At 72.0% G+C, this 55,828-nt stretch carries 54 protein-coding genes (2 of these 54 cut by a window edge); 35 read left to right on the forward strand and 19 right to left on the reverse strand.

Annotation, left to right across the window (positions count from 1 at the left end):
- The 3 genes from BMZ92_RS24285 to BMZ92_RS24295 all read right to left on the reverse strand — a co-directional run.
- On the reverse strand, window positions 1-596 hold the 5' portion of the coding sequence (locus BMZ92_RS24285; RefSeq protein WP_091511812.1) for a metallophosphoesterase family protein. 61 nt of this gene lie to the left of the window's left edge; 596 of the gene's 657 nt are visible here — the first part of the coding sequence; the start codon lies at window positions 594-596; its stop codon lies off the left edge, out of view.
- A 23-nt stretch (window positions 597-619) separates the two neighbouring features.
- Window positions 620-1,252 carry a hypothetical protein gene (locus tag BMZ92_RS37870; protein WP_218153544.1) on the reverse strand — a complete coding sequence of 211 codons (633 nt, stop codon included), beginning with the start codon at window positions 1,250-1,252 and terminating at the stop codon, window positions 620-622.
- Window positions 1,253-1,491: 239 nt separating this feature from the next.
- A complete protein-coding gene (locus tag BMZ92_RS24295; protein WP_091511815.1) occupies window positions 1,492-2,574 on the reverse strand; it encodes a magnesium and cobalt transport protein CorA in 1,083 nt (360 codons plus the stop codon).
- 372 nt (window positions 2,575-2,946) lie between these two features.
- Between BMZ92_RS24295 and BMZ92_RS24300 the strand changes: the two genes are divergently transcribed.
- The gene (locus BMZ92_RS24300; protein ID WP_091511816.1) at window positions 2,947-4,041 is read left to right on the forward strand and encodes a DUF2332 domain-containing protein; all 1,095 of its coding nucleotides are present in this window, start codon (window positions 2,947-2,949) and stop codon (window positions 4,039-4,041) included.
- Window positions 4,042-4,085: 44 nt separating this feature from the next.
- Here BMZ92_RS24300 and BMZ92_RS24305 read toward each other — a convergent pair whose 3' ends face one another.
- A complete protein-coding gene (locus BMZ92_RS24305) occupies window positions 4,086-4,379 on the reverse strand; it encodes a hypothetical protein (RefSeq protein ID WP_091511819.1) in 294 nt (97 codons plus the stop codon).
- A 137-nt stretch (window positions 4,380-4,516) separates the two neighbouring features.
- Window positions 4,517-4,903 (reverse strand): NUDIX hydrolase, encoded by a 387-nt coding sequence (locus tag BMZ92_RS24310; RefSeq protein WP_091511820.1) that lies wholly within the window; start codon window positions 4,901-4,903, stop codon window positions 4,517-4,519.
- Between the two features lie 188 nt (window positions 4,904-5,091).
- Between BMZ92_RS24310 and BMZ92_RS24315 the strand changes: the two genes are divergently transcribed.
- The 6 genes from BMZ92_RS24315 (at window position 5,092) to BMZ92_RS24340 (ending at window position 8,627) form a co-directional block, all read left to right on the forward strand.
- Complete coding sequence (locus BMZ92_RS24315) at window positions 5,092-5,250, forward strand: hypothetical protein (RefSeq protein ID WP_177228847.1); 159 nt, start codon at window positions 5,092-5,094, stop codon at window positions 5,248-5,250.
- A 2-nt stretch (window positions 5,251-5,252) separates the two neighbouring features.
- Window positions 5,253-5,813: a PH domain-containing protein gene (locus BMZ92_RS24320; protein WP_091511823.1), complete on the forward strand. Its 561-nt coding sequence runs from the start codon at window positions 5,253-5,255 to the stop codon at window positions 5,811-5,813.
- An 85-nt stretch (window positions 5,814-5,898) separates the two neighbouring features.
- Complete coding sequence (locus tag BMZ92_RS24325; RefSeq protein ID WP_091511825.1) at window positions 5,899-6,768, forward strand: PHP domain-containing protein; 870 nt, start codon at window positions 5,899-5,901, stop codon at window positions 6,766-6,768.
- On the forward strand, window positions 6,769-7,386 hold the full coding sequence (locus tag BMZ92_RS24330) for a MarC family protein (protein WP_091511827.1): 618 nt from the start codon (window positions 6,769-6,771) through the stop codon (window positions 7,384-7,386).
- A 13-nt stretch (window positions 7,387-7,399) separates the two neighbouring features.
- Complete coding sequence (locus BMZ92_RS24335; protein WP_177228851.1) at window positions 7,400-8,257, forward strand: RecB family exonuclease; 858 nt, start codon at window positions 7,400-7,402, stop codon at window positions 8,255-8,257.
- A gap of 49 nt (window positions 8,258-8,306) precedes the next feature.
- Window positions 8,307-8,627, forward strand: coding sequence for a hypothetical protein (locus BMZ92_RS24340; protein ID WP_091511829.1), 321 nt, complete (start codon window positions 8,307-8,309; stop codon window positions 8,625-8,627).
- Here the strand turns inward: BMZ92_RS24340 and BMZ92_RS24345 are convergent.
- The 3 genes from BMZ92_RS24345 to BMZ92_RS24355 all read right to left on the reverse strand — a co-directional run bounded on the left by BMZ92_RS24345 (window position 8,624) and on the right by BMZ92_RS24355 (window position 13,527).
- Window positions 8,624-9,463: an alpha/beta fold hydrolase gene (locus BMZ92_RS24345; RefSeq protein ID WP_091511832.1), complete on the reverse strand. Its 840-nt coding sequence runs from the start codon at window positions 9,461-9,463 to the stop codon at window positions 8,624-8,626. The two genes, BMZ92_RS24340 and BMZ92_RS24345, sit on opposite strands and share 4 nt — an antisense overlap.
- Window positions 9,460-11,181, reverse strand: a complete 1,722-nt coding sequence (locus BMZ92_RS24350; RefSeq protein ID WP_218153545.1) for an Rv3212 family protein — start codon at window positions 11,179-11,181, stop codon at window positions 9,460-9,462. Before BMZ92_RS24350 ends, BMZ92_RS24345 begins: the two co-directional genes overlap by 4 nt.
- Before the next feature lie 651 nt (window positions 11,182-11,832).
- Window positions 11,833-13,527 carry a DEAD/DEAH box helicase gene (locus BMZ92_RS24355; RefSeq protein ID WP_245783219.1) on the reverse strand — a complete coding sequence of 565 codons (1,695 nt, stop codon included), beginning with the start codon at window positions 13,525-13,527 and terminating at the stop codon, window positions 11,833-11,835.
- A gap of 398 nt (window positions 13,528-13,925) precedes the next feature.
- Here BMZ92_RS24355 and BMZ92_RS24360 point away from each other — a divergent pair, with 398 nt between their 5' ends.
- Window positions 13,926-14,573 (forward strand): ferritin-like fold-containing protein, encoded by a 648-nt coding sequence (locus tag BMZ92_RS24360; protein ID WP_091511833.1) that lies wholly within the window; start codon window positions 13,926-13,928, stop codon window positions 14,571-14,573.
- A 45-nt stretch (window positions 14,574-14,618) separates the two neighbouring features.
- Window positions 14,619-14,849, forward strand: coding sequence for a DUF3107 domain-containing protein (locus tag BMZ92_RS24365; protein WP_091511836.1), 231 nt, complete (start codon window positions 14,619-14,621; stop codon window positions 14,847-14,849).
- A gap of 8 nt (window positions 14,850-14,857) precedes the next feature.
- On the opposite strand, the gene BMZ92_RS24370 is transcribed toward BMZ92_RS24365, so the two are convergent.
- Genes BMZ92_RS24370 through BMZ92_RS24380 form a run of 3 tightly spaced genes read right to left on the reverse strand, consistent with a single transcriptional unit; the run spans window position 14,858 to window position 16,649 of the window.
- Window positions 14,858-15,553, reverse strand: coding sequence for a tyrosine-protein phosphatase (locus BMZ92_RS24370; RefSeq protein WP_091511839.1), 696 nt, complete (start codon window positions 15,551-15,553; stop codon window positions 14,858-14,860).
- A gap of 33 nt (window positions 15,554-15,586) precedes the next feature.
- The gene (locus BMZ92_RS24375) at window positions 15,587-15,895 is read right to left on the reverse strand and encodes a DUF4873 domain-containing protein (protein WP_091511841.1); all 309 of its coding nucleotides are present in this window, start codon (window positions 15,893-15,895) and stop codon (window positions 15,587-15,589) included.
- The gene (locus BMZ92_RS24380; protein WP_091511844.1) at window positions 15,885-16,649 is read right to left on the reverse strand and encodes a TetR/AcrR family transcriptional regulator; all 765 of its coding nucleotides are present in this window, start codon (window positions 16,647-16,649) and stop codon (window positions 15,885-15,887) included. Before BMZ92_RS24380 ends, BMZ92_RS24375 begins: the two co-directional genes overlap by 11 nt.
- 52 nt (window positions 16,650-16,701) lie before the next feature.
- Between BMZ92_RS24380 and BMZ92_RS24385 the strand changes: the two genes are divergently transcribed.
- A complete protein-coding gene (locus BMZ92_RS24385) occupies window positions 16,702-17,604 on the forward strand; it encodes an AurF N-oxygenase family protein (RefSeq protein WP_091511846.1) in 903 nt (300 codons plus the stop codon).
- Window positions 17,601-18,488 (forward strand): alpha/beta fold hydrolase, encoded by an 888-nt coding sequence (locus BMZ92_RS24390; protein WP_091511849.1) that lies wholly within the window; start codon window positions 17,601-17,603, stop codon window positions 18,486-18,488. The genes BMZ92_RS24385 and BMZ92_RS24390 overlap by 4 nt, the downstream gene beginning before the upstream one ends.
- 537 nt (window positions 18,489-19,025) lie before the next feature.
- Here BMZ92_RS24390 and BMZ92_RS24395 read toward each other — a convergent pair.
- The gene (locus BMZ92_RS24395; RefSeq protein ID WP_091511851.1) at window positions 19,026-19,652 is read right to left on the reverse strand and encodes a TetR/AcrR family transcriptional regulator; all 627 of its coding nucleotides are present in this window, start codon (window positions 19,650-19,652) and stop codon (window positions 19,026-19,028) included.
- Window positions 19,653-19,737: 85 nt separating this feature from the next.
- On the opposite strand from BMZ92_RS24395, the gene BMZ92_RS24400 reads away from it, so the two are divergent.
- The 12 genes from BMZ92_RS24400 to BMZ92_RS24460 all read left to right on the forward strand — a co-directional run bounded on the left by BMZ92_RS24400 (window position 19,738) and on the right by BMZ92_RS24460 (window position 34,704).
- Window positions 19,738-20,742, forward strand: a complete 1,005-nt coding sequence (locus BMZ92_RS24400) for an alpha/beta fold hydrolase (RefSeq protein WP_091512026.1) — start codon at window positions 19,738-19,740, stop codon at window positions 20,740-20,742.
- Window positions 20,743-20,822: 80 nt separating this feature from the next.
- On the forward strand, window positions 20,823-21,938 hold the full coding sequence (locus BMZ92_RS24405; protein WP_091511853.1) for a DUF3152 domain-containing protein: 1,116 nt from the start codon (window positions 20,823-20,825) through the stop codon (window positions 21,936-21,938).
- Between the two features lie 84 nt (window positions 21,939-22,022).
- Complete coding sequence (gene moeZ / locus BMZ92_RS24410) at window positions 22,023-23,201, forward strand: adenylyltransferase/sulfurtransferase MoeZ (RefSeq protein ID WP_091512028.1); 1,179 nt, start codon at window positions 22,023-22,025, stop codon at window positions 23,199-23,201.
- A gap of 394 nt (window positions 23,202-23,595) precedes the next feature.
- Window positions 23,596-24,387: a TIGR02569 family protein gene (locus BMZ92_RS24415; protein ID WP_091511854.1), complete on the forward strand. Its 792-nt coding sequence runs from the start codon at window positions 23,596-23,598 to the stop codon at window positions 24,385-24,387.
- 108 nt (window positions 24,388-24,495) lie between these two features.
- Window positions 24,496-26,580 carry a molybdopterin oxidoreductase family protein gene (locus tag BMZ92_RS24420; RefSeq protein ID WP_091511857.1) on the forward strand — a complete coding sequence of 695 codons (2,085 nt, stop codon included), beginning with the start codon at window positions 24,496-24,498 and terminating at the stop codon, window positions 26,578-26,580.
- A complete protein-coding gene (locus BMZ92_RS24425) occupies window positions 26,577-28,022 on the forward strand; it encodes an FAD-dependent oxidoreductase (protein ID WP_091511859.1) in 1,446 nt (481 codons plus the stop codon). Before BMZ92_RS24420 ends, BMZ92_RS24425 begins: the two co-directional genes overlap by 4 nt.
- Window positions 28,023-28,036: 14 nt before the next feature.
- Window positions 28,037-29,392, forward strand: a complete 1,356-nt coding sequence (locus BMZ92_RS24430) for a nitrate/nitrite transporter (protein ID WP_091511862.1) — start codon at window positions 28,037-28,039, stop codon at window positions 29,390-29,392.
- Window positions 29,393-29,412: 20 nt separating this feature from the next.
- A complete protein-coding gene (gene nirB / locus BMZ92_RS24435) occupies window positions 29,413-31,851 on the forward strand; it encodes a nitrite reductase large subunit NirB (RefSeq protein ID WP_091511864.1) in 2,439 nt (812 codons plus the stop codon).
- The gene (nirD, locus tag BMZ92_RS24440) at window positions 31,848-32,186 is read left to right on the forward strand and encodes a nitrite reductase small subunit NirD (protein WP_091511867.1); all 339 of its coding nucleotides are present in this window, start codon (window positions 31,848-31,850) and stop codon (window positions 32,184-32,186) included. Before nirB ends, nirD begins: the two co-directional genes overlap by 4 nt.
- Complete coding sequence (locus BMZ92_RS24445; protein WP_091511869.1) at window positions 32,183-33,286, forward strand: uroporphyrinogen-III synthase; 1,104 nt, start codon at window positions 32,183-32,185, stop codon at window positions 33,284-33,286. Before nirD ends, BMZ92_RS24445 begins: the two co-directional genes overlap by 4 nt.
- Window positions 33,283-33,951: a sirohydrochlorin chelatase gene (locus BMZ92_RS24450; RefSeq protein ID WP_091511872.1), complete on the forward strand. Its 669-nt coding sequence runs from the start codon at window positions 33,283-33,285 to the stop codon at window positions 33,949-33,951. Before BMZ92_RS24445 ends, BMZ92_RS24450 begins: the two co-directional genes overlap by 4 nt.
- Before the next feature lie 510 nt (window positions 33,952-34,461).
- Entirely contained in the window at window positions 34,462-34,704 is a 243-nt protein-coding gene (locus BMZ92_RS24460) for a hypothetical protein (RefSeq protein WP_091511875.1), read from the forward strand.
- A 102-nt stretch (window positions 34,705-34,806) separates the two neighbouring features.
- Here BMZ92_RS24460 and BMZ92_RS24465 read toward each other — a convergent pair whose 3' ends face one another.
- Both BMZ92_RS24465 and BMZ92_RS24470 read right to left on the reverse strand, forming a co-directional pair.
- Entirely contained in the window at window positions 34,807-35,514 is a 708-nt protein-coding gene (locus tag BMZ92_RS24465; RefSeq protein WP_281245205.1) for an aspartate/glutamate racemase family protein, read from the reverse strand.
- Complete coding sequence (locus tag BMZ92_RS24470) at window positions 35,511-36,926, reverse strand: NCS1 family nucleobase:cation symporter-1 (RefSeq protein WP_245783220.1); 1,416 nt, start codon at window positions 36,924-36,926, stop codon at window positions 35,511-35,513. The genes BMZ92_RS24465 and BMZ92_RS24470 overlap by 4 nt, the downstream gene beginning before the upstream one ends.
- Window positions 36,927-37,046: 120 nt before the next feature.
- On the opposite strand from BMZ92_RS24470, the gene BMZ92_RS24475 reads away from it, so the two are divergent.
- Together BMZ92_RS24475 and BMZ92_RS24480 are read left to right on the forward strand one after the other, a co-directional pair.
- Window positions 37,047-37,697 (forward strand): GntR family transcriptional regulator, encoded by a 651-nt coding sequence (locus BMZ92_RS24475; RefSeq protein WP_091511877.1) that lies wholly within the window; start codon window positions 37,047-37,049, stop codon window positions 37,695-37,697.
- 88 nt (window positions 37,698-37,785) lie between these two features.
- Window positions 37,786-39,063 (forward strand): DUF6923 family protein, encoded by a 1,278-nt coding sequence (locus BMZ92_RS24480; RefSeq protein WP_245783221.1) that lies wholly within the window; start codon window positions 37,786-37,788, stop codon window positions 39,061-39,063.
- On the opposite strand, the gene BMZ92_RS24485 is transcribed toward BMZ92_RS24480, so the two are convergent.
- Together BMZ92_RS24485 and BMZ92_RS24490 are read right to left on the reverse strand one after the other, a co-directional pair.
- Window positions 39,060-40,175: a winged helix DNA-binding domain-containing protein gene (locus tag BMZ92_RS24485; RefSeq protein ID WP_091511883.1), complete on the reverse strand. Its 1,116-nt coding sequence runs from the start codon at window positions 40,173-40,175 to the stop codon at window positions 39,060-39,062. The two genes, BMZ92_RS24480 and BMZ92_RS24485, sit on opposite strands and share 4 nt — an antisense overlap.
- Window positions 40,172-40,546: a DUF3224 domain-containing protein gene (locus BMZ92_RS24490; protein WP_091511885.1), complete on the reverse strand. Its 375-nt coding sequence runs from the start codon at window positions 40,544-40,546 to the stop codon at window positions 40,172-40,174. Before BMZ92_RS24490 ends, BMZ92_RS24485 begins: the two co-directional genes overlap by 4 nt.
- Window positions 40,547-40,607: 61 nt before the next feature.
- On the opposite strand from BMZ92_RS24490, the gene BMZ92_RS24495 reads away from it, so the two are divergent.
- Both BMZ92_RS24495 and BMZ92_RS24500 read left to right on the forward strand, forming a co-directional pair.
- A complete protein-coding gene (locus BMZ92_RS24495) occupies window positions 40,608-41,573 on the forward strand; it encodes a helix-turn-helix transcriptional regulator (protein WP_091511888.1) in 966 nt (321 codons plus the stop codon).
- Window positions 41,566-42,372 carry a uroporphyrinogen-III synthase gene (locus BMZ92_RS24500; protein WP_091511891.1) on the forward strand — a complete coding sequence of 269 codons (807 nt, stop codon included), beginning with the start codon at window positions 41,566-41,568 and terminating at the stop codon, window positions 42,370-42,372. The genes BMZ92_RS24495 and BMZ92_RS24500 overlap by 8 nt, the downstream gene beginning before the upstream one ends.
- Before the next feature lie 250 nt (window positions 42,373-42,622).
- Here BMZ92_RS24500 and BMZ92_RS24505 read toward each other — a convergent pair whose 3' ends face one another.
- The gene (locus BMZ92_RS24505; RefSeq protein WP_245783222.1) at window positions 42,623-43,393 is read right to left on the reverse strand and encodes a siderophore-interacting protein; all 771 of its coding nucleotides are present in this window, start codon (window positions 43,391-43,393) and stop codon (window positions 42,623-42,625) included.
- A 48-nt stretch (window positions 43,394-43,441) separates the two neighbouring features.
- Window positions 43,442-43,729: an MGMT family protein gene (locus BMZ92_RS24510; RefSeq protein ID WP_177228853.1), complete on the reverse strand. Its 288-nt coding sequence runs from the start codon at window positions 43,727-43,729 to the stop codon at window positions 43,442-43,444.
- Between the two features lie 64 nt (window positions 43,730-43,793).
- Here BMZ92_RS24510 and BMZ92_RS24515 point away from each other — a divergent pair, with 64 nt between their 5' ends.
- The 5 genes from BMZ92_RS24515 to BMZ92_RS24530 all read left to right on the forward strand — a co-directional run bounded on the left by BMZ92_RS24515 (window position 43,794) and on the right by BMZ92_RS24530 (window position 52,147).
- Complete coding sequence (locus BMZ92_RS24515; protein WP_091511895.1) at window positions 43,794-46,961, forward strand: ATP-dependent helicase; 3,168 nt, start codon at window positions 43,794-43,796, stop codon at window positions 46,959-46,961.
- Window positions 46,958-50,209 (forward strand): ATP-dependent helicase, encoded by a 3,252-nt coding sequence (locus BMZ92_RS24520; RefSeq protein WP_091511897.1) that lies wholly within the window; start codon window positions 46,958-46,960, stop codon window positions 50,207-50,209. Before BMZ92_RS24515 ends, BMZ92_RS24520 begins: the two co-directional genes overlap by 4 nt.
- A gap of 97 nt (window positions 50,210-50,306) precedes the next feature.
- Window positions 50,307-50,480, forward strand: coding sequence for a hypothetical protein (locus BMZ92_RS37520; protein WP_177228854.1), 174 nt, complete (start codon window positions 50,307-50,309; stop codon window positions 50,478-50,480).
- Window positions 50,481-50,581: 101 nt separating this feature from the next.
- Window positions 50,582-51,583: a potassium channel family protein gene (locus BMZ92_RS24525; RefSeq protein WP_245783232.1), complete on the forward strand. Its 1,002-nt coding sequence runs from the start codon at window positions 50,582-50,584 to the stop codon at window positions 51,581-51,583.
- 108 nt (window positions 51,584-51,691) lie between these two features.
- Complete coding sequence (locus BMZ92_RS24530; RefSeq protein WP_091512037.1) at window positions 51,692-52,147, forward strand: hypothetical protein; 456 nt, start codon at window positions 51,692-51,694, stop codon at window positions 52,145-52,147.
- Window positions 52,148-52,538: 391 nt separating this feature from the next.
- Here the strand turns inward: BMZ92_RS24530 and BMZ92_RS24540 are convergent, their stop codons facing one another.
- Window positions 52,539-53,504: a neutral zinc metallopeptidase gene (locus BMZ92_RS24540; RefSeq protein ID WP_091511902.1), complete on the reverse strand. Its 966-nt coding sequence runs from the start codon at window positions 53,502-53,504 to the stop codon at window positions 52,539-52,541.
- A 124-nt stretch (window positions 53,505-53,628) separates the two neighbouring features.
- On the opposite strand from BMZ92_RS24540, the gene BMZ92_RS24545 reads away from it, so the two are divergent.
- The 3 genes in view from BMZ92_RS24545 to BMZ92_RS24555 are tightly spaced (each overlapping or abutting the next) and all read left to right on the forward strand, a layout consistent with a single transcriptional unit that may run on beyond the window.
- A complete protein-coding gene (locus BMZ92_RS24545) occupies window positions 53,629-54,588 on the forward strand; it encodes a DUF7847 domain-containing protein (RefSeq protein WP_091511904.1) in 960 nt (319 codons plus the stop codon).
- On the forward strand, window positions 54,585-55,220 hold the full coding sequence (locus tag BMZ92_RS24550) for a DUF4129 domain-containing protein (RefSeq protein ID WP_091511907.1): 636 nt from the start codon (window positions 54,585-54,587) through the stop codon (window positions 55,218-55,220). Before BMZ92_RS24545 ends, BMZ92_RS24550 begins: the two co-directional genes overlap by 4 nt.
- Window positions 55,217-55,828 carry the 5' portion of a DUF4350 domain-containing protein gene (locus BMZ92_RS24555; RefSeq protein WP_091511908.1) on the forward strand. 501 nt of this gene lie beyond the right edge of the window, so the window shows 612 of its 1,113 coding nt (coding positions 1-612); its start codon is at window positions 55,217-55,219; the stop codon falls past the right edge of the window. Before BMZ92_RS24550 ends, BMZ92_RS24555 begins: the two co-directional genes overlap by 4 nt.

Genomic DNA, 55,828 nt, shown 5'->3' on the forward strand with positions numbered 1-55,828 from the left:
CCGCCGAGCCGGTGCTCGGGCAGGTGCTCGCCGTAGGGGTGGATGTGCCCGTGCAGCAACCACTTCGGCCGCAGCCGCTCTACCGTCCACAACAGACAGTCGAAGCCTTGGTGGGGGAGGTCCTCGCGGTCGCCGACACCGCGGGGCGGGGCGTGCGTGAGCAGGACGTCCACGCCGCGCCCGTCCCGGCGGCGACGGCGTTCGGCGGCCCGCACCAGGCGCCGCGCGCGGCGGGTCTGCTGGGCCTGCGTCCACTGGTTGGGGCCGCCGCTGTAGCGGACCGAGCCGCCGAGCCCGGCGATGCGCAGCCCGGCGACGTCGACCACCCGCCCGTCGGCGTTCACCGCGCCGGGCGGCCCCGGCCACTGCTGCGGGAACCCGGCGCGCGTCCACAGCCCGCCGGAGCGGCGGAAGCCGGTGAGGTCCGGGTCGTGGTTGCCCGGCACGAACACGCACGGCCGGTCGACGGCGTCGGCGAGGAAGGCCAGGTAGTCGAACGGCAGATCGCCCGCCCCCAGGACGAGACCGACCTCGGCGCGGATCCCGCAGGTCCACCACCGCTCATCGACCTCATCCGCGACAACGAGGGCGCGCATGCCTCCAGACTAGAACCCCGGGGTCACAGACCACCGACTTTGACCGGGAACTTCTGGATGCTCGCGATGGTCTCGCCCGAGTCCTGCAGGACGAGGTCGACGGGGTTCTCCAGTTTGTAGGCATCACCGTTCGGTGGGAAGTTGTTGAGCCGCCCCAGCAGCTTCCCGGGGTTCTTCGTGGTCAGCACGAGCGGCTCGTCCAGCTTTTCCGGCGGGTTCTCGATGCGCAGGGTGAAGGCGAGGAACAACGTCTGCTCCCACGTCGGCGGGAACTGGGAAATGCTGCGCAACAGGCTGTCCGGCGTTTTCGCGGAATCGTCGTGCCGGAGTTCGATCTCGCCGAGGCCCTGCCGGTCCTGGCCGGTGAGCCGGAAATCGGTGACCTTGAGCTTGAGGTTCCACGGGTCGGCGGAGTCCTGCTCGGCCACCCGGAGGTGAACCTGACCCGACAGGTCCACGCTCGCGTCGGACTCCCGTACCCGCAGCCCTGTGCCGGGTGCGTCCAACCGCCAGGTGAACTCCTCGCCCACCTTCGGCGGCGTGGGGGTCTGGCGTGGCCTTGCGGCCGCCGGAGCCGCGCCGGCCAGCGGTAGCGCGACCGCGAGGGCCGCTGTCGTGGTCAGGAAGCTCCGGCGGCTCGAACCCGCAGTGCTCATCGTTCGCCCTTCTCTCACTTTCAGTGACATGTACGACACTAAATGTGAGCAAAGCCGAGCGCGAGAGCCGCCACCCGGCTCAGTGAGCGGCGCGGGCGAGTTCCGGGTGGTCGGCGATGAAGAACACGACCGCGGCGATCCACAGCAGGCTGAACGCCAGTGCCCAGAACTTGAGGTTGGTCAGGAAGCGCGACACGGGTCATCACTCCTTTCGCGAGTTTTTCAGGAGAGATCGGGGGTCACAGCCACTTGTTCTTCCTGAATATTCGGTAGAGGAGCAGGCACGTCCCGAGTATCACGAGCAGTGCCAGCGGGTAGCCGAACTGCCAGTGCAGTTCGGGCATGTACTCGAAGTTCATCCCCTCGATACCGGCGAGCATCGTGGGGACGGTGATGATCGCCGCCCAGGCGGTGATCTTGCGCATGTCGGTGTTCTGCTGCAGCGAGATCTTCGCGACCGTCGCGTCGACGAGCGTGTTGAGCAGCTCGTCGAAGTTCGCCACGCGCTCCGACACGGTGATCAGGTGGTCGTCGACGTCGCGGAAGTACGAGCGGACCTCGTCGGGCACCAGCCGCGTGAAGCCCTCGGCGAGCCGCCGCACCGGAGCGGCGAGCGGCACCACCGCGCGGCGCAGCTCCAGTACCTCGCGCTTCATCAGGTAGATCTGCTCGGCGCTGACCATCGTGCGGGGCGCGAAGACCCTGGTCTCGATCTCTTCGATGTCGTCCTCGACCGCGGCGGTCACGTCGAGGTAGTGGTCCACGACGTGGTCGGTGATGGCGTGCAGCACCGCGGCGGGCCCGAACTTCAGCCGCTCCGGGTCCTCGTCGAGGTCCTGGCGGACCCGCGCCAGCCCCGAGTGCGCGCCGTGGCGCACGGTGATGATGAAGTCGCGGCCGAGGAACGTCATGAGCTCGCCGGTCTCGACGATCTCGTTGGCCGTGGTGGGCGACTCGTGCTCGACGTACCGCAGGGTCTTGAGCACCATGAACAACGTCTCGTCGTAGCGCTCGAGCTTGGGCCGCTGGTGCGCCTGCACGGCGTCCTCCACCGCGAGCTCGTGCAGGCCGTACATCTCCGCGATGCCCTGGATCTGCTGCTCGTCCGGCTCGTGCAGGCCGATCCAGACGAACCCCTCGCGCCGCCTGCGGACCTCCTTGATCGCCTCGCCGTGCGTCCAGCGCCCTGGCAGGCGTTTGCCGTCGACGTACACCGCGCAGTCCACGACGTAGGCCGACAGCGGCACCGGGATGGGCGGCTGGATGCGCGCGCGGCCGTTGCCGCGACCGCGCAGGCCGCCGAGGGACGGAATCGCAGGCATGGGATCTCCTGGCTGACGTAGTGCGAGCTACTACGACGGCCGCGCGGGGGTGTCCGCCCGGCCTTCGACCAGCGTCCCGGGGGAACGGGTTAGCGAGGAGACCTCGGCCCGGCCGGCGGGGGAACGCTGGTTTTCCTAGGGAGCGGACTATCGCCACTGCTCATCGTGCGTTCCTCACCTCCTCAGGCCGGGGACGGGTGCTTGCGGGAGATCGTTCCGACGCGACGCTCCCGTTGGTCGAGGGTACTCCTCGGCAACAGTCACGTCGTTCCCGGCCGGTGTGGTGTTACCCGCTTTTCCAGGGGAGTCGACCTCCTCCGGTGACACGCTTAGGGTGGGAACCCGAAGCGCGCACGAACGGAAAGGCGCCGCGTGGAACTGGACGAGGTCAAACAGCGGCTGCGCACGTTCGCCGCCGGGCAGGCGGCGGGTGTGTCGCCGCTGTACGAGCACCTGGCGGGGCACGCGGCCGAGGACGACGAGATCGCCGGCCTGCTCACGGCGGCGCCGGACGAGCACGCCGACGCGGCGTTGCTGCTCGCCGCGGCGCACCGGCTCGTGCAGGCCGATCCCGTGCACCCGCTGTTCCGGTACTACCCGTCGCTCGGCGGGTCCGACGGCGTGGACGAGTCCACGTGGCCGATGTTCCGCGATTTCCTGCTGGAGCGGGCGGACCGCGTCCGCGAGCTCGTCGCGACCCGGCACGTCCAGACCAACGAGGTGGGCCGCGCGGCCGGGCTGTACCCGGCGGTCGCGCTCGCCGCGAAACAGGCCGGCGGCAAGGTCGCGCTGCTCGAAGTCGGTTGTGCGGCGGGGCTGCTGCTCGGTCTGGACCGGTTCGGCTACCGCTACCAGTGCGACGGTGGTGAGCAGCTCGCGGCGGGGCCGGCGAAGGCGGCGGTGGGCCTGCACTGCGCACTCGACCTCGGGCCGGGCGCGAAACTGCCGAAGGTGCCCAAAAAGCTCGCGGTGACGGGCAAAGTGGGGCTGGACAACGCACCGGTCGACCTGTCCGACGAGGACGAGCTCGCGTGGCTGGAAGCGTGTGTCTGGGCCGACCAGCTCGACCGCATCCGGTTGCTGCGGGCGGCCGCCGCGGCGCAGCGCAAGGACGTGCCGGAGCTGCTGGGCGGGGACGCGGTGGACGACCTGGCCGCCGCCGCGGCGCGCACCGAGGGGCCGCTGGTGGTCCTGACCAGCCGGGTGCTCGGGCACACCGGCGGGCGGGACGCGGAGTTCGTCGAGGCGCTGGCGAAGCTCGCCGCGGACCGTCCGGTGTGGTGGGTCAGCGACGAGCCGTACGAGGTGTCGCTGGTGCACGTGCTGCCGGGGCGCGGCGAACTCGCCTTCGCGGAGACCTACGGGTGCACGCTGGGTCTCACCAGCTGGCGTGACGGCGTACCCGAGGCGCGGGCGCTCGGGCAGACGTCGAAGTACGGCAACCGGATGACCTGGCTGGCGGCCTGACCGGGCAGGCACCCCGGCGGTGAGCCGGGGTGCCTGGCGGTTGATCAGTACTTCACCCACAGCAGGAGGAAGTTGCCGGTGTTGTCGGCCTTGCACTGGTAGTCGCGGCCCGGGTACTGCCGCTGGGCGTCCTGGACGCACTGAGCCAAGGAAGCCATGCTGTTGCTCCCCTGGTACCACTGGACGTACACCCAGGTCCCCGGCGACGTGGGGGGCTGGGGGGAGATCCCGATGGGGTCCTTCGGGTTGACGTCGGCCACGGCCAGACCCGAAGCGGAAGCCATCCCGGCGAACACCGCGAGTGCGACCCCGACCCCGGTCACGAGCTTGCGCAGCACCTGAACTCCTTCTGTCGAAAGGGCATCGGTGGTGGAGCTGTCCCCCACCCCCTCGGACCCAAGCAGGCCGGACAGGGCGAATCGGCACTCGCTTGTGGATCTTGATCGAAGGGGCAGCCGAACCGGCCCTTCCGGTCTCAGCGGCGGGGGAGGCTGTCCCACTCCCTGAGCGCCTCGGCCAGGCCCTCGGTCAGCCGCAGCGTGCCGAAGGCCGCCGCGTCGACCCAGCGGGCCTCGTCGGCGTCGTCGCCGGGGCGGAGCGTCCCGCCGGTGACCTCGCAGGCGTAGTCGTAGATCTCGTACCGGCCCCGCACGACCATGCCGACCAGCGCGCCCGGCCGCACCTCCAGGCCGGTCTCTTCGCGCATCTCCCGCACCACGGCCTGCTCGTCCGACTCCCCGGGCTCGACCCGGCCGCCGGGCAGCGACCACAGCCCGCGACCCGGCTCGTGCCCCCGCCGGATCACCAGCAACCGCCCGTCCGGGTCATGCAGGATGCCGCCGACGCACCGCACCGCTCCCATCCCCGCAGCGTAACGGCGTACGGACCGTTCGAGGTGTACACGGAGAGTAGCCGTGCGGTACGATCTCGAGCGGGCACTGACCCAAGCGCGGGACTTTTCTCCCGTAACGGCGCGCAGTGCGGTACAACGTTACTGGTGAGCTTGCTGAACCGATGCCGGAGCAAGAGACGGGATTGATCGTTGTGGACGTGAAGAAGATCTTGTCGATCGCGGGTATCGCGTTGGTCTTGTTCTTCGTCATTGCGCAACCAGGACAGGCCGCGAACCTCGTCGGCAACATCGTGGACTTCCTGCGCAGCTCTGCCGAGGCCGTGATCACCTTCGTCAGCAACGTGTTCAACGGGTAGCCGTGTTCGCTCCCCGGGACCCCGACGAGTACCTGCTCGACACCGAGCGGCGGGTGGTCAGGGTCCGCAGGCACTGGGCGGTCCTGGCCTGGGACACCTTCGAGGCGGTGGCGCTGCTCGCCATCTGCGTGATGGTGTCCTACCTGCTGCCCCCTTCGATGTACATCGTCCAGAACATCCTCTGGTACGCCGCGCTCCTGGTCGTGCTGGTCTACGCCTTCAAGGTGATGGAGTGGTGGGTCGAGCGGCTGGTGGTCACGGACAAGCGGTTCGTGCTCACCACCGGCGTGTTCACCACCAAGGTCGCCATGATGCCGATCAGCAAGGTCACCGACCTGACCTACCAGCGCACGGCGTGGGGCCGCATGTTCGGTTACGGCACGGTCGTGGTGGAGTCGGCGGGGCAGATCCAGGCCCTCAACCGCATCGACTTCCTCCCCCGTCCGGAGGAGTTCTACGACACCATCTCCGAGCTCGTCTTCGGTGACAAGCAGAAGCAGAGCGAGCGCTTCTCGATGATCAAGGCGCAGCGGCTGGCGCGCGGCAAGAAGATGGTCGGCTGAAGCGAGCGGGTGCGGTCTGCTCGCCGCGGAGCACCCCCGAAGGTGGTCGCCTCGCGTTGCCGGGCCCGGTTCCGCATAGGTCAGAATGGGTCCGATGCGCATCGACCTGCACACCCATTCGACCGTCTCCGATGGCACGGACAGCCCAGCCGAACTCGTCCAGGTGGCCGCACAGGCCGGCCTCGACGCGATCGCCATCACCGACCACGACACGACCGCGGGCTGGGACGCCGCGATCGCGGCGCTGCCGCCCGGGCTGACCCTCGTCCCCGGCGCCGAACTGTCCTGCGTCAGCTACCACGACGGTCCGCACGGGATCAGCGTGCACCTGCTCGCGTACCTGTTCGACCCGGCGTCGCCCGCGATCGTCGCCGAGCAGCAGCGCCTGCGCCTCGAACGGCGCACCCGGGTGCGGGCGATGGCCGAGCGCATGGCCGCCGACGGACTGCCCGTCGACGCCGACGAGATCATGGGCCTGCTGCCCGCCGACTCCCCGGCCGGGCGCCCCCACCTGGCGCAGGCGCTCGTGCGCGCCGGCCTGGTGAGGACGGTGGACCAGGCGTTCGCGGAGTACCTCGGCGCCGGCCGCGGCTACTACCTGCCCCGGCAGGACACCCCGGTCGAGGAGGCGATCGACATGATCGCCGCGGCGGGCGGGGTGACCGTGTTCGCGCACCCGTTCGCCCGCAGCCGCGGCCGCGTCGTCTCCGTCGACACCCTCGCCAAGCTGGCCGAACACGGGCTGACCGGGGTGGAGGTCGACCACCCCAACCACGACGAGGAGACCCGCGTCCAGCTGCGGGGGCTCGCCCGCGAACTGGACCTCGTACCCACCGGCTCCAGCGACTACCACGGCACCAACAAGACGATCCCGATCGGCGCCGAGACCACGCCGCCGGAATCGCTCGAAGCGCTCGTCGCCCGCTCGTCCGGCTACCGGGTCGCGGTGGGCTGAGTGTCGTTCTTCGACGTCAACGTCTTCATCGAGGCCACCATCACGCTCGTCGTGATCATGGACCCGCCCGGCACGGTGCCGGTGTTCCTCAGCCTCGTCGGCCGCAAGTCGCCCGCCGCCAGGGCCCGCGCGGCCCGGCAGGCCGTGCTGGTGTCGCTGCTGGTGATCACCCTGTTCGCGGTCGCGGGCCAGGCGATACTGGCGTACCTCGGCATCGGCATCCCCGCGTTGCAGGGCGCGGGCGGGCTGCTCCTGCTGCTGATCGCGCTGGACCTGCTCACCGGCAAGGGCGGCACGGAACCCGAGGTCGTCGAGGACGTGAACGTGGCCCTGGTGCCGCTGGGCACGCCGTTGCTCGCGGGCCCCGGTGCGATCGCGGCGACCATCGTGTTCGTGCGCGAGGCGTCCGGGCACTTCGGCGCGTACGTGGCACTGGCGCTCGCGATCGTCGTCGTGCACCTCGTGCTGTTCCTGTGCATGCAGTACTCCGGCCTGGTCATCCGGCTGATCAGGGAAAGCGGCATCCTGCTGCTGGCGAAGATCGCGGGTCTGCTGCTGGCCGCGATCGCCGTCGAACTCGTGGCGAACTCCGTGCGCGGGTTCATCGCGGGGGCCTGAGTACGGTGGTGGCGTGGAACAACTGGGCTTCGAGTTCGCGGTCGAGCCGCGGCGCCTGACGAAGGTCAGCCCGGCGCGGCTGGCGACGTTCGCCGACTGCCCCCGCCGGTACCGGCTGACGTACCTCGACCGGCCGACGCCGACCCGCACCGGTCCCTGGGCGCACAGCACGCTGGGCGCGGTCGTGCACAACGCGTTGCGCGCCCTGTTCGAGCTGCCGCCGGAGCGGCGCACCCCCGTCCGCGCCGCCCAGCTGGTCAGCGAGCACTGGCAGGACGCGGGGTTCGCGGACGCCGAGCAGGCCGCGACCTACCGGGACCGCGCCAAGACGTGGGTCATGGAGTACGTCGAGCACAACGACGTCTCCTCGACGCCGATCGGGCTGGAGCGCTGGGTTTCCGCGCCGGTCAACCCCGAGCCGGGGCAGCCGCCGTCGATGATCATCGAAGGCCGTGCGGACCGCATCGACGAGCGCGGCGCGGAGCTGGTGATCGTCGACTACAAGACCGGCCGCCGCGCGCCGGACGAGTACGAGGCCCGCAGCTCGCAAGCGCTTGCGATGTACGCCGTGGCCGCCGCCCGCACGCTGCGCCGCCCGTGCCGCCGCGTCGAACTGCACCACCTGCCGACGGGGACGGTCGCGGCGGCCGAGCACACGACCGACACCCTGCGCCGCCACCTGTCGCGGGCGGAGGAGACGGCGGAGGACGTGCGCCTGGCGACGGACACCCTGGCCGCGGGCGGGGACGGTGACGTGCTGTTCCCGGTGAACACGGGCACGCGCTGCTCGTGGTGCGACTTCCGGCCGAGCTGCCCGGAGGGGCAGCAGGCCGCGCCGCAGGCGAAGCCGTGGGAGCTGCTGGCGCCGTGAGGGAGCTTGCGAGCGAACCGTTCAGCACCACGTCCGCCGAGGAGGCCGCGTGAGTACCGAGGAACTGCAGGTCGTCGCTGTCGAGGGTGAGCGACCCCGGCGCGGGCGGTGGTGGCGCGGGCTGACGGGCTCACTGGCCGCCGGCCTGGCGGGGCTCGCCGTGATCGTGCTGGGCGCCGGCGTCGTGAGCGCGCTGCTGGGTGCGCCGGGGCCCGGGGTGTGGCTGCTGGTCGGGCATCCCGTGGCGGCCGTGCTCGCGTTGGCAGCGCAGCGTTTCGCCGACCGCCGTGACGGCGCCGTGGCGGGTGTCGCCGGAGCTGTCGTCGTCGTGGTGGTGCTGCTGGCGCTGTGGCTGTTCTGGTGGGGCTAGCGCCAGGACCGCCAGACGGGGAGCAGGACGTCGAGCAGACCGCGCGGGTTCTCCGTGTTGGGGGAGTGCGCGGCGTTCGGCACCAGCGCGAACGGGGCGCCGAGGCGTGCGGCCATGTCCTGCTGGGAAGCGACGCTCCACGCGTCGTCGCCCTCGCCCGCCACGACGAGCGCGGGCACGTCGCGCTCGCGCAGCGTTTCCGCGAGTGACGCGACGAGATCGGGTTCGTGGCGCAGGCCGTCGGCCATGCCCAGCAGTCCCTGGGGGCTGGAGGAGACGAACCGGTTGCGGTAGAACTCCTTCAGTTCCGCTGGCATCGGGAGCTGTGCGTACATCTCCTCGCGTGTGGCGTACGCGGCCTCGATGCCCTGCCGGCGCAGCAGCGGTTCGCCGAGGCTGAGCGCTGTGCGGCGAGGGCCGTCGGGGAGCGCGGCCGGTCCGCTGTCCATGAGTGTCAGCCCGGCGACCGGCGCGCCCGCGAGCACCGCGGCCCGTGCGACGAGGCCACCGTACGAGTGGCCCAGCAGCAGCACCGGTTTTCCGTCGGCGGCCAGGTGTTCGACCACGCCGGCCACGACCCGGCCGAGCGGGGCGGGCAGGTACGCGGACTCGTCTTCGGGGCCGGGCGATTCGTACTGCCCCGGCAGGTCGATCGCGACCGTGCGGAACCCGGCTTCGGCCATGCCGTCCAGCACGGGTGCGAAGTCCTCTTTGGACCCGGTGTAGCCGGGCACCAGCAGCGCGACGGCGTCGCCGGGCTTCTTCGTGACGAGCGCGGCGAGCGGGCCGGGCAGGTCGACGCGCTCGGCGGCGTGCGGGGTCAGCGGCCCGGTCATCGGAGCGCCACCAGCGTCTGGCCGCGCTGTTCGAGGAGGACGGGGCCGATCGCGGCGAGCCGGACGGGGCCGGTGTAGCCGTGGCGGTCGATGCCGAGGGTGCGGATGGTGGAGCCGTCCTGTTCGTTGAGCACGGCCAGCCCGCCCTGGATCGGCACGACGAGCTGGTGGTCGAACAACACGCCCGGCCCGAGCGCGGAGCTGAGTGTCCACTTCGGAGTGAGGTTGTCCCGGGAGAGCGCCACCAGCTTGGAGCCGGTGAACCAGTACACAGTGGACGGTGTGGACGACGTGACGGGGATCCCGTTGGCCGGGTCGTTCGCGAGGTCCTCGGGCGGCAGGTCGAGCGGGTACGCGGACACCTCGTTGCCGTCGGCGCCGTAGAGCACGAGCTGCTTCTGGTCGGCGAGGGCGACCGCGACGTAGTCGCCGGACATCGCGACGAGGCGGCCGGAGACGCCGGGCAGCAGCGTGCTGAACGACACCTGGGGCTGGTCGGCGTCCTTGGGGGCGGCGCGGTAGACGGTGAGGCGGTCGCCGGGGTCGCCGGGGCAGCGCTCGATCACGCCGACGCGGCTGGAGGCCATGGCGACGGAGCCGTAGGTGCAGCCGGTGCGGGGCTGCTTGCCGGGGTTGACCAGCGCGGGGACCTGCCCGTATTCGACGGTTTCGACGAGGTCGTCGCGCCAGGTGTTGAGCAGGGTGTGGCCGAAGGCGGTGACGTACGAGCTGTCGGCGACGAGGCCGGCGCCGAGCTGGGCGCTACCGGTGCGTTGTGCTTCGCGGTGCCCGGTGTCGGGGTCGAGTGCGATGACTTCGCTGCAGCCGGTCTCTCCGCGGAGGCCGTCCTTGCGGAACAGGGCGACGGCGCGGGACCAGCCCTCGGCGGCGGTGCAGAGCTGCAGGTCGCGGGCGTAGCGCCAGCGGACCTGCCCGGTGAGGGGGTCGCGCCCGGCGAGTTCGCCGCCGTCGGCGGTGACGACGGACTTGCCCGCGGCGATCGGTTCTGGGGCGGCGCCGCTCGGTGCCTGCCAGAGCTCGCTGAGCTGGGCGGGGACGGCGGCGGGGACTTCGGGCAGGGCGGGAGCGGGGCCGGCGGTCTCGGAGATCGTGGCGCGGCTCTCGCTGTTCGCCCAAACGGTGACACCCACGGCGACGACGGCGACCGCGATGAGCACGGCGATGACCTTGTCGCGGGGCCTGCTCCAGGGCGAACGGCGGGCGCGCTGGACGTGCCGGCGGGGCTGGCTGCGGACGATCGGGGCGGCGCCGGAGGCCGCGGCAAGGACATCCTCGACGCCGATGATGTCGGTGGCGTCGGGATCGTCGGACCGGCGCCGGTGCCGCCCAGAGCCGGGCCGGGCGTCGGGGGTGAGCGTGACGGGGCGGAGGTTGTCCCGGGTGCCGAGGGCGTGCTTGGGCTCCCGGGGGGAGGTCGGGGCTTCGGCTGGGGTGGCTGGGGTGGCAGCTTCAGCGGTGGTGGCCGCCGAGGTGCCGGTGGTGGGTGCGGCGACGTCGGAGGCAGGGGTGGTTGGTCCGGCTCCGGGGGAGACGGGACCCTCGGGCAGGGTGGCCGCGGTGCCAGGTTCAGCGATGGTGGCCTCAGGGGCGGAATCCTCCGCCTGGATCCCAGGGCCTTCCGCTGGAGTTTCGGCGCGTCCCGCCGCCTGCGCGGTAGTTGCCGGAGTTTGGGCGGTCTCCGGCCTCGAGGGCTCCATTGGAGCCTCGGCACCTTCGTCTGCAGGCGCGGGAGCCTGGGCGGTCTCCGGCCTTGAGCGCTCAGCCGCCTCGGCCGAAGGGGTGGCAAGGGCCGGAGCCTGGGCGCTTTCAGGCGCCTGCGGCTCCGAGACCACCGCCGTGGGACCGGCCACCTCCGGCCCAGAGGTCGCCTTGGTCTTCGGGGCCGTCGCTGGAGCCGAAGCCTCGGGCCCTTCCGCCTCCGGAGCCGAAGCTCCGGGCCCCTCCGTTTCCGGGGCGGAAGTCGCCGGGCGCTCGGCACCTTCCGAGCCTGAAGCCGCCGGGGGGTGTGCTTTCGGACCCGAAGCCTCGGGCCCCTCCACCTCCGGGCCTGAAGCCTCGGGCTCAGAGGTCGCCGTGGTCTCCGCGGCAGCCGCCGGACCTGGAGCCTCGGGTCCCTCCGCCTTCGGCCCCGAAGGCTCCGGAGCCGAAGCTCCGGGCCCCTCCGCTTCCGGATCCGAAGCCGCCGGGGGTGGCTTGGGCAGTGACGGTTCAGCCGTCGACGGTGCGGTTGGTTCGGGGGGACCGCCGCGCTGGGCGGTCTCCTCCTGGCGCTCGTCGTGGTTCGACGTACCCTCGGCGGGCTCCCTCACCTGCACTTCTCCCGTGATCGGCGCGACTGGCGTCCTCGCTCAGTCTGCCGAAGCAGGCGTATCGGATGCGTTTGCCGCGCCGGAGCGGCGACGACGCCTCCGCCTTGCGGGGCGCTCCGGGTTCTCACCGCCCGCTTCACGCTCGGCCGACGGCGGAGCCGTCTCGCCACTGCGCGTCCGCACCCGGCGGCGCGTCGCGGGGCGCTCCTCCGCCGAGTCCGAAGCGGCAGCCGAACCCGCGCCAGCAGCCGAGCCGGAAGCACCCGAACCCGCGCCCGAGGCCGAGCCGGAAGCACCCGAGCCCGCCCCAGCATCACTCGATCCGGTCTTCGCGGCGGCGTCCGCGGCCTCGACGGCCTCCGCCGCGGCCGCGCCACCGCGCGTCCGGCGGCGCTTGCGCGTCCGCGGCGCCGGGGACTCCGGACCGCGGCGCTTCCGGCCGCCCATCTTCTCCTCCGGCTCGGCCGCCAGCCCGGCCCGCGTCCGCTTGCCCAGCGGCAGCCTGCCGGTCGCGTCCTCCGGGATGTCGAGGTCCGTGAACAGGTGCTTCGACGTCGAGTAGGTCTCCACCGGCTCCGGGATGTCCAGGCCGAGCGTGTCGGAGATCAGCTTCCAGCGCGCTTCCTCGTCCCAGTCGACGAGGGTGATCGCGACACCCGTCTTGCCCGCGCGGCCCGTGCGGCCGATGCGGTGCACGTACGTCTTCTCGTCCTCGGGCGTCTGGTAGTTGATCACGTGCGTGACGTCGTCCACGTCGATGCCGCGCGCCGCCACGTCGGTGGCCACCAGCACGTCGACCTTGCCCGACCGGAACGCCCGCAGCGCCTGCTCACGCGCACCCTGGCCGAGGTCACCGTGCACGGCCGCCGCCGCGAAACCCCGCTCGCTGAGGTCGTCGGCCACCTTCTGCGCCGTGCGCTTGGTGCGGGTGAAGACCATCGTCAGCCCGCGGTCCTTCGCCTGCAGCACACGGGCGAGCAGCTCCGGCTTGTCCAGCGAGTGCGCCCGGTAGACGAACTGGGTGGTGCGCTCGTGCACGGCACCGGCGTCGTTCTCCTCCGCGCGGATGTGCGTCGGGCGGTTCAGGAACGTGCGGGCCAGCGTGATGATCGGGCCGGGCATCGTCGCCGAGAACAGCATCGTCTGCCGCTCCTCGGGCACCATGCCGAGGATGCGCTCGATGTCGGGCAGGAAGCCCAGGTCGAGCATCTCGTCGGCCTCGTCCAGCACCAGCGCGCGGACCTTGCCCAGCACGAGGTGCCGCTGCTCGGCGAGGTCCAGCAGCCGGCCGGGGGTGCCGATCACCAGGTCGACGCCCTTGCGCAGCGCGTCGATCTGCTGCTCGTAGGGGCGCCCGCCGTAGATGGCGAGCGTGCGGATGCCGAGGTACTTGCCCGCGTCCTGGAGGTCGTGCGCGACCTGGACGCACAGCTCACGGGTCGGCACCACGACCAGCGCCTGCGGCGTGCCGTCACCCGGAGTGGTGATGCGCTGGAGCAGCGGGACGCCGAAGCCCAGCGTCTTGCCCATGCCCGTGCGGGCCTGGCCGATGAGGTCCTCGCCCGCCATCGCGAGCGGCAGCGTCAGCGCCTGGATGGCGAAGGTGCGCTCGATACCGGCCTCGGCCAGCGCGCGCACGATCTCGGGACGCACCTCGAACTCGGCGAAGGTCGGGTTCTCCGGCTTGACCTCGGCGCCCGCCTGCAGCGGGTGCGAGGTGTCGGTGGCCGGCACGCCGCTCTCGCTGTGCTCGAGGGCCACCGGGTCGGTTTCTGTTCGGTTGGGGGAAGTGCTCGCGGTCAGTGTGATCGCCTCTCTCGTACCAGCGCGCACAGCCTGGTCGGATCTCGGCACTCGACCGCGGAATCGTTCGGCCGGCGGGAATGCCGCAAAAAGGCTTGCACGCACACTGTGTTGTCCGAGCCGCTTCCGAACGCGGCCCGATAATCCGCCCCACAGCGGCGTCGTCCCAGGTGGAAGGCACTGTGCCTCTCGGACGGGCGCACTGTCGCCGGAGCGGAAGCTCCGTCAATACACCGACTATTGTACCGGCCGCCCCCCTGGCCTCGGCATTTCGGTCCGGCGTGTCCACGTGGGATTGGTCTCTTCCAGTGGCGACTAGGCTCACGGCCGTGACCACCCAGATCAGTGAAGGTGTCGTCGACCTGCTCGGGGTCGTCGCCTACGGTGAGCTGTCCGCATTCGATCGGATGGCGGAAGACGCCCGCACCGCGCCCACCCTGTCCGGGCGCGCGGCGCTCGCCTCGATGGCGGCCGCGGAGATCGGGCACTACGAGGTCCTGGCGCGTTACCTCGCCAAGCACGGCGTCCCGGTGGAGGACGCGATGGCCCCGTTCGTCTCGCACATCGACGCGTGGCACGCCTCCACCGCGCCGAAGTCGTGGCTGGAATCACTGGTCAAGGCGTACGTCGGGGACGGGCTCGCGGCCGATTTCTACCGCGAGGTCGCCAGCTGGCTCGACGACGAGACGAAGGACCTCGTGCTCACGGTGCTCGACGACACGGGGCACTCCGCGTTCGCCGAGCGGGAGGTCGCGGCCGGGATCGAGGCCGACCCCAAGACGAGGGACCGGCTCGCGCTGTGGGGGCGGCGGCTGCTGGGGGAGGCCCTGACGCAGGCGCAGTACGTCGCGGCGGAACGGGACGGGCTGGCCGAGCTGATCGTGTCCGGTTCGGGTGATCTCGCGGGAATCGCGGCGCTGTTCCGGCGGTTGCAACAGGGGCACACCAAACGGATGCAGAAGCTGGGGCTCGGATAGCCTCTAGGGCAACAAGCGTGACGAAGAGATAGGCGGAGGTCACCCGTGGAGGTCAAGATCGGCATCAAGGACACCCCCCGTGAGCTGGTGGTGTCCAGTGGCCAGACGGCCGAGGAGGTCGAGGCGCTGGTCGCCGACGCGCTGAAGGCCACCGACGGCGTCTTCCGCCTCACCGACGAGAAGGGCCGCAAGTTCCTGGTCCCGTCGGACCGGATCGCCTACGTCGAGATCGCCCCGACCGACGTGCGGCGGGTCGGGTTCGCGGTCGGTTCGTAGTCCGGCTTTCACCGCACACGAGGGACGCTCCCGCTCCGGCGGGGGCGTCCCTCGTGCGTTGACCGGGTGCGGATGGCCGTGAGCTGCGCCGACGTGGCGCCGCCGGCCAGGAGGAGGCCTGCCGGGTCGAGCCCGTCGAGGGTGGCGCGGACGGCTCCCGCGAGGGTGCTGCCGTGGTGGCGCAGCGCGGCTTCGATCAGCGGGGCCTGGTGCGGCGCCGCGGACCGGGCTGCCCGCAGGTAGTCGGCGACGATCGCCGCCGGTTCGACGTCGGCGAGTGCGAGCAGGAGCAGTGCGACCAGGCCGGTCCGGTCGCGGCCCAGGCCGCAGTGGAACAGCACGCCGCCTGGCCTGGCCTCGGCGAGAGCGGCGATCGCGGCGGCGCAGCGTTCCGGCTTCCGCGCCAGGAACAGCGGGTAGTACAGCGGGCTCCCGTCACGGCCCTCGCGCCGGACCTGGCGCCAGAACTCCACGTCGGCCACGTCGTCGAGGGGCACGTGCACGAGGTCCATGCCCGGCGCGTCGTACGGCTCGATCTCGTCGTCGTTGCGCAGGTCCACGACGGTGCGGATGCCGGCTCGACGGGCGCTGCGCCAGTCCGCCCCGGGGCGAAGCGCCGCCGAGCGGAAGAAAGCACCGTGTGCGGTCACGCCCGATCGAGTGGGCAGTCCGCCGAGGTCGTGGCAGTGGGGGAAGCCGTGCACCCGGTCAGGTTCGGGCCTGCCCCGGGGGCAAGGTCAAATCTCGGCCAGGGACTTCGGCACCGAGAACGGGGGCGTGCTCGTGCCGAGGACGCGGTACCGGCCCCACGGGTCCGGGTCGGACAGCTCGCCGTGGGCCGTGCCTTCCGGCGTACGTATTTCGGCCACCTTCTTCCGGCCGCCGAGCAGCTCGTGCAGGGTTTCGTTCGCGGCGACCCGGCCGTACCAGTGGTAGTAGCCGTCGATGGGCTGGAAGTGCCCGCGCAGCTCGACCTCCACCGCGAACTCCGTGCCGTCCACGACCAGCGTCGCGGTGCCGGTGTAGCCGTCCTCGTCAGCCGACATCCGACTCCTCCTTCTTCCCCGCCGAAAGGCGTACGACCTTGTTCTCCTCCAGCGGGAGGTTCGGATCGATCGTGATGCCCTGCTGGCGCGCCAGCCCGTCGATCGCGGCCCAGATGATCTGCGTCAGGTACTCCACGACGCTGTCCCGGCTCATGGAACGCCGTTCCAGCCACCACTCGCCGGTGTTCTGGACCATGCCGACGATCCCGTACGCCCAGGGTTCGGCGGCGCCCGAGTCCATGCCGAACATCCGCATGTAGTCGCCGAGCAGCGCGGTCAGCGCCGTCGCGATCAGCTCCTTGTCCTCGGCGACGACGTCGGCGTCCGCGGGCTTCTCGGTGAACGAGCCGCGCGCGAGCAGGCGGTAGAGGTTCGGGTGCTCCTCGATGACGGTGAAGAACGCGTCGAGCGCCATGCGGATGCGCGGCACCGGCGCCAGCTCGGCGTTGATCGCGGGGACGAGGCGGGAGAACAGCAGCTCCGTGCCGCGCTGGCCGAGCGCGAGGTACAGGTCGGCCTTGTCCGCGAAATGCCGGTACAGCACGGGTTTCGTGACGCCCGCGGCGACCGCGACGTCCTCCATCGCGAGGTCGGGGCCGTGCTCGTCGAGCGCCTTCAGCGCCGCCTCGACGAACTCCGCACGCCGCGCCACGCGGTGCTTGCGCCACCGGTCACGCCGGGCGTCCCCGGTCGCCGGTTCGTCGGCCTTGGGGCCCTTTCCGCTGCGCTTGACACCTTCAGCCACGGCGCTCATGCTACCAAAGGTAACTGTTACCGGTGGTTACACACAAATCCGGAGGGGCGCGATGACGCGGGCACTCGAGGACGAGGGGCGGGAGAAGACCGCCGACCGGCTGCTGAAGTCGTCGGCTGGCAAGTTCTACGACCCCGAGGTCGACATCGACTGGGGAGCACCGCTGCCGGAAGGTGGTCTGTACCAGCTGGAACACCGGTGCTCGCTGTACGGCACGCACCTGTGGGACCGGCTGACGCCGGAGCAGCGCGTGGAGCTGGGCAAGCACGAGCTGGCGAGCATCGCGAGCAACGGGATCTTCTTCGAGGTGCTGCTCATGCAGCTGCTGCTCAAGGAGGTCTACAACAGCGACCCGACCACGCGGCACGTCCAGTACGCGCTGACCGAGATCGCCGACGAGTGCCGCCACTCGACGATGTTCGCCCGCTTCGTCGAGCGCGTCGGGGCACCGCCGTACGGGCCGGTGAAGATCGTGCACCGGCTGGGCAAGCTGCTGCCGTTCATCGGGTACGGCCCCGCGCTGTACGGCTCGATCCTCGTCGCCGAGGAGGTGCTGGACCGGCTGCAGCGCGAAAGCATGGCCGACGAGGGCATCCAGCCGCTGGTGCGGATGGTCAACCGCATCCACGTCCTGGAGGAGGCCCGGCACGTCACGTTCGCCCGCGAGGAGGTCCTGCGGCGGACGCCGAAGCTGTCGAAGGCCGAGCTGGGGTACCAGCGGTGGCTCATCGCGTCCGTCAGCTTCGCGATCACGCGCAGCCTGATCAACCCGCAGGTGTACAAGGCGGTCGGGCTGCGGCCGCGCGAGGCGTGGGAGACCGCGCTGGCGAACCCGCACTTCCAGGAGACGATCCGGTGGGCGGGGGAGCGGATCATGGGCTTCCTGACGGAGGCCGGGCTCGTCGGCGCGCCGGGGATGGGCCTGTGGCGCAAGTCCTTCCTGCTCGCGAAATGACGGCGGCGAAGGTCGGTCACCGGTTCGTCACCGCTGACGGGACGGCGTTGTACGTCGACGTTTCGGGGCCAGCGGACGCTCCGGTGACGTTGGTGCTGGTGCACGCATGGACGCAGGACTCCACCGAGTGGGAGCCGATCCTGCCGCTGCTGCCCCCGGACGTCCGGGTGGTGCGGTACGACCACCGCGGGCACGGCGCGTCCGCCCCGGCCAAGCCCGGGACGGCGACGATCGCGCAGCTTGCCGACGACCTCGCCGAGCTGGTCTCCGACCGCGTGCCGGGGCGGATCGTGCTGGCGGGGCACTCGCTGGGCGGGATGACGGTGATGGAGCTGGCGGAGCGGCACCCGGAGCTGGTGCGGGAGCGTGTCGCGGGGGTCGCGTTCATCGCCACGTCGTGCTCGAACCTCGACCGCATGACGCTCGGGCTGCGGGGCGCGGCCGGACGCGCGGCGATCCGCGTCGACAAGGCGCTGGCGCGGATGCTCACGCGGTACGAGAAGGAGTCCGTCCCGGTGCCCGCGGCGCTGGCTCGCCCGGCGACGAAGTGGCTGGCGTTCGGCAGGAAGGTCGACCGCGCGGACGTGCGGGCGATGACCGCGCAGTTCCTGCGGGCGCACCCGAGGAGCATCGGCGGTTTCCGCGACTCGATCTCGCGGCACGACCGGCGTGAGGCGCTGGCGAGGCTCGCGGGCAGGCCGAGCGTCGTGCTCGTCGGCGACCGGGACCGGCTCACTCCGGTGTCCCACGCACGGGTGATCGCGGCCGAGCTGCCGGATGCGGAGTTCGTCCTGTTCCCCGGTGCGGGGCACGAGCTGCCGTACGAGCGGCGGCAGGGTGTGGCGCAGCGGCTGAGGTGGCTGGTGGAGGCCGCCCGGGGGTGAGTTCCGGCGGGTGGGCTCGCGGCGGGGTCGGGTGGCGGCGGGGTGCGCCGGTGCCGCAGGGGGGTGCCGGGGTGCTGTGCCTTGGTGCTGTGACCTGCTCGGGTGGTGGCGGGGTGTGGCCGCGGGAGGCGGTGGGGTGCGGCCGGTGCCGGGGCGGGTTGCGTGAGCGGTGGGGTGCCTGGCTGGAGAAGCGGGTGGGCGGCCGGTGGCCGGATAGGGCGAGCAGCCTCGACGCGGCCCCGGCCGCCGGAGAGCGGGTGGCCTGCCGAGGAGTGGGTGCCCGGCCCGGCCAGCTAAACCGCCGGAGCAGGCGCCCGGCCCGATCCGCCGGGGAGTGGATGCCTGGCCTGTCCGGCCCGACCTGGCGGGGAGCGAGTGCCTGGGCCCCCGGAGCGGATGCTCGGCTGCCGGAGCCGACCCGGCCCGACGGAGCGCCTGCCCCACTCGCCAAACCCGCCGGAGCGCGGCCAAACCCGCCGGAGCGCCTGCCCCACCCGCCAAACCCGCCGGAGCGGGCGCCCGGCCGCCGGCGCGCCGCTACTTGCCCTGCAGTGGGAAGCCCGCGCCGATGCCGCGCCACGCGAGTGTCGCGGTGAGGGCCACCGCCTCTTCGCGGCTCATGGTGCTGTGGTGCGTCAGCCAGAAGCGGGCGCTGACCTGGCTCATGCCCACCAGCCCGACCGCCAGCAGCCGCGCTTTCGCCTCGTCGAGGCCCGCGTCCGCGGTGATCGTCTCCGTGATGGCGTCCACGCTGGCCGACGTGGCCCTGTCGACCGCGTCCTGCACGGCCGGCTCGCCACGCAGGTCCGACTCGAACACCATCCGGAACGCGCCGGCGTCGTTGTTGACGAAGTCGAAGAACGCACCGACCGCCGCCTGCACGCGCAGCTTGTTGTCCGTCGTCGACGCCAGCGCCTCCTGGACGCGCCCCACCAGCTCGTCGACGTGGCTTTCCAGCAGCGCGATGTACAGGTCGAGCTTGCCGGGGAAGTGCTGGTACAGCACCGGCTTCGACACCCCGGCCTGCTCGGCGATCTCGTCCATCGCCGCCGCGTGGTAACCGTTCGCGGAGAAGACGCGCTGCGCCGCCGCGAGCAGTTGCGCCCGCCGCTCGGTGCGCGGCAGCCGCACGCCTCGCTGCTGGGCAGGCGCGGTTTCCGACATGTTTCCTCCCGAATAGACCCGTTCGAGATTACTCGGCGGTACCGACGAGTCGCCAAGCCCGGCCTTCCAGTTGCATGCTGGTTTGATGACCGACACCGTTCAGACCGCCGGAGAGGCCGATTCCGGCAGACGCGCCGCGGTGACGCACGTGCCTCTCTCCAAGACCCCGCTACCCGACCTCGACCCGGCACAGCGACCGTGGCCGGGCACCGTCGAAACCGCGGGCGGGGTTTCCCTGCACGTGCGCCGCACCCCCGGCGCGGCCGACACCACCGCCATCTACGTGCACGGCCTCGGCGGCTCCTCGACCAACTGGACGGATCTGGCGACACTGCTGGCCCCCTTCGCCACCGGGCTGTCCGTCGACCTGCCCGGCTTCGGCTTCTCGGAGCCCACCGAGGGCTTCCGGTTCAGCCTCGACGAGCACGCCGACGAGCTGGCCCGGTTCATCGAGGGGCTCGGCAACGGGCCCGTGCACCTGCTCGGCAACTCGATGGGCGGTGCCGTCGTGCTGCTCGTCGCGGCGCGGCGGCCGGAACTGGTGCGCAGCCTCACCCTGATCTCGCCGGCGATGCCCGACCGCAGGCCGGACCCGCGGCGGCTGTCGGATCCGCTGATGATGCTGGCGTACCTGCCGCTGGTCGGTCGCGGCGTGCGGCGGAAGCTCGCGGCGATGAGCCCGCGCGAGCGCGCCGCGCAGGTCATCAAGCTGTGCTTCGCCGACCCGGACGCGTTCCCGCAGCACCGGCTCGACGAGCTGGCCGAGGAGCACACCGCGCGGGCCGAACTGAAGTGGGCCAACGCGGCGATGGCGGCGAGCACCATGGGGATCTTCCGGACGTGGTTCGCGCGCGGGCCGAAGTCGCTGTGGTCGGTCGCGCCGCAGGTCGGTGTGCCGTCGCTCGTGGTGTGGGGGACCGAGGACAGGGTGATCTCCGTCCGGCGTGCCGCGCGCACCGCGAAGGCGCTCCAGCGGGCCCGGCTGCTCGTGCTGCCGCGCACCGGGCACGTCGCCCAGATGGAACGTCCCGTTGCCGTCGCGAAAGCCGTTTTGGGCATGTGGGAACGGGTGGAGGGGAACGCCTGGTAGGCCAACCGGGTGAAGAAAATTCGCAGTGTGCCGGGCTGGTCGCTGTGCGCAGCGCGGTGGGGGTGTGGCACCCTGGGCCCGTGAACCGGGTGAAGAACGGCGAGCAGAGCGAGGAGCAGCGGTCCCGGCACCGTTCCCCGCAACGCCGTTCACGCCGCAATTCCGCCGACCGGTACGCGCGAGGCCGCCGTCGCACGAAGGGTGAGCCGCTCAGCGCGTCCTGGCGTCCCGCCACCCCCGGCCAGCTGGAGCAGACCCCGCAGGAGGCCCGCAAGGCCCGCCGTCAGCGCGGCCGCCTGCGGCGCGTGGCGAAGGCCTACGGGTGGCGGATGTACGCGCTGCCGATCCTGGTGGTCCTCACCGCGCTCGTGGTGTTCAACACCGCGCGGGAGCCCGCCCAGCCCGCCACCGGCTCGGGTGCGTCCACCGGCACCGACGGCATCGCCGCGGACGGCGGGGTGCCCGAGAAGCCCGCGCTGCCGGCGAACCTGAACGTGCCCACCGCCCCGCTGCCCGACGGCGGCGCCTTCACGCAGGCGGGCAAGATGACGTGGCACGTCGTCCCGCTGTCCAACGACGGCACGAGCGGCAAACGGGCGGGCACCGGCGGTCGGCTGTACCACTACACGATCGAGGTCGAGGACGGCATCGACCCGGCCAGCTACGCGGGGGACGACTCGTTCGCCCGCACCGTCGAGGCCACGCTGTCGGACGCCCGCAGCTGGATCGGCACCGGCAAGGTGAGCATGCAGCGGGTCGACGCGAGCTTCCCCGACCCGGACTTCCGCGTCCGCCTGACCACGCCGGACACCGCGACGCGCGCGGACCTGTGCGGGTTCGGCATCCCGTTCCCGACGTCGTGCTACATCCGCGGGTTCCACCACAGCGTGATCATCAACCTGGCCCGGTGGGTGCGGGGCGCGCTGGCGTTCGGCGCCGACATGGGGACGTACCGGCAGTACGCGATCAACCACGAGGTCGGGCACGCGCTCGGCAACGGGCACGTGGGCTGCAAGGAGGACGGCGCGCTGGCGCCCGTGATGATGCAGCAGACGTTCGGGGTCAGCAACAACTACGTCGCCGAGCTGAACCAGGTCGACATCTACAACTCGAAGGCCGTGCCCTCGGACGGCAAGACGTGCAAGCCGAACGCGTGGCCGGTGCTGAACCTCGGGGACACCGCTCCCACGGGCTGAGACAGGGGCCGGGAAGACGTCACCCCTCGCGCGCGTTGTGGATACTGGGTAGTTGGACGCGATCCGCGCGAGATGGAGGACCCGATGTCAGGCACGCTGCCGCCGCTCGTCGAGCCGGCCGCCGAGCTCACCAAGGAAGAGGTGGCCCGGTACAGCCGGCACCTGATCATCCCGGATGTCGGGATGGACGGGCAGAAGCGGCTGAAGAACGCGAAGGTGCTGGTCATCGGCGCGGGCGGGCTCGGCAGCCCGGCCCTGCTGTACCTGGCGGCCGCGGGCGTCGGCACCCTCGGCGTCATCGACTTCGACGTGGTGGACGAGTCGAACCTGCAGCGCCAGGTGATCCACGGGCAGTCCGACGTGGGCAAGCCGAAGGCCGTCTCGGCGAAGGAGTCGATCGCCGAGATCAACCCGTTCGTCGACGTCATCCTGCACACCGAGCAGCTGACCACCGAGAACGCGCTCGACATCTTCCGGCCGTACGACCTGATCCTCGACGGCACCGACAACTTCGCCACCCGGTACCTCGTCAACGACGCCGCGGTGATCCTCGACAAGCCGTACGTGTGGGGCTCGATCTTCCGCTTCGAGGGCCAGGTCAGCGTGTTCTGGGAGAACGCGCCCAACGGCAAGGGCCTGAACTACCGCGACCTGTACCCGGAGGCCCCGCCGCCCGGGATGGTGCCCTCGTGCGCCGAGGGTGGCGTGCTGGGTGTGCTGTGCGCCTCCATCGGTTCGATCATGGTCACCGAGGCGATCAAGCTGATCACCGGTATCGGCGAGCCGCTGCTCGGGCGCCTGATCAGCTATGACGCGCTGGAGATGCGCTACCGTGAGGTCAAGATCCGGAAGGACCCGGAGACGCCGAAGATCACCGAGCTGATCGACTACGAGGCGTTCTGCGGGGTGGTTTCGGACGAGGCGCAGAACGCGGCGAGCAACCACACCATCACCCCGGCCGAGCTGAAGGCGAAGTTCGACGCGGGTGAGGAGTTCGAGCTGATCGACGTCCGCGAGCCGCACGAGTACGAGATCGTGAACATCAAGGGCGCGAAGCTGATCCCGAAGGACCGCATCCTCTCGGGTGAGGCGCTGGCGGAACTGCCGCAGGACAAGCCGATCGTGCTGCACTGCAAGTCGGGGGCGCGCTCGGCCGAGGCGCTGGCCGCGTTGCACCGCGCCGGGTTCAAGGACGCCACGCACCTCGGCGGTGGCGTGCTGGCCTGGGCGAAGCAGATCGACCCGAGCCTGCCGACGTACTGAGCCGCGGCGGAAGGGCGCTTCGGGAGGCTGCTTCCCGGGGCGCCCTTTTCGTGCGGGTGGCGTCGGGGCGCGTCCCGCGTCTGCCGACGTGCTGAGTTCAAGCGGAGGGGCGTCCTGGGACGTGGTTCCGGGACGTCCCTTTTGTGCAGGTGGCCTCGGGATGCGCCACGCACCTCGGCGGCGGCGTGCTGGCCTGGGCGAAGCAGATCGACCCGAGCCTGCCGACGTACTGAGCCGCGGCGGAAGGGCGCTTCGGGAGGCTGCTTCCCGGGGCGCCCTTTTCGTGCGGGTGGCGTCGGGGCGCGACGCGAGTCTGCCGACTTACTGAGCCGCCTCGAAAGGAGCCCCGGAAAACTCTTCCGGGGCTCCTTTTTGCGCAGGTAGCCTCGGGGTCGTGCCGTCCGAGTCCCCCGTGCCGCAGCGCGTGCTGAAGGCGTTCGGCGCTCAGGGGGAGCTGGAGCGCGTTCCCGGCAGCGGCGCCTGGCGTTGCGGCGACCTCGTGCTGAAACCCGTGGCGGACAAGGCCCGTGCCGTCTGGCTGGCCGACGTCCTTGGCCGGCTCGTCGTGCCGGACCTGCGGATCGCGCGGCCCGTGCGCACCACCGACGGGCGCTGGCTGATCGGTGGCTGGGCGGCCAGCCGCTACCTGCCGGGGCAACCGGAGCACCGGCACGACGAGACGATGCTCGCCGCGTTGAAGCTCGCCCACGCCACCGCCGGGCTGCCGCGGCCCGAATTCCTCGCGCGCCGTCAGGACCCCGACGCGATCGCCGACCGCGTGGCGTGGGGTGAGGTGGACGTGCCGGTCGACGAAAACCGGGGCGGCCGCTGGTTCGAGGTGCTCGCCGTCGCGCGAAGACCCGTGCGGCTGCCGGACCAGGTCGTCCCCGGAGACCTGTTCGGTGCCGTGTTGTTCGACGGGCCGTCCCCACCCGGCGTCGTCGACTTCGAGCCCTACTTCCGTCCCGCCGAGTGGGGCGCCGCCGTCGCCGCGGTGGACGCCGTCGCGTGGGGCGGCGCACCGCCGGAGTTCCTGCGACGGTGGTCACACCTGCCCGAATGGCCGCAGCTGATCCTGCGTGCCGTGTTGTTCCGCCTCGCCGCGCACTCACTTCGGCCCCGTGCCACGGTTTCCGCGCTCGACGGCCTGCGCGTCGCCGCCGCCGCGGTCAGCGAACTCCTCTGAGCAGCGCCTTCTCACCGCGCACCCGCCGCGATTCCCGAGCAATGTCAAACGCCTGAAACATTCGGACGTTTTCAGGTAACAAGCCCTCTTACCGTCAATTGGCGTCGGATGGAGGAGGTGCACGTGACGCTGACGGCGGAACAGCGGGTCGGGACGGCCACCCACTGCCCGTACTGCGCCCTGCAGTGCGGTATGACCGTGACCGGCACCACAGTCGCACCGCGTGAGTTCCCGACCAACGGCGGCGGCCTGTGCCAGAAGGGCTGGACGTCCGGTGCGCTGCTCACGTCTCCCGCGCGCCTGACCACCCCGCTCGTCCGCGTCGACGGCGAACTCGTGCCCGCCGCGTGGGACGACGCACTCGACCTGATCGCCCGCCGCCTGACCGAAATCCAGGCGCGGCACGGGAAGGACGCGGCCGCGGTGTTCGGCGGCGGTGGGCTGACCAACGAGAAGTCCTACCTGCTCGGGAAGTTCGCCCGGATCGCGCTGGGCACCTCGCAGGTCGACTACAACGGCCGGTTCTGCATGTCCTCCGCGGCGGCCGCCGGCAACAAGGCCTTCGGGCTGGACCGCGGCCTGCCGTTCCCGCTCACCGACCTCGCCGAGGCCGACGCGGTGCTGCTCGTCGGGTCGAACCCGGCCGAGACGATGCCGCCGTTCATGCAGCACCTGCGGCACGCCAAGGAGATCGGCGGGCTGGTCGTGGTGGACCCGCGGCGCACGCCGACCGCGGAGCAGGGCAACCTGCACCTGGCGCCCGCGCCGGGCACGGATCTCGCGCTGGCACTGGGCATCCTGCACGCCGCCGTCGCCGACGGGCACGTGGACTGGTCCTATGTGGACGAACGCACGCGCGGTTTCGACGCCGTGTGGCGGATCGTCGCGCGCTGGTGGCCCGAGCGCGTCGAGCGGGTGACCGGGGTGTCGGCCGCCGACCAGCGCCGCGTCGCGGAGCGGCTGGCCAACGCGCGCAACGCCTACATCTTAACCGCGCGCGGCACGGAACAGCACGCGAGCGGTTCGGACACGGTCAGCGCCTGGATCAACCTCGCGCTGGCGCTGGGTCTGCCCGGCCGCCGCGGCTCCGGGTACGGCTGCCTCACCGGGCAGGGCAACGGGCAGGGCGGTCGCGAGCACGGCCAGAAGGCCGACCAGCTGCCCGGTTACCGCAAGATCGACGATCCGGCCGCGCGCGAGCACGTCGCGGGGGTGTGGGGTGTCCCCGCGGAGTCGCTGCCGGGGCCGGGTCGCTCGGCGTACGAGCTGCTCGACGCGCTGGGCACGGAGGACGGGCCGAAGGCGCTGCTGGTGTTCGGCAGCAACGTGGTCGTCTCCGCGCCGCGCTCGGCGCACATCGCCGACCGACTGTCCGCTTTGGACTTCCTCGTCGTGTCGGACCTGGTGCTGTCGGAGACCGCCGCGCTCGCGGACGTCGTGCTGCCGGTGACGCAGTGGGCGGAGGAGAGCGGCACGATGACCAACCTCGAAGGCCGGGTCCTGCTGCGCCGCCGCGCGCTCGAACCCCCCGCGGGCGTGCGCACGGACCTCGAAGTGCTGCAAGGGCTCGCGACGCGGCTGGGGCAGCCCGCGGAGCGCTTCCCGGTCGACGCGGAAAGCGTTTTCACCGAACTCCGCGAGGCATCGAGGGGCGGCCTCGCCGACTACTCCGGCATCACGTACGACCGCTTGCGGGCGGGGGAAGCGTTGTACTGGCCCGTTCCCGCGGAGGAGCACGAGGGCACCCCGCGCGTGTTCCTCGACCGGTTCGCGCACGCGGACGGGCGGGCGCGGTTCGTGCCCGTCGAGCACCGCGGGCCCGCCGAACCGACGGACGAGGAGTTCCCGTTGCAGCTCACCACCGGACGTGTCCTGCAGCACTACCAGTCCGGCGCGCAGACGCGGCTGGTGAGCGAACTCAACGACGTCGTCCCCGAGGCCTACGTGGAAGTGCATCCCGACACCGCCGCCCGGTGCGGGCTGAGCGAAGGCGAGTGGGCGCGGTTGGCGTCGCGGCGCGGGGAGATGACCGCACGGGTGCGGTGCGTGTCCTCGATGCGGCCGGACGTCGTGTTCCTGCCGTTCCACTTCGCCGGGGCACAGCGGGCGAACCTGCTCACCAACCCCGCGCTCGACCCGACCAGCCGCATGCCCGAGTTCAAGGTCTGTGCCGTGAAGCTGGAGGTGGCATGAGCCCGCGCAAGGTCGTCGTCCTCGGGTACGGCATGGCGGGGGCGCGGCTGGCCGACGAGATCCGCCGCCGCGACCCGGAAGGCGAAGCCGTCCACCTCACCGTGATCGGCGAGGAGCCGCACCACGCCTACAACCGGGTGCTGCTGTCGGCCGTCGTCGCCGGGACGATGCACTCGGACCTCGTGCGGCTGCACGAACCCGGCTGGGCCGCGGACCACGGGATCGACCTGCGCACCTCCGTGCGGGCCACCGGCATCGATCGAGAGCAGCGGCGGGTCGCGCTCGACGACGGGTCCACTGTGGACTACGACGCGCTCGTGCTCGCCACCGGCAGCAAGCCGTGGCTGCCGCCGGTGGAAGGGCTGACCCGCGACGACGGCACCCTAGCGCCGGGTGTGGTGACGTTCCGGACGATGGAGGACTGCGAGCGCATCCTCGACGTCGCGAAGGCCGGAGCCCCCGTGGCTGTCCTCGGCGGCGGGCTGCTCGGCCTCGAAGCGGCACGCGGCCTTGCGGGGCGCGGAAACCTCGTCACCGTCGTGCACCCCGCCGGCCACGTCATGGAGCGGCAGCTCGACGCGGGTGCAGGACAGGTGCTGGCGCGACTGCTCGGCACCCACGGCATCGACTTCCGCCTCAACGCCTCCGCCGCTCGGTACCTGCCGGGCAGCGGCCTCAAACTCGACGACGGCAGCAAGGTCGCCGCCGATCTCGTCGTGGTCTCCGCCGGGGTGCGGGCGGAGACCGGACTGGCCCGGGACGCCGGGCTGACCGTCGATCGCGGGGTGGTCGTCGACGACTCCCTGCGCACCAGTGACGGGCGCGTGTACGCCATCGGCGACTGCGCCCAGCACCCGGGCACGGTGTCCGGGCTGGTGGAACCCGCGTGGCAGCAGGCGGCGGTGCTCGCCGACCTGCTCACCGGCACCAGCGTCGCCGCGCGCTACCGCGGCACGCAGGTGGTCACCAAGCTCAAGGCCCGCGGCATCGACCTGACCGCGCTCGGCGACGCGCACACCGACGTGCACGACACCGACGCGGAAGTGCTGTCCCTGACCGACCCGACCGGCGGGCGTTACACGAAACTCGTGATCCGCGAAGACCGCGTCACCGGAGCGATCCTCCTCGGCGCACCCGACGCCGCCGCCACCATCACCCAGCTCTACGACCGCGGCGTGCCCGTGCCCGCCGATCGCCTCGCCGTCCTGCTCGGCCGGGCGCTGCCCTCGGGCGCGCCCGCTGCGGCGGGGCCGGCGGACCTGCCCGCCGCCGCCGTGGTGTGCCGGTGCAACTCCGTGACCAAGGGCCGGCTCGTCGAGGCGTTCCGCGCGGGCGCGACCGACGTGACCGAGCTGGCCTCCGCGACCAGGGCGACCACCGGCTGCGGCAGCTGCCGCGACGCCGTGTGCGGCATCGCCGACTGGCTGGCGACCACTTCCTGACAGGAGCCGAAGAAATGACGACTGCGACCCGCGGCCGCCGGTGGATCGAACACTGGACGCCGGAAGACGACACGTTCTGGGCCACCACCGGGAAGAAGGTGGCAAGGCGCAACCTGTGGTTCTCCATCTTCTCCGAGCACATCGGGTTCTCCATCTGGAGCCTGTGGTCGGTGATGGTGCTGTTCATGGGCCCGAAGTACGGGTTCTCGGCGGGTGACAAGTTCCTGCTGACCTCGACCCCGACGCTCGTCGGCGCGATCGCGCGGCTGCCCTACACCTTCGCCGTGGCGAAGTTCGGCGGTCGTAATTGGACGGTCGTGAGCGCGTTGCTGCTGCTGATCCCGAGCATCGCCGCGGCGATCGTGATCGAGCCGGGCACGCCGCTGTGGGTGTTCCTGCTCGTCGCCGCGCTCGGCGGCGTCGGCGGCGGGAACTTCGCGTCCTCGATGGCGAACATCAACGCGTTCTTCCCCGAGAAGGCCAAGGGCATGGCGCTGGGCCTCAACGCGGGCGGCGGGAACCTGGGCGTCGCCGTGATCCAGCTGATCGGCCTGCTGGTGATCGCCACCGCCGGCAACAACGCCCCGCGGCTCGTGTTGTTCGTCTACCTGCCGCTGATCGTGATCGCCGCGCTGTGCGCGTACCTGTTCATGGACAACATCGCGTCGATGCGCAACGACGGCAAGGGCATGCGCGAGGTGGTCAAGGAGTCCCACACCTGGGTCATGTCCTTCCTCTACATCGGCACGTTCGGCTCGTTCATCGGCTACAGCTTCGCCTTCGGGCTGGTGCTGCAGAACCAGTTCGGCCGCACCCCGCTGCAGGCCGCCGCGGTGACGTTCCTGGGCCCGCTGCTCGGCTCGCTGTCGCGGCCGGTCGGCGGCTGGCTGTCCGACCGCATCGGCGGTGGCCGGATCACGTTCTGGAACTTCGTCGGCATGGCGGCGCTGACGGTGCTGCTGATCATCGCGTCGAACGCGAAGTCGCTGGCGTTGTTCACCGCGGCCTTCATCGTGTTGTTCGTGCTGACCGGGATCGGGAACGGCTCGACCTACAAGATGATTCCCGCGATCTTCCGCGCCAAGGCGAAGGCCGCGATCGCCGCGGGTGCCGACGAGACGGCCGAGCTGCTCAACGCCCGCAAGCTGTCGGGTGCCCTGATCGGGCTCGCCGGGGCGATCGGCGCGCTGGGCGGGTTGTTCATCAACCTGGCGTTCCGGCAGTCGTTCATGAACACCGGCAGCGGGGTGCCCGCCTTCGTCGGGTTCCTCGTGTTCTACGGGATCTGCTTCGTCGTGACCTGGGCGGTGTACCTGCGCCGGTCCGAGGTCGGCGACAACCAGCTGGCACTGGCCGGATCCCGGGTCTGAAGCTGCAAGGAGGAACGGATATGACGCGCACACTGGTCGTCGCCGGCCACGGCATGGTGGGCCACCGGCTCGTCGAGGAGCTGCGGGCGGCGGACACCGAGGGGCAGTGGCGGATCGTCGTGCTCGGCGAAGAGCCGCGCCCGGCGTACGACCGGGTCGCGCTGACGTCCTATGTGGACGGCTGGGACGCGCAGGCGCTGGACCTCGGCCCGCACACCGGGGTCGAACTGCGCCTGGGCGACCCGGTGGCGAGCATCGACCGGGAGGCCCGCACGGTCACCACCGCGGGCGGGCACACCGAGCACTACGATGCGCTCGTGCTCGCCACCGGGTCCCGGCCGTTCGTCCCGCCGGTGCCGGGGCGCGACCTGCCCGGCTGCTTCGTCTACCGGACGATCGAGGACCTCGACGCGATCCGCGCGGCCGTGGACAGTGCCAAGGCCCGCAAGCGCGGCCGCGCGGCCGCGATGGTGGTCGGCGGCGGGCTGCTGGGCCTGGAGGCGGCGAAGGCGTTGCGGGACATGGGTCTCTCGCCGCACGTGGTGGAGATGGCGCCGCGGCTGATGCCGCTCCAGGTCGACGAGGGTGGCGGCAGCCTGCTGCGCAAGCTGGTCACCGAACTCGACCTGACCGTCCACACGGGAACGTCCGCGGCGAAGATCGAGCAGGACGGGGACCGGCTGACCGCGAGCCTGACCAACGGCACCGAGCTGGACCTCGACCTGATCGTGTTCTCCGCCGGTGTCCGCCCGCGTGACGACCTGGCTCGTGAAGCCGGGCTCGCGGTGGGTGAGCGCGGCGGCGTGCTGGTCGATTCCTCCTGCCGCACCAGCGATCCGTCGATCTGGGCGATCGGCGAGTGCGCGGCGGTCGGCGGCCGCTGCTACGGGCTCGTCGCGCCCGGCTACACGATGGCGGAGATCGTGGCGGGGCAGCTGCTGGGCAAGGACGGCGAGTTCCCCGGCGCCGACATGTCGACCAAGCTGAAGCTGATGGGCGTGGACGTGGCGAGCTTCGGCGACGCCCACGCCGCCACCGAGGGCGCGCTGGAGGTCGTGCTCGCCGACGCGGTTTCGGGCTACTACAAGAAACTCGTCGTGTCACCCGAGGGAACGCTGCTCGGCGGCGTGCTGGTCGGCGACGCGAGTTCGTACAACCTGCTGCGCCCGCTCGTCGGCAGCCCGCTGCCCGCCGACCCGGCCGCGATGCTCGCGCCGGAGGGCGCTTCGGGTGCGGTCGGCGTGGACGCGCTGCCGGACGAGGCCGGGATCTGCTCCTGCAACAACGTGACGAAGGGCATGATCACCGAGGCCATCCGCACGCAGGGCTGTGACAGCGTCGCCGCCATCAAGGGCTGCACGCGGGCGGGCACGACGTGCGGCTCGTGCGTGCCGATGCTGTCGAAGCTGCTCGACGCGTGCGGTGTGGTGCAGTCGAAGGCGGTGTGCGAGCACTTCGCGTACTCGCGGCGTGAGCTGTTCGAGATCATCAAGGCCACCCGGATCACCACGTTCGGCGAGCTCATCGCCAAGCACGGCACCGGCGCTGGCTGCGCGATCTGCAAGCCGGCGGTCGCCTCGATCCTCGCGACGATCGGGACCACCGAACGCGACGGCACCTACTCGGTGGTGCCCCGCGTGCCCGGCGGCGAGATCACCCCGGCGAAGCTCAAGGTGATCGCCGAGGTCGCGGACGAGTTCGGGCTGTACACCAAGATCACCGGCGCACAGCGCATCGACCTGTTCGGCGCGACCGTGGACCAGCTGCCGCACATCTGGAAGCGGCTCGTGGACGCGGGCATGGAGTCCGGGCACGCGTACGGCAAGGCGCTGCGGACCGTCAAGTCGTGCGTGGGCTCCACGTGGTGCCGCTACGGCGTGCAGGACAGCGTGGGCATGGCCGTCGAGCTGGAGCTGCGGTACCGCGGGCTGCGCTCGCCGCACAAGCTCAAGGCGGGGGTCTCGGGCTGCGCACGTGAGTGCGCGGAGGCGCGCGGCAAGGACTTCGGCGTGATCGCGACGGAGAAGGGCTGGAACCTCTACGTCGGCGGCAACGGCGGCACCTTCCCCCGGCACGCCGAGCTGCTGGTGTCCGATGTGGACTCCGAGTCGCTGATCCGCTACATCGACCGGTTCCTCATGTTCTACGTCCGCACCGCGGACCGCCTCCAGCGGACGGCGCCCTGGATCGAGGAGATGGAGGGCGGGCTCGACCACCTGCGTGAGGTCATCGTGGACGACAAGCTCGGCATCTGCGAGGAGCTCGACGCGGCGATGGCCAAGCACGTGGAGAACTACGCCGACGAGTGGCGCGGCGTGCTGGAGGACCCGGACAAGCTGGCGCGGTTCACGTCGTTCGTGAACGCGCCCGGCGCGCCGGACCCGACGATCTCGTTCAGCACCGAGCGCGAGCAGAAGGTGCCCGTCCTGCTGGGAGTTCCGGAGGTGGTGTCCCGATGACCACGATGCAGACCCGCACGGTGGCCGTGTGCGACCTGGCGAGGCTGATCCCCGGCCGCGGGGTCGCCGCGCTGCTGCCCGACGGCAGGCAGGTGGCGATCTTCCTGACGGCGGAGGGCGAGCTGTACGGGCTGTCCAACATCGACCCGTTCGCGCGGGCCGCGGTGCTCTCGCGCGGGCTGGTCGGGGAGAGCGGGGGAGTGCCGTTCGTGGCCTCGCCGTTGCTGAAGCAGCGGTTCGACCTGCGCACCGGGGTGTGCCTCGACGACGACTCGGTCGTCATCCGCACCTACGAGGTGCAGGTCGTGGACGGTGTGGTGCACGTTTGCCCATGACTCAGATCCCGCCGCTCGCCGGGTTCGCGGTGGGCATCACCGCCGCCCGCCGCGCCGACGAGCTGGGCGCGCTGCTCGTGCGCAAGGGCGCGACGGTGCGGTACGGCCCGGCGATCCGGATCGTGCCGCTCGCCGACGACACCGAGCTGCACGCCGCGACGGCCGGGCTGCTGGAGGAGCAGGTGGACGTCGTCGTCGCGACCACCGGCATCGGCTTCCGCGGCTGGATCGAGGCGGCGGAGGGCTGGGGCCTTGGCGAGGAGCTGCTGAACCGGCTGAGCAAGGCGACACTGCTGGCGCGCGGCCCGAAGGCGCGTGGCGCGATCCGCGCGGCGGGGCTGTCGGAGCAGTACTCCCCGGCATCGGAGAGCAACGCCGAGCTGTTGCAGCACCTCCTGGACACCGGGGTGGCGGGCAAGCGGGTCGCGGTGCAGCTGCACGGCGAGCCGTTGCCGTACTTCGTCGACTCGCTGCGTTCGGCGGGCGCCGAGGTGATCGAGGTGCCGGTGTACCGGTGGGTGGGGCCCGCCGATCCCGGCCCGCTCGACCGGCTGCTGGACGCGGTGCTCGACGGCGCGATCGACGCGATGCCGTTCACCAGCGCACCCGCCGCGGCGAGCATGCTGGCGGTGGCCAAGCGGACGGGACGGCACGCGGCGCTGGTCAACGCGTTGACGCACCGCGTGCTGGTGGCGTGCGTCGGCCCGATCACGGCGGCACCGCTGGCGGCGCTGGGAATTCCGACCGTCCAGCCGGACCGCGCCCGGATCGGGGCGCTGGCGCGGACGGTCGCGCAGGCGCTGACTGAGCGGTCGCCGCGGCTGTGCGCGGCGGGGCGGCAGATCGAGCTGCGCGGACAGGCGGCCATTGTGGACGGTCAGCTGTGTGAGATCCCGCCGGCGCCGATGGCGGTGCTGCGGGCGCTGGCGCGGGAACCGGGACGGGTGGTGTCGCGGCGGGAGCTGACGGCGGCGTTGCCCGGCGGCGGCGAGGAACACGCGGTGGAGACGGCGATCGGGCGGTTGCGGACCGCGTTGGGAGAGGGACGGCTCGTGCAGACCGTGGTGAAGCGGGGTTACCGGCTGGCGGTGGAACGATGATCGTGCTCGCCGCCCACGGCACCAGGGACCCGGCGGGGCCGCGCGTGATCACGCGGCTGGCGGCGCGGGTGTCTTCGGCGACGGGTGTGCCGGTTCGCGTGGCTTATGCCGACGTTCGGGAGCCCGACGTGACGACGGTTTTGCGTTCGGTGCGAGGTCCGGCCGTGGTGGTGCCCGCGTTCCTGGCTTCGGGGTACCACGTGCGCGTGGACATCCCGGCGCAGATCGAGGCCAGCGGGCACCCGGACGTCGTGCTGACCCCTGCGTTCGGGCCCGCGCCGGAGCTGGTTCTCGCGGTGCGTGACCGGCTCGTGTCGGCGGGGTACCGGCGCGGGGACGCGGTGGTGCTGGCGGCGGCGGGGTCGAGCGATCCCCGGGCCCTGGCGGAGGTGCGGGCGGCGGCTCGGGCGCTTTCGTCCCTTTTGGACACCCGCGTACGGATCGGGTACGCGGCGACGGCGAGCCCGTCGGTGGCGGAGGCGGTCGCGTCGTGCTCCGGGCGGGTGGCGGTCGCTTCGTGGCTGCTGGCGCCCGGGTTGTTCCAGCGGCGGCTCTCGGCGGCGGGGGCGGATGTGGTGGCCGAGCCGCTGGGCGTGCACGCGGGCGTGGTGGACCTGGTCGTGCGGCGGTACCGGCAGGCGGTGGCCCGGTCGGTGGCGGCGTGAGTTTCACAGCTGACTCGTAGGTTCCGCACACGGGTTTCCCAGGCGCCGGGATGAGAGTGGATCTCGTCAGCAACCGGACTTCCGCGAAGAGGGGCCCCGATGACGCACGACTCCGCGCAGCCGGACACCCGCGGCGGGCAGCCGCTTCCCGGACGGGGTGGGGTGGCGGCGTTCCCGGGGCAGCCCGGCTCGGCGCTTCCTGGACGGGGCGGTGGGGCGGCGCCTCCCGGACAGGGTGGGGCGGCCGCGACGGCGCTCTCGGGACAGGGCCGTGCGGCGGCGCTTCCCGGACAGCCCGCCATGGCGTCTCCCGGACAGGGCGGTGGGGCGTTCTCGGGACAGCCCGGCTCGGCGCCTCCCGGACGGGGTGGGGTGGCGGCGTTGCCGGGACAGGGCCGTGAGGCGGCGCTTCCCGGACAGCCCGGCTCGGCGCCTCCCGGACAGGGTGGGGCGGCCGCGACGACCGCAGCCCCCACGGCGGCGCCCGCCCCACCCGCCTACTCCTGGCCCGTGCCACCGAAACCCCCGAACCGGCTCTCGGCGGGCCTCGCGGCGATCCTCGCGGCGGCGGCGCTCGTCGTCGGCGGCAGCGTGGGTTTCGTGATCGGGCACACGACCGGTTCCGACTCCGGCACCGTGCCGGACACGAGCCAGTTCGGCCCCGGTGGGAGCGGCTACGGCCCCGGCGGGATGGGCGGTTTCCCGGGGCAGCAGGACGGTACCGACCAGGGCCAGTCCGGCGATTCGACCTGATCCGCCACGGCGCCTGCCCGCGGATCCGGCTTCGGTGAGCCCTGAGCCCACCGTTCGCGAGGCTGACCGCTCGAGCCGCTCGGGGGCTCGGGCGGTCAGTCGTCACCGTCCCCAGCGCCGCGACTTCGGCAGCGGCTTCGGATAGCCCACGCGGCTCGTCCGCAGGCCCAGCGCCACCAGCGATTCCGCGAGCCGCACGGCCGCGGCGACGCCGTCGATCACCGGGATTCCCAGCTCCGCGCTGATCCGCCGGTCCAGCCCGGTCATCCCGGCGCAGCCCAGCACCACCACCTCCGCACCCCGGTCCCGCACCCGCCGCGCCGCCGTCACCAGCGCCGACGCCGTGCGCACCTCGTCGGCGAGTTCCAGCACCCCGAGCCCCGAGCCCACGACGCCGACGCAGTGCGCGGCCACCCCGGCGCCGTGTAGGCTGTCCTCGATCAACCCGCACGTTCTGTCCAAAGTGGTCACCACGCCGTACCGCCGTCCAAGCAGGCACGCGAGGTGTGCCGCGGCTTCGGTGATGTCCACGACCGGCACGTCCAGCAACTCCCGCGCACCCTCGCGGCCGTGTTCCCCGAACCCGGCGAGTACGACCGCGTCGAACGTCTCCTCCGTGGTGCGCAACAGGTCCAGCACCGCGGCGGCGGAGAGGAAGCTGTCCAGCCACCCCTCCGCGGACTCCGGCCCCCACGCCGGCGTCAACGCGACGATCTCCGTGCCGGGGCTCGCCGCCGCGCGCGCCCCGGCCTCGATCTCCTTCGTCATCGCCTCGGTGGTGTTGCAGTTGGTCACCAGGATCCTCGTCACTTCCGCGACACCGCCCAGTACGCCAGCGCCGACACCGCGGTACCGATGAACCACGAGTACGGCGCCGCCGGTTCGAAGACGGGCACCAGCGCGATCACCGCGGTCAGCGCCGCCGTCGGCACGAACACCCCGAGCGCCCGCGGGTTGACCCCGCGCCGGTAGTGGTACGGCGATCCCGCGGCCGGGTCGAACAGCGCCGCCACGTCCACCTTGCCGCGTTTGACCAGGTAGTAGTCGATGATCATGATCCCGAACAGCGGCCCGAGGAAAGCGCCGAGCCCGCCGAGGAAGTAGTTCACGACCGCGGGGGAGGAGTACAGCTTCCACGGCAGCACGCACAGCGCGAACACCGCGCTGATCATCCCGCCGGTCCGGAAGTTGATCCGCTTCGGCCAGATGTTGGCGAGGTCGTAGGCGGGAGAGACGAAGTTCGCGACGATGTTGACGCCCATCGTCGCCACGGCGAACGTCAGCGCGCCGACGATCAGCACCGGCGTGTTGTGCACCTTCGCCAGCAGCTCCGCGGGATCGGTGATGGCCTCGCCGAACACCTTCAGGCTGCCCGCCGTGACGATCACCGACAGCAGCGCGAACGCGGTCGAGTTGATCGGCAGGCCCCAGAAGTTGCCGCGCCGTACCGTCCTCTGGTCGGGCGTGAACCGAGAGAAGTCGCAGAAGTTGAGCATCAGCGTCCCGTAGGTCGCAAGGATCAGCCCGGCCGCGCCGAACCACTGCCGCACCTGCTCACCGGTGGAAAGCGCTTTCGGGCTTTCCGTGAACGAGATGCTCCAGTTCCCCGCCGCCAGAATCCACACCGCGAGCGCGATCATCACGACCCAGATCGCCGGCCCGCACCAGTCCTGGAACTTCCGCACCGACTCCATGCCGCGCGTCAGGATCAGCGCCTGCACCGCCCACAGCGCGACGAAGCAGATCCAGCCGAGCGCGTGCAGACCGAGGAAGCCGTGCTCGGTAAGCGGTTTCAGCCCCGGGTCGATGGCCAGCACGAGCACCGTGATCGCGACCGAGGCGAGGTAGGTCTGGATGCCGTACCAGAAGATCGCGATGACGGCCCTGATCAGCGCGGGCAGGTTCGCCCCGGCGGTGCCGAAGCTGATCCGCGCGACGACGGGGAACGGCACGCCGGTGCGCTGCCCGACGCGGCCCATCAGGTTCATCCCGACGTAGATGATCACGAACCCGAACAGCAGGGCCGTGAACACCTGCCACGCCGACAGGCCGAGCACGAACAGCCCGGCCGCGAACGTGTAGTTGCCGAGGTTGTGCACGTCGGACATCCACAGCGCGAAGATGTCGTAGACCTTCCACTTCCGCTCCTTGGCGGGGGCGAGGTCCTCGTTGTAGAGGCGGGAGTCGGGCGGGGCTTCGGACGTGAGGTCGACGGCGGTCACGAGCGCCTCCAGCGGTTTGGGATACCAAACTTTGGTATACCAAAGGTCGTACACTGGCGGCCGGGCGTCAAGGGAGAGGCGGGTTGCGTTCATGTTTCCGATCCGGACGGGTGGTCCGGCGTGACCGAAGCCGGCGTGAAGCCACTGGCCGCGGTACGGCAGCGGGTGGTCGACGAGCTGCGTGACCGGATCATCACCGGGCGGCTGAAGCCCGGCGACCGGCTCGTGGAGCGCGACCTCGCCGAGGACCTCGGCGTGTCCCGCCTGCCGGTGCGCGAGGCGATCCGCGCGCTGGAGTCGGAGGGGTTCCTGGAAACCCCGTCACCACGCCGCGTCGTCGTGCGTCAACTGTCCAGAGTGGACGTCGAGGAGCTGTTCGACGTGCGGGAGGCGCTGGAGGTGCTGGCCGCCGGCCTGGCCGCCGAACGCGCGGGCGAAGCGGGGCGGGCCCGGCTGGAGGCGATACTGGACGAGGCCGCGGCGGCGACCCGGAGCGGGCAGGGCAGCCGGATCACCGAGGCGAACAACCGCTTCCACGACGAGATCCTCGCCGTCGCCGACCACCGGTTGCTGTCCACGCTCATGCAGCCGCTCGAAGGCCGCCTCGCGTGGCTGACCGGCCAGAACGAGCACTGGGAGGACCTGCTGGCCGAGCACCGCAGGCTGTACGAAGCCATCGCGTCGGGCGACGCGGAGCGAGCCAGAGCGTGCGCGCTGGAGCACGTGCGGGTCAACCGCGAGGTGACCCTTTCGCTGCTCTTCCCCGTCTGACCTACCGCAACAGGGGGAGGTCGCGACATGTCCGCCCGTGACCGCCCCTCCTCCCGGTGACGAGTTCCGTCCACCGGAAGGAAGATCAGTGGTCGTTCAACAGTTGAAGCGCGCCGGGATGCTGACCCTGGCCGCGTCCGCGGTGGCGGGCGGGCTGGTGTTCACCGGCGCGGGTACGGCGTCGGCCGCGCCGTTCGTCTGCACGGGCCAGGTTTTCCTGGCACAGGGGGTGAACAACAACACCCAGGGGCAGCTCTATTCGGGCACCTTCGGCGAGGGCAACATCACCTTCAGCCCGGTCGGTGCTCCGGCGCCGGGCAATTACAACGCGATCGGTTACAACCCAGTCGACAACTACCTCTGGGGTATTCGCTTCGACAACGGCGGGCTGTGGCGCATCGATTCGGACGGCACGGCGACCGGTTTCGGCCCGCCGACCGGCCTGCCCGCTCCCGGTTCCACAGTAGGCGGCGTGACGGTCGCCGGGTACAACATCGGCGCGTTCGATGATGCGGGGCTCTTGTACGTCGCGACTTCCGAAGCCCCCTACATCTGGGTCATCAACCCGGTGACGAACAGCGTCGTCCGGCGCATCGACCTCAGCGCCAACCCGAAGGTATCCGACTTCGTGTTCGCAGACGGGTACCTGTGGGGGACCTCGCAAGCCAATGGCTCCATCGTGCGGATCAACCCGAACACCGGCGCCGTCGAGAACTTCAACGCCGGTCTGCCCGTCGGGACCTACGGTGGCGCGTTCGCCTACGGCAACGGCGACCTCGGCATGTACAACAACAACGGCACGCTGTACCGGATCGAGGTGACCAACCCGGCCTCCGCGAGTCCGACGTTCCGCGTGATCTCCACGCAGACCGGGCCCGCGTCGGGCGGGAACGACGCCACCTCCTGCGTCGCGCAGCCGACCGATCTCGGGATCATCAAGGATGGTCCTGAGCAGGTGAACAACGGCGAGACCGTCACCTACACGCTGACCGTGCTGAACAACGGTCCGGGCACGTCGACCGGTTACACCGTGACGGACTCGATCCCGGCGGGCCTGACGAACGTGACCACCAGCTCGCCCGGCTGCTCGGTGGCGAACATGGTGCTGACCTGCACCGGCGGCACGCTGGGTGTCGGCGACAGCACGACGATCACCGTCTCCGGCACCGCCGACGGCACTGTCGAGACCCTGTACAACACGGCGAACGTGCGCGGTAACGAGGAGGACCCGAACCCGGCCAACGACAACTCGAACACCGTGGTGACCCAGGTGGTGCCGATGTTCGCGGCGCCGATGGCGGCGGGGGCGTTCGCCCTCGCCGGTGGCGGTTTCGCGTTGCGCCGCCGCCGGCGTAGCGTCCGCTAGCTCCAGGTCAGGCGCAGGTCCGCGAACCCGCGGACCTGCGCCACCCTGGCGGCTTCCTCCTCGACGGCCTTCCGCGTGGCGGCGGGCAGCGGGGCGAACGGCGTGATCGTGAAGTCCAGCCGCTTGCGGCCGCTGCCCTTGGTGCGCCACGTCCCCGCGATCTCGCCGTCCGCGAGGAGCGCGCCCGGGTTGCCGAGGATCTTCCACACTTCCTTCTGCCGCGCCTTGTCCGGCACGAGCGTCGCCCGGTCACGGGACTGGAGGAACGGGTCCCACGGCGGCAGGAGCCGCACCACCGCGGGTTCGGGCGGGTCGGCCAGCAGGTCGGCGTCGGCCGCCGCGATGAACGTCTTCCGCCCCTCGAACCGGACCTCCACCAGGTCCCCGGGCCACATCCGCTTCTTCACCAGCGTCGCCGTGGTCCCGACGAACCCGGCAGCGTCAGCCGCGGTCGCCGGGCCGTGCAGGCGCAGGTAGTTCGCGACGACGCCGGCCGCCGCGGCGGCATCCGGTTCCGTGCGCGGGCGGTACTCGAAGGGCGCGAGCACCGCCGGGAACACGCCCGCCTCCAGCCCCACCCCGCCGTGGATCGCGGCCAGGCGCATGACCTGCTCCAGGATGTGCGTGGTCCCGCAGCCGCGGCACGGGTACGACAGCCCGGGTGCCACGAGCTTGGTGACCTCGGTGCTCACCGCGCCCTTGCTCATCGGCCGGTCCACCACCCGCCGCATCGCACGGGCGGCCTCGAACAGCCCGTCCGTCGCGGACCTGCCCGCCGCCTCGACCTGCCGCCGCTGCCAGCCCATGCGGGCCATCGCGTCGGCCTCCTCCAGCGGTACGAGCGAAGCCGCGACCGTCGGCAGTTCGTCGGCCCGGTGGAAGTGCGGCGCACCGCGGTGTGTCCAGGCGAGGGCGAACCGGTCATCGTCCACAAGGGACTCTTCGGTGAGCTCGCCGTCGAGCCGCGCGGCCAGTGCGATCGCGGCCGTGTCCCGCTGCGTGCTCTGCACGCCGAGGTCGAACACGGCCAGGCGGTCGGCTTCGGCCTCCGTGCGGTGCAGGCCCTGCGCGGCGATCCGGTAGGCGAGCACCTGCTCCCGGTCGACGATCACAGCTGGTAGGCGAAGGTGTAGGACATCGTCTCGCTCGCTCCCTCGATCGTCCCGACGCCGCTCAGGCCCGTCAGTTCGCCGGTGCCGGAACCCGGCACGACCGTGAACGTCCCGCGGACACCGTGTGCCGAATAACCTACCTCGTGCCGGATGACGAAACTGCCCTTCCGGCCGTCGACGCTGCCGGTGATCCGCTCGAAGCCCGGCGCGGGGCCCTCGCCCGGGTAGTACAGCAGGTAGTCGCACACCGAGCTGCCCTCGATGAGCCCCTGGTAGTCGAACGTGCAGTGCGCGTGGGCGAAGCGCGGGCCGTCCTCGGGGCCGTCGACGATCTTCTCGTCCCAGGTCTTCATGGTGAACGTGTTGGTCATGAGCACAGCTTCGCGCTCATACCTGACATCTTCTGTCAGTCTTTCCGCGAGAATGGGAACCATGCGGGCGAGCAGGTTGCTGTCGGTGCTGCTGCTGTTGCAGAACCGCGGCCGGATGACGGCCGAGGAACTGGCGGCGGAGCTGGAGGTCTCGGTGCGCACGGTGTACCGGGACGTCGAGGCGTTGTCGGCCGCCGGGGTGCCGGTGTACGCGGACCGGGGGCGGACGGGCGGGTACCAGCTGGTCGACGGGTACCGCACGCGGCTGACGGGCCTGACGGAGGAAGAGGCGCAATCGCTTTCGCTGGCCGGACTGCCCGGCGCCGCCGCGGAACTCGGCCTGGGCACGGTGCTCGCCGCGGCGCAGCTGAAGCTGTACGCCGCGCTGCCGCGGGAGCTGCGGGAGCGGGCCGGGCAGGTCGCGGAGCGGTTCCTGCTCGACGTGCCCGGGTGGTTCCGCGGCATCGAAAGCCTGCCGCAGCTCGCCGAGATCGCGCGGGCGGTGTGGGAGGGGCGGCGGATCAGCACGCGGTACCGGCGCTGGGACCGCACCGAGGTGGACCGCGTGCTGGAACCGCTCGGGCTCGTGCTGAAGGCGGGCAACTGGTACCTCGCGGCGCGGTCCGGGGACAGCGTCCGCACGTACCGGGTCTCGCGCATCGCCGATCCGGTGGTGGGGGAGCGGTTCGAGCGACCGTCCGATTTCGACCTCGCGGCGTACTGGCGCGAGTGGGGTGAGCAGTTCGAAAAGCGGCTGTACCCGAGGAAGGCAGTGGTGCGGCTGTCGCGACTGGGGCAGGACCTCGTACCTTTCTACCTGGGAGCCGTCGGTGCGCGCGCGTTGCGCGAGTGCCGGGACGAACCGGACGAGGACGGGTGGTTGCGAGTGGAGTTGCCGGTGGAACCGGGTGCTCCGGCGCTCGGCGAGTTGTTGCGCTTCGGGCCGGAGTTGCAGGTGCTCGAACCCGCCGACCTCAGAGCCGAGGTCGTCGCCGCGATCGAGCGGATGGCGGTGAACTATGGGTGACCTCAGCGGCGTGACGATCGGGGTGACCGCCGAACGGCGCGCCGAGGAGTTCATCAGTGCGCTCGAACGCAACGGCGCCACGGTCCGGCACGCGCCGATGATCCACATCGTGCCCCTGCCCGACGACGACCGCCTCCGCGCCGCGACGGACGAGGTGCTGTCCGGGGAGCTCGACGTCCTGGCGGTCACGACGGGCGCCGGGTTCCGCGGCTGGCTGGAGGCGGCCGACGGCTGGGGTGTGTCGGAGCGGCTGCTGGAGCGGCTGGGGCGGGCGCGGATCTTCACGCGCGGGCCGAAGGGCAAGGGCGCGGTGCGGGGGCGCGGGCTGACCGAGGAGTGGTCGGCGCCCGAGGAGAGCAACCGGCAGCTGTTCGCGCACCTGCTCGGGGAGGATCTCGCGGGCAAGCGGGTGGCGGTGCAGCTGCACGGTTCGCCGCTGCCCGAGCACACGGCGGCACTGCGGGAGGCCGGTGCCCGGCTGATCGAGGTGCAGCCATACCGGTGGGAGTGGCCGGCGGATCTGGCGCCGGCGCACCGGTTGCTCGACGGGGTGCTGGAGCGGCAGGTGCAGGCGCTGGCGTTCACGAGCGCCCCGGCGACGGCGAACCTGCTGGCGCTGGCCCGGCAGCGGGGTGCGTACGACGCGCTGCTGGCCGCGCTCCGGGGAGACGTCGTGTGCGCGTGCGTCGGCCCGGTGACGGCGGCGCCGCTGACGGAGGCCGGGGTCCCGACGCTCCAGCCCGAGCGGCAACGGCTCGGCGCGCTGGTGAAGCTGCTGGTGGCGGAGCTGGGCTCCTGACGGCTGGGGTGCGCGGGCCGCGCGGTGGCGGGGCCGCGGGGCGGATTGCGGCGGCTTTGGAGGGGCCACGCTGGGCGGCTGGCAGCTGTCGTGGCGGGAGGCGGTCGCGGTGGCGCGTGGCTTCTCGCCACACGTCCCGGAGCCCCGGCGGCCGATGGTCCGCGCGGGTCACTGCCCCGACCGCCCGCGGCGACATCCCGGCGAAACCCGTGCCCCCCGAGATCAGCCCCGGCGCAACACCTGCCCCGGATCAGACCAGCTGGTCGTGGGTGGCGCCGCGGCACCAGTAGCCCGTGAAGGTGATGTTGCTCTTCGCGATCCCGCGGTCGTTCACGAGGTGCCGCCGCGCGAACTTGACCATGCCCGCCTCGCCCGAGATCCAGCCGTAAGGGGTCCCTTCGGGGAGCCGCGCCATGCGGACCGCGTTCAGCACCGCCTGGCCGTGCGCCTGCGCGCCCCGGTGCAGCCAGTGCACCTCGACGTTCCCGAGCGTGGTGAACCGCTGCTGCTCGGCGGGGCTCGGCACCTCGATGTACGCGTGCGCCACCGCTCCCGGCGAAAGCCGCTCCAGGATCGCGCCGATCGCGGGCAGTGCGGTCTCGTCACCGATGAGGAGCTGGTAGTCCGTGCCCGCGGGGACCGTGTGCAGCCCGCCCGTGCCGAGCAGCGCGATCGTCTGCCCCGGCCGCGCGCTCAGCGCCCAGCGGCTCGCCGGGCCGGTGTCGCCGTGCAGCACGAAGTCGATGTCCAGCTCCGTACCCCGGTGCGCGCGCACGGTGTACGTGCGGATCGGCGGCCTGATCTCCTCCGGCATGCCCAGGTAGTTCTGGTACCACGAGTCGCACAGCATGTCCGGCAGCTCCGGGCGCTCCTGGCCCGCCAGCGGGAAGAACAGCTTCACGTAGGCGTCCGGGCACGTCGCGGTCAGCCCGCGCAGGCCCTCGCCGGTGAAGCTGATCCGCGCCATGTGCGGGCTGAGCCGGCGCACCCGCGCCACCTGGATCTCGCAGAAGACCGCCACGAAGGGAAGGCTAACCTAAACACTCATGCGGGAAAAGGGTAGCCCCGCTCACACGCGCCAGCGGTACGCCCGGAGGTCGACCTTCTGCCCGTCCGCGAGCACGCCCTCCGCCCGCAGCAGCTCCAGCTGCCGGTGCGCGAGGTGCGGCGCCGGGGTGCCGTCGGCACGCAGGATCCGGTGCCACGGCAGGTCGTGCCCGTCCTCCCGCAGCACCCGGCCGACCAGACGAGGGGTGGACGCGCCCGCGATCGCCGCGATGTCGCCGTACGTCGCGACCCGCCCCGGCGGGACCGACGCGATCACGTCACGCACCCGCTCGTGCAGCTGCTCGTCCACGGAATCGAACCTACCCGCGTGCCGCTGCACGGGGGCACCCACCGGACATGATTCCCTTGCACCCATGAACGTGCGCGGTTCGGCAGCACGGCGGGCGCGGCTGGTCCGCAGGCCCGTCGAAGCGCCGCACCCGCACACCTGGGAACCGGACGCCGAAGCGCTCATCCGGAACCCCCGCGGGTTCGTGCGGGTGCTGGGCGGCCCGGGCACCGGCAAGACGTCCCTGCTCGCCAGCACCGTCGCGAGCCGCATCGACGCCGGGACCGATCCGGAAAGCCTGCTGGTGCTGACCACGTCACGCCGCGCCGCCGACGCGCTGCGCGCCGACATCACGCGCCGCGTCACGACCGGTGCCGACGGCCGCACGATCCGTGAACCCATCGTCCGCACCGTGCACTCCTACGCGTTCGCGTTGCTGCGCCTGCAGGCAGGCGCGCAGGACGTCCCGCCGCCGCGGCTGCTGTCCAGTCCGGAACAGGACGTCGTCGTGCGTGAGCTGCTCGCCGGCGACCTGGAGCAGGGCGCGCCGGACTGGCCGGAGCAACTGCGTCCCGCGCTGGCCGTGCCCGGGTTCGCCGAGGAGCTGCGCGACCTGATCCTGCGCGCCGCCGAACGCGGGCTCGGCCCGGACGACCTCGTGAAGCTCGGCCGCCGCACCGACCGGCCGCAGTGGGTGGCGGCGGGCGTGTTCTGGCGCCAGTACGAGGAGGTCACCATCCTGTCGAGCGCCGGCGGCGCGCCCGCGCTCGACGCGGCGGAGCTGGTGGCGAACGCCCTCGTCGAGATGGAGGGCGATCCCGATCTCCTCACGCGCGAGCAGGCGCGGATCCGGCACGTGTTCGTCGACGACGCGCAGCACCTGGACCACCTGCAGTTCCGGCTGCTGCGGCTGCTCGGCTCGGCGGCGGAGGACTTCGTCGTGGCCGGTGACCCGGACCAGGCCGTGTTCTCCTTCCGTGGTGCGGATCCGGCGCTGCTCGCGGACGCGGACGACGGGGAACGCACGATCGTCCTCGGTCACGCGCACCGGATGAGCTTCGAGGTGCACAACGCCGTGACGCGGCTGGCCCGCACGCTCCCCGGCGCGAACGCGCACCGCATCACGAATCCCAGGCCCCGCAGCCGGGGCGCGGTGAAGGTGCGGCTGCTGCCGACACCGTCGGCGGAGGCGAGCTGGATCGCCGACCAGCTGCGCCGCGCGCACCTGACCGACGGCGTGCCGTGGTCGGAGATGGCGGTGCTGGTGCGCTCGCCCGGCCGGTCTTTTCCCGTGCTGCAACGGGCTTTGCGGGCGGCGGGCGTGCCGATCGCGTCTGCGGCGGAGGAGCTGCCGCTCGCCAAGCAGCCCGCGGTGCGACCGCTGCTGGCGATCCTGCGCGTCGCGGCCGATCCGGAGACGCTGGACGTCGACACCGCCGAAATGCTGCTGTCGTCGTCGCTCGGCGGCGCCGACCCGCTCGCGCTGCGCCGCATGCGCCGCGGGCTGAGGCGGCTGGAACTGGCCGCGGGCGGACAGCGCTCCAGTGACGAACTGCTGCTGGAAGTGTTGCGGGACAACGACAAGCTCACGGGCCTCGCCGCCGCCGAGGCCGCGCCGATCCAGCGCGTCGGCGGTCTGCTGCACGTGACCGCGACGGCGATCCGGCGGGGTGCGCCCGTCGAGCAGGTGCTGTGGGAGCTGTGGCGGGAGAGCGGGCTGCAGCAGCGGCTGGTGCGGCAGTCCGCGCGGGGTGGCACGCTGGGCTCGCAGGCCGATCGCGACCTCGACGCGATCGTGGCGTTGTTCCACGCCGCCGGCCGCTACACCGACCGGCTGCCCAAGGCCGGGGTGGCGGCCTTCGCGGACTACCTGTCGTCGCAGAACATCGCCGGGGACAGCCTCGCGCCCGTCGCGGCCCGCGGCGAAGGCGTCTCGATGCTCACCGCACACGGCGCCGCCGGTCGCGAGTGGACGGTCGTGGCCGTCGCCGGGGTGCAGGAGGGCAGCTGGCCGGACCTGCGCCTGCGGGGATCGCTGCTGGGTGTGGAACGGCTCGTCGACCTGCTGTCCGGTGTGGACGGTGATGGGGTTTCGGCGACAGCGCCGATCCTCGCCGAGGAGCGCCGGTTGTTCTACGTCGCTGCGAGCCGTGCGCGCCACACCCTGCTCGTCAGTGCCGTGGCGGGTGAGGACGAGCAGCCGTCGCGGTTCCTGGACGACATCGAGCCCAACAACGCGGACGAGTCTGGGACCGACTCGCGCATGAAGCCGCCGGGTCGCTCGCTCGTGCTGGCGGAGCTGGTGGGTGAGCTGCGCAACGCGGTGTGTGACGCCAAAACCGAACCCGAGCGCCGAGCCCGCGCCGCCCGTCAGCTCGCCCGGCTCGCGGAGGCCGGGGTGCCAGGCGCCCATCCCGGTTCGTGGTACGGCGTCGCCGACGTCTCGTCCGAGGATCCGTTGTACGGCACGGGTGACGTCGTCCGCATCTCGCCGTCTACTGTGGACACCCTGGTCAAGTGCCCGCTGCGATGGCTGATCGAGCGGCACGGCGGGAGCGACCCGGCGCAGCTCGCGGCGATCACCGGCACGCTCGTGCACGGGCTCGCGCAGGCGGCCGCGAGCGGGCTGGACGACCAGGGCCTGCGGCAGGCGCTCGACGAGGCCTGGGCGAAGGTGGACGCCGGTGCCCCGTGGTTCTCCCGCCGCGAGCGCAACCGCGTGGAGCAGATGGTGCGCAACTTCCTGTCCTGGCTGGAAACCAGCCGTCAGGAGCTGGTGCAGCTCGGCGTGGAGCAGGACATCGAGGTCGAGGTGCCGATGGGCGAGGACGGCATGCTCGTCCGGCTGCGCGGGCGGATCGACCGCCTGGAGTCCGACAAGGACGGCCGTCCCGTCATCGTCGACCTCAAGACCGGCAAGACACCGGTCAGCGCGAACGACGCCGAACTGCACCCGCAGCTGGCCGCGTACCAGCTTTCCGTGCTGCTGGGCGCTTTCGGCGAGGGCAAGCAGCCGGGCGGCGCGCGGCTGGTCTACCTCGCCAAGTCCCACAACAAGACCGGCGCGACGCAGCGCGAGCAGCCTCCGCTGGACGAGGACAGCGGCAAGCGCTGGCTCGAACTCGTCCGCGAGGTTGCCACTTCGGCCACCGGCCCGGAGTACCAGGCGAACGAGAACATCGACTGCGACCGTTGCCCGGCCAAGGGATCGTGCCCCCTGCGGCCGGAGGGGCGGCAGGTGACCGGCGGATGACGCACGTCAGCCCGGCCGAGCTGGCGGCCGCGCTCGGCCTGCACCCGCCCACGCCCGAGCAGGCCGCCGTGATCGCCGCCCCGATCGAGCCCGCGCTCGTCGTCGCCGGCGCCGGCGCGGGCAAGACCGAGACGATGGCCGCGCGGGTCGTGTGGCTGGTGGCCAACGGCGTCGTGACGCCGGAACGCGTGCTGGGCCTCACCTTCACCCGCAAAGCGGCGCGTCAGCTGGCCGAACGCGTGCGGGCACGGCTGCGGAGGCTCGCCGGTTCGGGGCTGCTGGACCGCGTCGATCCCGGCGGCGGTCTGCGTGCGGCGGTGGTCGCGGGCGAGCCGACGGTGCTGACTTACCACGCGTACGCCGGGCGGTTGCTGTCCGAGCACGGTCTGCGGTTGCCGGTGCAGCCCGGGGTGCGGCTGCTGTCGGAGACGTCGTCGTGGCAGCTCGCGCACCGTGTTGTGTCCACTTGGGACGGTGACTTGGACACCGATCGCGTGCCCGCGTCCGTGACCGCGCAGCTGCTCGCGCTCGCGGGGGAGCTCGGCGAGCACCTGGTCACCGAGCAGCAGCTCGCCGACTACAGCACCTGGCTGTGTGAGCTGATCGAGACAGCGCCGCGGGCGAAGGGGCAGCGGGCCGCGTTGCCCAAGGCGCTGGCGGAAATCGCGGCCGCGCAACGGTTCCGGCTGTCCCTGATCCCGCTCATCGAGAGCTACCACCGCCGCAAGCGCGCGGAGGGCGCGCTGGACTTCGCCGACCAGATGTCGCTGGCCGCGCAGCTCGCGAGCGATCACCCGGAGGTCGCGCGCGGGGAGCGCGACCGTTACGGCGCCGTGCTGCTCGACGAGTACCAGGACACCGGGCACGCTCAGAGAGTGCTCCTGAGGGCGCTGTTCGGCGGTGTCGAGCTGTATCGAAACCAGCCCCCTGGCGGGGGCCCACCCCCTCCTCCGCCTCTGCCGGTGACCGCGGTGGGCGACCCGGCGCAGGCGATCTACGGCTGGCGCGGCGCGAGCGCGGCGAACCTGCCCCGGTTCACCACGGACTTCCCCCGCCGCGACGGCGATCGCCTCGCGCCCGCGCGGGAGTACGGGCTGCTCACCAGCTTCCGCAACCCACCCGAGGTGCTCACGCTCGCCAACGGGATGGCCGAACCGCTGCGGGCGCGCGGGCTCGGCGTGGAACGGCTGCGGGCCAGGGATGGTGCGGGCCCGGCGGACATCGAGTACGCGCTGCTGACCGACATCCGCGTCGAACGCGAGTGGGTCGCCGACGCGGTGGCCCAGCGCTGGTACGCCCACCTCGACGCGAACGGCAGCCCGCCCACGGCGGCGGTGTTGGTGCGACGGCGTGCCGACATGGCGCCGATCGCCGCGGAACTGCGGGCCCGCGGGCTGCCGGTCGAGGTCGTGGGCCTGGGCGGGTTGCTCGACGAGCCCGAGGTCGCCGACCTCGTGGCCACCCTGCGGGTGCTGGCCGATCCGCTCGCCGGCACCGCCGCCGCGCGGCTGCTGACCGGTGCCCGGTGGCGCCTGTCCGCGTCGGACCTCGCGGCGTTGTGGCGGCGCGCCAACGAGATCGCCGCCCCGCCGCCGACAGCCGAATCCACAGTGGACGAGTTGTTCGTCGAACGCGCGGAGCAGACCGGGCTCGTGGACGCGCTGGACGACCCCGGTGACCCGGCCAGCTACTCGCCGGAGGGTTACGAGCGCATCCGGAAGATCGCGGCCGAGCTGTCCGGGTTGCGGCGCCGGCTGGACCAGTCACTGCCCGAGCTGGTGGCGGACGTGGAGCGCACGATGCTGCTCGACGTCGAATCGCTGGCGCGGCCGGGCGGCGCGGGGCGCGCGCACCTGGACGCCTTCGCCGACGTGGTGGCGGATTTCGCCGAGACCTCACCGGACGCCACACTGATGTCCTTTGTGGACTACCTGATGACCGCCGCGCACGCCGAGGACGGGCTGACGCCCGGCGAGGTCGAGGTGCTGCCCGACCGCGTGCAGGTGCTGACCGCGCACTCGGCGAAGGGGCTGGAGTGGCAGGTGGTCGCCGTGCCGCACCTGTCGAAGGACGTGTTCCCCAACAAGCGCCGCTCCTCCTCGTGGCTGCGCACGGTCACGTCCTTGCCCGCGCAGCTGCGGGGTGACGCGCAGGACCTGCCGAAACTGGCGGTGTCCTCGGGCATGGACCGCAAGGAGATCAGCGAAGCGTTCGAGATCCACGAGCAGAGCTTCGTCGAGCGGGAGGCCGACGAGGAACGGCGGCTGTGCTACGTCGCGCTGACCCGCTCCGAGCACGCGCTGCTGGTGTCCGGGCACTGGTGGAACGAGACCAGCTCGCGGCCGAAGGGCCCGTCGGACTTCCTGACCGAGATCGCGGAGATGGGCGTCGGCAGGCGTGCGGTGTGGGCCGACGAACCGGCGGAGGACGAGGAGAACCCGCTGGTCACGCAGTCACGCACGGCGCGGTGGCCGGTGGATCCGCTGGGCGGGCGGCGGAACGAGGTGGCCGAGGGCGCCGAACTGGTGCTCGCCGCGATGGCGGCCGGGGAGACCGTCGAGGAGGAGGACGACCCGGACGGCTGGATCGCCGACACCGACGTGCTGCTCGCGGAACGGGCCGCGGCGGCGAGCGCGGGCGAGGAGGTCGCGCTGCCGGGGCAGCTGTCGGTGAGCCAGCTCGTGGAGCTGGCGGGCGATCCGGGCGGGCTGGCGCGGCGGCTGCGGCGGCCGTTGCCCGTGCCGCCCAACACCTTTGCCCGCCGGGGCACCGCTTTCCACGGCTGGCTCGAACGGCGGTTCGCGGGAGAGCGCTTGCTGGAGCTGGAGGACCTGCCCGGCGCGGCGGACGAGGGTGCCGCCCCCGACGAAGCGCTCGACGAGCTGCGGGCAGCGTTCGAGGCGAGCGGCTGGGCGGTGCGGACGCCGCACGAGGTCGAGGTGCCGTTCTCCACGGAGATCGACGGTGTGCTGGTGCGGGGCCGGATGGACGCGGTGTTCGCCGATCCCGACGGCGGCTGGACGGTCGTCGACTGGAAGACCGGCGCGGTGCCCGAACCGGCGCGGCTGAAGGCGCTTTCAGTGCAGCTGGCGGCGTACCGGCTCGCGTGGGCTTCCCTGTCGGGCACGCCCCTGGACAAGGTGCGTGCGGCGTTCCACTACGTGCGCGACGATGTCACCCTGCGCCCGGTGGACCTGCTGGACGCCGAGGGGCTGCGGGACCTGTTGCGCAGCGTGCCGGAGGAGTGAGCCGTGTCGATGCCACGACCGGCGCGAAGTCCGGCCGGAAGCACACGGTGCCGCTGGGCGACCTGAGCGACGACCCCGCGCCGGTCGTCGTGGGGCGATGGGGCGCCGCGGGCCGGAAAACCCCGCGTGGCTGGCGAACCCGGCTGTCGTGGTCGAGCGCCGCCGCGCGGACGGACGACTGGAACGCGTCGAAACCACGGCCGCCATCGCGGAAGGCGACGAACGCGCGCGGGGCTGCGGGAGCCGCGCCCGCGACGAAAACCGGTCGTGATGATCGACCGATGACGGTGGCGGCGGGTCGGGGCATCCCATACGATCCGCGGCGTGCGTGCCCCAGTCCGAGCTGACCACTCGCTCGTCGGCGTCATCAGGATGCCGGAGCCGTCGGTCAGCCCGATCCGGTCGATCGCGCGGCGCATCGTCTACGCACTGCTCGCGCTCGTCGCGGCGGTGTTCATCGTCTACCTCGGACGGGACGGCTACCGCGACGTCAACGGCGATGGCCTGTCCCTTTTGGACAGCTTCTACTACGCGACCGTCTCGCTGTCGACCACCGGCTACGGCGACATCACGCCGGTGACCGCGGGCGCGCGGCTGATCAACGTCCTCGTCGTCACCCCGCTGCGGGTGCTGTTCCTCATCGTGCTGGTCGGAACGACACTGGAAGTGCTCACCGAACGGTCGCGGCAGGCGTTCCGGATCCAGAAGTGGAGGTCCAAGGTGCGGGACCACGTGGTGGTCGTCGGCTTCGGCACGAAGGGCCGCTCGGCGGTCAAGACCCTGCTCGGCGACGAGAACGTCGAGCCGAGCCGGATCGTCGTCGTGGACACCGACCAGCAGGCGCTGGACGCGGCCGGCGCGCTCGGCCTCGTCACGGTGCACGGCTCCGCGACGCGGTCGGACGTGCTGCGCGTCGCGGGCGTGCAGCGGGCCAGGGCGGTGGTGGTCGCCACGAACCGCGACGACTCGGCCGTGCTGGCCACGCTCACCGCGCGGGAGCTGGCGCCGAAGGCCCACATCGTGGCGTCTGTGCGCGAGGCGGAGAACGTGCACCTGCTCAAGCAGTCCGGCGCTAACCAGGTCGTGGTGTCCAGCGAGACCGCGGGCAGGCTGCTCGGGATGGCCACCTCGACACCCGTCGTGGTCGACATGGTCGAGGACCTGCTCACCCCCGAGTCCGGGCTGGCGATCGCGGAGCGTGTCGTCGAACCCTCGGAAGAGGGAGGCTCGCCCCGGCATCTGAGTGACATCGTGCTGGGCGTGGTCCGCGACGGCCAGCTCTACCGCGTCGACTCCCCGCAGGTGGACGCCATCGAACCGGGGGACAGGCTGCTGTATGTGCGGAAAGTGACGCCCGCTGACCACAACGAGTGATAGACGGGGGCCACACCGCTCTCCCTGTGCTTCCCGGGATTTCTCTGGAACCATGGCCTTCGTGCAGTGCTCCCAGGGTTCCCGCCCGCCTTCCGCACGGGGCGGGGCATGACCTCGTCCCGGCTCCGCTGGTCGGGCCTGCTGATCCCGGCCCTCGTGGGTATCGCGATCGTCGTGCTCGTGTGGTGGAGCGGGCCCGGCCTGTTCGGCTCGCCCGCGACCGGCGGGGGGACGGTCGTCGCGGCGACCGTGACGACCCCGGCCGAGTGCACCGCGCCGAACCCGACCGAGACCGTCCAGTTCGAGGCCGGCGGTGGTAAGCACACCGGCTCGCTCGACGCCTGCGGCCACGACCGCGGCGACCGCGTCGAGATCACCGTGCCCGCCGACCTCGGCACCGGCACCGTGCAGGTGCACCTGGCCGACGTGGTGGCCGGGCACAGCGACCTGCGCCGCCCGGTCGGCCTGGCGCTGCTGGCGTTGAGCTGCCTCGGCGGGGGTGCCTACGCGTTCCTCGTGCAGCGCGGTTCCCGCCGCACGACGGCCACGCCGGTCGCGGCCTGAACCCGCGTCAGACCGACGCCCACGAGCACATCCCGGCGAGGACGCGGGGCGTGAGCGGTTTTCCGAGCACCAGCGCGCCGCCCCGAGCGGCAGCCCGGCGAGCCGCACCGGCGACAACCTCGGCCCGCTGCCGAGGCCGACGAGCAGCGACCACAGCTGAACAACGCGAACGGCAGCGCCTTGCAGAACAGCGCCGCGACGACGAGCCGAGCCCCACGTGCCGCGGTCACGCGGCAACCGTTGCCCGGCCGCCCGTGCCAGCGCGAGCAGCACCGCCGCCCCCACGTGCCGCCCCACGTGCTGCGGTCATGCAGCAACCGCTGCCCGGCCGCCCGTGCCAGCGCGAGCAGCGACCGCCGCCCCCACGTCCCGCGGTCACGCGGCAGCTAACTCAAGACACCTCGGACGCGGGTGTCGAGAAGGTGTTGCACTGCGCGATGCGGTTGAACTGCGCGCCCTTGCGCCACCAGGCCGCGTAGTGCGCGTTCGTCCCGTGGTCGTGGCTGCCCGACGTGTTGTCGCCCCGCGTGTCCTGGTCTCGCCAGGCCTTCGCGTACATCTCCCGCGTCAGCGAGCCGCCGCGGTCGACCACCGCGCCCAGGAACATCCCCGAGAAGCACTGCGCCTGCAGCTCCTTGCGCCGCGACAGCTCCAGCCCCTGGGGGCTCTGCTGCCCGACGGCGTAGATCCGCTGCCACACCGCGTCCATGATCCCGGCCACCTCCTGCACGTGGTGGCCGTACTCGTGCGCGATCAACGCCAGGTACACGCCCGGGTTGTCGCCGTACTGCTCGATCTGCAGCCCGCGGTAGGGCACGTACAGGTTGTTGTCGCAGTAGTAGGCCGCCGTCGCCACGCCGACCCCGATCGTGCCGCACGCCGTCTCGAAGCTCGAACCCGTCGGGAAGTGCAGCGCGGGCGGCAGGAACGGCAGGTGGTAGGCCTCCAGGAACGGGCCCCACGCCTCGTTCAGGCACTCGTCCGCCGCCGTGAAGAACGCCTCGACCGACGCCTCGTCGCTGTGCCACTCCGGCAGCCGGCACACGATGTTCTGCAACCCCGCGTCCGGGTCCTGCAGTATCGGGTGGTCGGCGAGCGCCAGCACCTTCTCCCCGGCGGACGCACCCGCCCCGGCGTTGCCGTTGTTGACCGACGTGGCCGACGCCGGCGCGCCACTCGAAGCCGTGCCGGAATCACCCGTGCGGGTCACCACGACGAACACCACGAGCCCGGCCAGCAACACGGCGACCGCGCTGAGCGTGAACGCCACCAGCGGTCCGGAGGACCGCTTCTTGCGCCGGTGCCGTCGGCCCGGACGTGGGGCACCCGGGGAAGGGCGCGGCGGCGAGTGCGTCATCGCGCGCAAGCATAGTCACCGGCCCCAGATCACGACTCGGAAAGACCCGCGCGCCCGGCGTGGTCGGCGGGCCCCCGCTCTGCGAGAGTGGGCGCGTGACCGCAGAGACTGGGAGAGAGGCTCGATGAGTGAGACCGGGGGCTGGACCAACCCCGACCAGCCGCGCAACGACCTGCCGCCGATGCCCCCGCCCCCACCGCAGCAGCGGCCCGGTGGCGGCTACGGCAAACCGGGCGTCATCCCCCTGCGGCCGCTGTCGGTCGGCGAGATCCTCGACGGGGCCGTGCGCACGATGCGCCGCCACCCCGCGCTGGTGTTCGGCGTCTCGGCCGTCGTCGCGGTGGTCGCGGGCGCGCTGAACTTCGTCATCACCTACAGCGTGCTCGGCGACCTGCCCGACGCCTCCCAGCTCGGCCCCGCCGCCACCCAGGAGGAGCAGCTGCGCTGGCTGCGGGAGACGCTGGGCCAGCTCGGCGCCTCGCTCGGCCTGTCGATCGTGGTCTCGCTGCTCGTCCGCACGTTCCTCGCCGGGTTCATCACGGTTGTCGTGGGCAGGGCCGTGCTCGGCCGCCCGGTCACCTTCGGCGAGGCGATGGCCGAGCTGCGGCCGCGCCTGCTGCCCCTGCTCGGGCTGACCGTGCTGGTCACGATCATCGTGTTCATCGCGTCGATCTTCCTGGTCATCCCCGGCATCTGGCTGTGGACGCTGCTGAGCCTCGCCGCGCCCGCGCTCGTGCTGGAGCGCAGCGGGGTCGGGCAGGCGATGAGCCGGTCGCGGCGGCTGGTGTCCGGGACGTGGTGGCGCGTGTTCGGCGTGCTGCTGCTCACCGTGATCGCCTCCTGGCTGATCAGCACGATCATCGAGATCCCGTTCGGCGTCGGCCTCGGGCTGAGCAGCAACGCGAGCGACCTGGCCAACCAGTCCGTCGGCTCGCAGCTGCTCGCGTCGCTCGGCGGCGTCATCGCGGAGACGATCGTCGGGCCGTTCACGGCCGCCGCGACCGCGCTGCTCTACATCGACCAGCGGATGCGCAAGGAGGGGATGGACATCCAGCTCGCGCGCTCGGCCGGTACCGCGCAGTGATCCTGCCGCTGCCCGCGGACGTCCCGGTCACGATCGACCGGGACGCGGCGCAGCGCGCCGCCGAGGCGGAGCTGTCCGGGCCCGAGTACCACGTGAACGACCCCGGCCTGGTCGAACGCGTGCTGCGGTGGCTCGCCGAGCGCCTCTCCGACCTGTTCGAAGCGGCGTCGACGGCGGTGCCGGGCGGTCCGCTCGGGCTGCTCGTCCTGCTGGCCGTGCTGGTGCTGGTCGCGGTCGTGGTGCGGCTGCGCGTCGGCAAGGTCGCACGGAACGTGCGCGCGCCGGGGCTGGTGTTCGAGGACCGGTCCCGCACCGCGGCCGACCACCGGCAGGCGGCGGACCAGGCCGCCGCGGCCGGGGATTTCGGCGTGGCGGTGCGGGAACGCTTCCGCGCGCTGGTGCGCGGACTGGAGGAGCGCGGCGTGCTGGAAGCGCTTTCCGGGCGCACCGCGGACGAAGCCGCCCGCGACGCCGGGCGGTGGCTCCCCGGCGTCCGCGACGAACTCGCGGTCGCGGCCCGGCTGTTCGACGACGTGCACTACGGCGAGCGCGCGGCGAGCGCCGAGGACCACGCGCGGCTGGCGGCGCTCGACGAACGGGTCCGGCGTGAGCGACCGGGAGTGCCCGCGTGACCTCGGTTTCCCCCGATGCCCGCCGCATCTGGCGGGCCGCACGGGCCCCGCTGTTCATCGCCGTCGTGCTCGTGCTCGGCGCGGTCGTGCTCACGCTCGCCCGCGACACCGGCACCCACGGCGCGCTCGACCCCGGTTCCGCCGACCCCGGTGGCTCGCGTGCACTGGCGAAACTGCTGGAGGGTCAGGGCGTCCGCATCGTCACCACGCACACGGTGGACGACACGCGGGAAGCGCTGGGCGCGAACGCGGAGGCCACCCTGCTGGTCACCGATCCGAGTCTGGTCGAACCCGCCCTGCTCGCGCGTCTGCGTGGTTCGGCGGCGGACGCCGTGTTCGTCGGCGCCGGGCAGGACGTGCTCGACCTGCTGTTGCCCGGCGTCGTCGTGAAGGGCCAGGAAGACCCGTCCGTGCGTTCGCCCGACTGCACGATCGCGGTCGCCGTCGCGGCGGGCGACGCGGTGCTCGGCGGGCTCGAATACGAGGCACACGGCCGGGGACGCCCCTGCTACGGCGGCTCGCTGCTGCAGCTCACCGGCAGTACGACGCTCCTCGGCGATGGCACCCCGCTGACGAACGAACGGCTCGGCGACCAGGGCGACGCCGCG

This window comes from Amycolatopsis sacchari (genome assembly GCF_900114035.1).
In the GTDB taxonomy this organism is placed as follows: domain Bacteria; phylum Actinomycetota; class Actinomycetes; order Mycobacteriales; family Pseudonocardiaceae; genus Amycolatopsis_E; species Amycolatopsis_E sacchari.

What these genes read in the sequence shown, in the direction of transcription:
- BMZ92_RS37870 (WP_218153544.1), bottom strand. Translation starts at nt 1,252, where the DNA reads ATGAGCACTGCGGGTTCGAGCCGCCGGAGCTTCCTGACCACGACAGCG.
- BMZ92_RS24295 (WP_091511815.1), bottom strand. Translation starts at nt 2,574, where the DNA reads ATGCCTGCGATTCCGTCCCTCGGCGGCCTGCGCGGTCGCGGCAACGGC.
- BMZ92_RS24310 (WP_091511820.1), bottom strand. Translation starts at nt 4,903, where the DNA reads ATGGGAGCGGTGCGGTGCGTCGGCGGCATCCTGCATGACCCGGACGGG.
- BMZ92_RS24325 (WP_091511825.1), top strand. Translation starts at nt 5,899, where the DNA reads ATGGGTCCGATGCGCATCGACCTGCACACCCATTCGACCGTCTCCGAT.
- BMZ92_RS24345 (WP_091511832.1), bottom strand. Translation starts at nt 9,463, where the DNA reads ATGACCGGGCCGCTGACCCCGCACGCCGCCGAGCGCGTCGACCTGCCC.
- BMZ92_RS24350 (WP_218153545.1), bottom strand. Translation starts at nt 11,181, where the DNA reads ATGGAGCCCTCGAGGCCGGAGACCGCCCAAACTCCGGCAACTACCGCG.
- BMZ92_RS24375 (WP_091511841.1), bottom strand. Translation starts at nt 15,895, where the DNA reads ATGTCGGCTGACGAGGACGGCTACACCGGCACCGCGACGCTGGTCGTG.
- BMZ92_RS24380 (WP_091511844.1), bottom strand. Translation starts at nt 16,649, where the DNA reads ATGAGCGCCGTGGCTGAAGGTGTCAAGCGCAGCGGAAAGGGCCCCAAG.
- BMZ92_RS24385 (WP_091511846.1), top strand. Translation starts at nt 16,702, where the DNA reads ATGACGCGGGCACTCGAGGACGAGGGGCGGGAGAAGACCGCCGACCGG.
- BMZ92_RS24390 (WP_091511849.1), top strand. Translation starts at nt 17,601, where the DNA reads ATGACGGCGGCGAAGGTCGGTCACCGGTTCGTCACCGCTGACGGGACG.
- BMZ92_RS24395 (WP_091511851.1), bottom strand. Translation starts at nt 19,652, where the DNA reads ATGTCGGAAACCGCGCCTGCCCAGCAGCGAGGCGTGCGGCTGCCGCGC.
- BMZ92_RS24400 (WP_091512026.1), top strand. Translation starts at nt 19,738, where the DNA reads ATGACCGACACCGTTCAGACCGCCGGAGAGGCCGATTCCGGCAGACGC.
- moeZ (WP_091512028.1), top strand. Translation starts at nt 22,023, where the DNA reads ATGTCAGGCACGCTGCCGCCGCTCGTCGAGCCGGCCGCCGAGCTCACC.
- BMZ92_RS24420 (WP_091511857.1), top strand. Translation starts at nt 24,496, where the DNA reads ATGGAGGAGGTGCACGTGACGCTGACGGCGGAACAGCGGGTCGGGACG.
- BMZ92_RS24425 (WP_091511859.1), top strand. Translation starts at nt 26,577, where the DNA reads ATGAGCCCGCGCAAGGTCGTCGTCCTCGGGTACGGCATGGCGGGGGCG.
- BMZ92_RS24430 (WP_091511862.1), top strand. Translation starts at nt 28,037, where the DNA reads ATGACGACTGCGACCCGCGGCCGCCGGTGGATCGAACACTGGACGCCG.
- nirB (WP_091511864.1), top strand. Translation starts at nt 29,413, where the DNA reads ATGACGCGCACACTGGTCGTCGCCGGCCACGGCATGGTGGGCCACCGG.
- nirD (WP_091511867.1), top strand. Translation starts at nt 31,848, where the DNA reads ATGACCACGATGCAGACCCGCACGGTGGCCGTGTGCGACCTGGCGAGG.
- BMZ92_RS24445 (WP_091511869.1), top strand. Translation starts at nt 32,183, where the DNA reads ATGACTCAGATCCCGCCGCTCGCCGGGTTCGCGGTGGGCATCACCGCC.
- BMZ92_RS24450 (WP_091511872.1), top strand. Translation starts at nt 33,283, where the DNA reads ATGATCGTGCTCGCCGCCCACGGCACCAGGGACCCGGCGGGGCCGCGC.
- BMZ92_RS24490 (WP_091511885.1), bottom strand. Translation starts at nt 40,546, where the DNA reads ATGACCAACACGTTCACCATGAAGACCTGGGACGAGAAGATCGTCGAC.
- BMZ92_RS24495 (WP_091511888.1), top strand. Translation starts at nt 40,608, where the DNA reads ATGCGGGCGAGCAGGTTGCTGTCGGTGCTGCTGCTGTTGCAGAACCGC.
- BMZ92_RS24500 (WP_091511891.1), top strand. Translation starts at nt 41,566, where the DNA reads ATGGGTGACCTCAGCGGCGTGACGATCGGGGTGACCGCCGAACGGCGC.
- BMZ92_RS24515 (WP_091511895.1), top strand. Translation starts at nt 43,794, where the DNA reads ATGAACGTGCGCGGTTCGGCAGCACGGCGGGCGCGGCTGGTCCGCAGG.
- BMZ92_RS24520 (WP_091511897.1), top strand. Translation starts at nt 46,958, where the DNA reads ATGACGCACGTCAGCCCGGCCGAGCTGGCGGCCGCGCTCGGCCTGCAC.
- BMZ92_RS37520 (WP_177228854.1), top strand. Translation starts at nt 50,307, where the DNA reads ATGGGGCGCCGCGGGCCGGAAAACCCCGCGTGGCTGGCGAACCCGGCT.
- BMZ92_RS24525 (WP_245783232.1), top strand. Translation starts at nt 50,582, where the DNA reads ATGCCGGAGCCGTCGGTCAGCCCGATCCGGTCGATCGCGCGGCGCATC.
- BMZ92_RS24530 (WP_091512037.1), top strand. Translation starts at nt 51,692, where the DNA reads ATGACCTCGTCCCGGCTCCGCTGGTCGGGCCTGCTGATCCCGGCCCTC.
- BMZ92_RS24540 (WP_091511902.1), bottom strand. Translation starts at nt 53,504, where the DNA reads ATGACGCACTCGCCGCCGCGCCCTTCCCCGGGTGCCCCACGTCCGGGC.
- BMZ92_RS24545 (WP_091511904.1), top strand. Translation starts at nt 53,629, where the DNA reads ATGAGTGAGACCGGGGGCTGGACCAACCCCGACCAGCCGCGCAACGAC.